Below are 57,406 nucleotides of genomic sequence, written 5' to 3' on the forward strand. Positions count from 1 at the left end.
CCAATCACCGCGTTGACGTCGGTGAAGTTATCTTTGCCACCCAACACATCCACATCCATCCCGTCCATGCCTTGGCGGGTTAAACCTTGTAAGCGAAATTTCTCAGCTAGCTTCGCTTCCTCAGCATTATTCAACACTAAGCAACCACCTTCGACGGTGGTGAGATTTTTGTTGGCCTGAAAACTAAAACTAACCAAGTCACCAAAGCTACCAATCTTTTTACCTTGCCATTGGGAGCCAAAAGCTTGTGCAGCGTCCTCAATGATGCGCAGCTTGTATTGCTTTGCTAGAGCGTAAAGCTGATCCATATTGACTGGCAGGCCAGCCAAGTACACGGGCATGATGGCGCGTGTATTGGGTGTAATTGCTGCCGCAACTTTATTAAGGTCAATGTTGCGAGTAATGGGATCAATATCCACAAAGACAGGTTTAGCGCCAACGCCTAAGATGACATTGGAAGTAGCTACCCAAGAAATAGGGGTAGTGATGACCTCATCACCTGCGCCAATACCCGCAACTTGCAATGCAATTTTCATGGTGGCAGTCCCATTCGCAAAGCAGCGAACAGGACGACCGCCAAAATATGCACTCAGCGTCGCTTCAAACTCAGCCAGCTTAGGTCCTGAAGTGACCCATCCCGAACGTAATACTTCGGATACCGCATCAATCGTTTCTTGATTGAAGCTTGGACGAGTAAATGGAATAAATTGGGGGTTGGTGTTTGGCATGATTTCTTATATTACCGCCTTAATCACTGAGGGGTGCTTGCGGTGTCAGGATGTTTCACAATGACTCTTCTGGAGTCACGATCCACTTCTTGCATTGGCAGCTTGGCTTCTTGAAGGGCTACATATTGCTCAGGTACCATCATTGCATAAGCGCCTTGATCTTCGTTCCAGCGCTCAATAAAAGCGTTTAGTGTGGGTAACCAGAGATCGGGTTGTTGATCAACGCCAAACCTTAACTCGTCTGGATCTTCCACCATGATCATCGTTCGACCCAGATAAAAGGGCATCGTGTGATCCAGCAAGCGGACAGAATAGAAATTCACGTTTGCTGGGATGTTTGCTTTCACGCGATTGGCTAAATCAACCCCAGATACCGCACGCCCCAAGCTCTCATGACCAGTACCTGCAATGATGGCGCACAGAAAAAATCCGCAAGCAAAACTCGTAATACTTTGAATGCCATTACGTTTGCTTTGCCATACTGCTAATGCGCTAAAACACACCAGCACAGCAAGTGCAGCAATCACCCAATCAGTGTACTGGGCATAAGCCTCGATCTCGTCTGGTCTGGCTTGTTTACCAACATCACCCAAAAAGAAAAAGCCCACCATACCCAATAGAGCAAATCCCATTGTTTGCAGTTTCCAGGGTGTCGCCATGGAATTATTTAGGCCTAACAATTGGTCTAAGCGTGCTCCGATAAGCAGCGCTAGCGCTGGAAAAATGGGAATGATGTAGCCCGGCAGTTTCGAGTGTGAAAGACTAAAAAAAGCAAAGATCACAACGAACCAACAGAGTAATAGCCAGTGGCTAGAGAAGCCAGGCTTGCGATTCTCAAACGTGTTTTTGATTGCACCTGGGACTTGCAATACCCAGGGCAATATTCCAATGATGAGCAATGGTACAAAGTAATAGATCGGGCCAGTTCTACTATGAGCGTCTTGTGTAAAACGCTGAAGATGTTCGTGGATGAAAAAGAACTCCAGGAACACTGGATTACGCTGAGCAACCAAGACAAACCAAGGTGCTGTAATGATTAAGAAAATGAACGTACCGCTGATGATGTGCAAGCGAGTCCAAATTTTCCAGTCCCATCTACTGATCGAGTAAGCAATTAAAACCATTGCTGGAATAGCTGCGCCAATGACCCCTTTTGATAAGGTGGCCAAGCCCATGCAGGCCCAGCAAAGCCACATCCAGAGGCGAGTGCCGCTACTTTGGGTGGAGGTTTGTGCAACGAGGAGGCTACATAGTGCTGCGACTAAAAATGCAGACAAGCCCATGTCTAAAGAATTGACATGTCCACTAATAATCCACATGGGGCTAGAGGCTAGAACAACTGCCGCTAACCAACCTGCTCTTGCGTTAAATATCTTGGCCCCAGTAAATCCAACGGCCAAAATAGTCAGAAAGCCTGTAAGTGCGGTCCAAAGTCTTGCTTGCCACTCACCGATTCCGAAGGCTTGAAAAGCTGCTGCAGTTGCCCAAATTTGTAGTGGTGGTTTTTCAAAATACTGATAGCCGTTGTAGTGAGGTGTAATCCAATCACCCGTAACCAGCATTTCTCTGGCCATCTCCGCGTAGCGCCCCTCGTCCGAAGGAATGAGGTGACGGTAATTGAGTGTGCCGAACCAGAGCAAGCCATAAATGAGTGCCAGCAGCAAAATCTTGCCTGGGTGCAGGGCGGATGATTGTCGGATTTGGCCAAACTGCATTAAGTGGGCTCCACGATGAGAGCCAAGAGGACTTGACGTCCTTCGCCAACCAAAATGTTGTAGGTTCTGCAGGCAGCCTGAGAATCCATGATTTCAAAGCCAATTTTGGCCTCAATGAGGGCTTTTAAGAGCTCTGGCCTAGGAAAGCGTTGACGACTTCCGGTGCCAATGAGGATGAGTTCAGGCTTGAGATCAACCATTTGAGCGAAATGGGATAGCTCTAGATCCTCAAACGACTTCACTGGCCACTTAGAAATAGCTCCATCAGAGCTCAGCAGGACGGCGTGGGCATATGGGTTCTGGTTGATTTCCACATAGCCATCCCCGTAGCCAGTGATCGTATTGGCTCCAGAATGGGGGTCAGATTGAAGCTTCAAGTGGACTCTCTGTCATAATTATGTGGATTATAGCTAGCTGTTTTTTCCAAGATTTCAAGAACTTATCCTTTAATTTATTGTGAAACCCATCCTCAAGTCCCAAAAACTCAATGACGTTTGTTACGACATTCGTGGGCCAGTGCTCGAGTTAGCTCAGCGCATGGAGGAAGAAGGTCACAAAATCATTAAATTAAACATCGGAAACGTCGAGGTCTTCGGATTTGATCCGCCTGAAGAAATTCAGTTGGACATGATCCGTAATATTTAAGCAATGCTTCCGCTTATTCTGATTCCAAGGGCATTTTTTCTGCTCGTAAAGCCATCATGCAGTACTGCCAAGAAAAAGGCATTCAAGGTGTAACTCTAAATGATGTGTACACCGGAAACGGTGTATCGGAATTGATCGTGCTTTCGATGAATGCATTGCTCAATGACGGTGATGAAGTATTGGTTCCAACACCAGACTATCCTTTGTGGACAGCTGCAGTCAGTTTATCTAGCGGTACACCAGTGCACTATCTTTGTGATGAATCTAAAGATTGGGCGCCAGATCTCAATGATCTTCGTAAAAAAAATTACACCACGCACAAAAGCGATTGTGGTGATTAATCCAAACAATCCTACTGGTGCGATCTATTCCAAAGAGGTGTTGTTGGAGTTGACGCAGATTGCGCGCGAACATGGATTGATATTGTTTGCTGATGAGATTTACGACAAGATGTTGTACGACGGTGAAAAACATATTTCTCTAGCGTCTCTCTCTAATGATGTCGTCATTATTACCTTCAATGGCCTGTCAAAAAATTACCGCTCATGCGGCTACCGGGCAGGCTGGATGGTGGTTTCGGGCGATAAGGAGATGGTGCGTGACTATATTGAAGGCCTCAATATGTTGGCCTCAATGCGCTTATGCGCCAACGTGCCAGGACAGTATGCAATTCAGACTGCTTTAGGTGGTTATCAAAGCATTAATGATTTAGTTGGTGAAGGTGGCCGCTTAGCAAAACAGCGAGAGCTTGCTTGGAAATTGATTACTGATATTCCTGGTGTGACTTGTGTCAAACCCAAATCAGCTTTGTATCTTTTTCCAAGATTAGATCCTGAAGTCTATCCAATTGAAGATGATCAGCAATTTGTTGCAGATCTCTTAAAAGAAGAAAAAGTATTGCTAGTGCAGGGTTCTGGTTTTAATTGGGGTAAACCTGATCATTTCCGTGTAGTGTTCTTGCCTCATGAAGATGTGCTCAGGGAGGCCATTGGCCGTCTCGCACGTTTCCTTGAGCGTTATCGCAATAAGCATGGCCGAAAGGCTTCCTCAACTGCAGCAAAGGCATCATGAAACCGATTCAAGTTGGTCTATTAGGTATTGGCACCGTTGGTGGTGGCGTATTCACTGTTCTCGAGCGCAACCAAGATGAAATTACTCGTCGTGCTGGTCGTGGTATCCGAATTAATACGGTTGCCGATCTGAATGTGGATCGCGCTAAGGAATTGGTCAAAGATCGTGCGCAAATTGTTAGCGATGCACGCGCTGTGATTGGCAATCCAGAGATTGATATCGTGGTTGAGCTCATTGGTGGCTACGGCATTGCTAAAGATTTGGTATTGGAGGCCATTGCAGCAGGTAAACATGTGGTTACTGCTAATAAGGCCTTAATTGCTGTACACGGCAACGAAATCTTTAAGGCTGCGCATGCTAAAGGCGTCATGGTTGCTTTTGAGGCCGCAGTTGCTGGCGGAATTCCAATCATTAAGGCATTACGCGAAGGCTTGACTGCCAATCGTATTGAATGGATTGCCGGCATTATCAATGGCACAACCAACTTTATTCTGTCGGAGATGCGTGACAAGGGCTTGGACTTTGAAACCGTTTTGAAAGAAGCGCAGCGCTTAGGTTACGCAGAAGCAGATCCTACCTTTGATATTGAAGGTGTTGATGCGGCGCATAAAGCAACCATCATGAGTGCGATTGCGTTTGGTATTCCGATGCAATTTGAAAAAGCACACGTTGAAGGTATTACCAAGCTGGCTGCAATCGATATTCGTTATGCAGAGCAGTTGGGCTATCGCATCAAGTTACTTGGTATCGCCAAGAAAACGCCAACTGGGGTTGAGCTTCGTGTGCATCCGACTTTAATTCCTTCTAAGCGTTTGATTGCTAATGTTGAAGGCGCGATGAATGCAGTACAAGTTTTTGGTGATGCAGTTGGTAAAACCCTCTACTACGGCAAGGGTGCTGGCGCTGAGCCAACAGCCTCCGCTGTGATCGCAGACTTGGTGGATATCACTCGCCTATTGAGTGCCGATGCTGAGCATCGCGTACCGTATTTGGCTTTCCAGCCTGACGCTGTTCACGATACGCCAGTATTGCCGATCGGTGAAATTACCACCAGCTACTATTTGCGTATGCGCGTTGCAGATCAAGCTGGCGTGTTAGCTGACATTACTAGGATCTTGGCATCTCACGGTGTATCAATCGATGCACTCTTGCAAAAAGAGGCTGACGAGGGCGAAAGTCAAACCGATTTGGTTGCTTTAACACACGAGACCGAAGAGAAGAATATGCTAGCTGCAATCAAAGAGATTCAGAATCTTAAAACCGTTGCTGGTGAAGTAGTCAAGATCCGCTTAGAAAACCTGTCTTAATTTTATCGATGCGTTACCAATCAACTCGCGGCAATAGCCCACAACAATCTTTCTTGGAAATTCTTTTGGGTGGATTGGCCCCGGATGGCGGCTTATACTTGCCAACGCACTATCCTCAAGTGAGTGCAGCGCAACTAGACTCTTGGCGTGGCTTGTCTTATGCAGACTTGGCTTATGAAGTATTGAATTTGTATTGTGACGATATTCCCGAGGCAGATTTGCGGGCGCTCTTACGTAAGACCTATACCGAGCAAGTCTATTGCAATGGGCGCCCACAAGATAACGCTAAAGACATCACTCCATTGCATTGGCTCGGTGAAGAGCAGGGCACACGTATTGGTTTGTTAAGCCTTTCAAATGGCCCAACATTGGCTTTTAAGGATATGGCCATGCAATTGCTGGGTAATCTGTTTGAATACGCCCTCAAGCGTGCAGGTCAAAAACTGAATATATTGGGCGCGACTTCTGGTGATACTGGTAGCGCTGCAGAATATGCGATGCGCGGCAAAGAGGGTGTGAAGGTATTTATGCTTTCGCCACGTGGCAAGATGAGTGCTTTTCAATCTGCGCAGATGTACTCTTTGCAAGACCCCAATATTTTTAACTTGGCGGTAGCTGGCGTCTTTGATGATTGCCAAGATATTGTGAAGGCAGTGAGTAATGATCACGCCTTTAAAGCCCAAAATCAAATTGGCACAGTGAACTCGATTAACTGGGGTCGCGTAGTTGCCCAGGTGGTGTACTATTTCCAAGGTTACTTATTGGCAACAAAATCAAGTAATGAAAAAGTGTCTTTCACGGTACCATCTGGTAACTTCGGTAACGTTTGCGCTGGCCATATTGCTCGCATGATGGGTTTGCCTATTGCACGCCTGATTGTTGCTACGAATGAAAACGATGTGCTGGATGAATTCTTCCGCACAGGCGTATATCGTGCTCGTAAGTCTGCTGAGACTTTGCATACCTCTAGTCCTTCTATGGATATCTCCAAGACAAGTAACTTTGAGCGTTTTGTATTTGATTTTATGGGTCAGGATGGCAAAGCCACAGCTGAAATGTTCAAGCAAGTAGATCAAGCTGGTGGCTTTGATATCTCTCAAGAGGCTGTATTTAAAGAATTGGGTAAGTATGGCTTCCAATCGGGTCGCAGCACTCATGCTAATCGCCTAGATACTATTCGTGATATTGATAGCAAGTATGGCGTGATGATTGATACTCATACTGCCGATGGTGTGAAAGTAGCTCGCGAACACTTACAAGCTGGCATTCCGATGTTGGTATTAGAAACTGCGCTGCCAATTAAGTTTGAGGAAACCATTCAGGAAGCTTTAGGGCGTCCTGCTGAATGCCCTCCAGCATTTAAAGACATTAAATCCAAGCCACAACGTGTAGAAAATATTGACGCTGATGTAAATCAAGTGAAGACATTTATTACTGCACACCTTAACTAATCCTAGTAGCAATTACTCGCTAACACAAAGCGCTATGACTAAGCCACCGATGTTGACCACACAGCAGGCCTTGGATCATTTGCTGGGTCACGCTCTGCCCGTGAATGAGAGTGAGAAAGTCACTATGCAAGAAGCTCTCGGTCGGGTTCTTGCGCAAAGCGTAAATAGTTTGGTTGATGTCCCTCCGCTGGACAACACCTCGATGGATGGTTACGCGGTACGTACAGCCGATACGCAAACTCCCGGAAGTGTACTGAGGATTGCTCAACGTATTCCAGCTGGTTCGGTAGGCACTACATTGGAGCCAGGAACTGCCGCCAGAATATTTACCGGTGCCCCTATTCCTCCAGGTGCTGATGCGGTTGTCATGCAAGAAGACTGCTCAATCCCTGAAGGTAGTGTTGATCAAGTGCAGGTCAATATCGCGCCCTCTCAGGGGCAGTGGATTCGTCGCAAGGGTGAGGATCTAAATGCTAATAAACCTGCGCTATTAGCGGGTGCATTTTTGCGCCCGCAAGAGCTAGGCGTTGCCGCTTCAGCGGGATTGACGCATTTACAAGTTAAACGCCGCGTGAAGGTTGCCGCATTTTTTACCGGCGATGAACTTGCTCTGCCGGGAGAGCCACTAAAACCAGGCGGTATCTACAACTCCAATCGCGATACTTTATTGGCATGTCTGCGATCCTTGGGTTGTGATGCTACCGATTTAGGTATTGTTCCCGATCGTCTTGATGCAACAAGACAGGCACTGCGCAAAGCCAGCAAAGATCATGACTTGATTATTACCTCTGGTGGAGTTTCGGTTGGAGAAGAAGATCACATTAAACCCGCGGTGACTGCCGAAGGAAGGCTGGATTTATGGCAGATCGCTATTAAGCCGGGTAAGCCTTTAGCATTTGGTGCGGTTCGTAAGTCCGAAAGCCCCGCCGATGGTGAGGCCTGGTTCATTGGTTTGCCTGGCAACCCTGCCTCTAGTTTTGTTACTTTCTTGTTATTTGTGCGTCCATTTATTCTCAAGCTGCAGGGTCGCGAAGAAAAGTTGCTGCAGTCTTATTGGATGCGTGCAGATTTTGATTGGTTAAAAGCGGATCGTCGTAATGAATTTTTACGCGTCAAGATGAACGCGCAGGGCGGCTTAGATTTGTTTCCCAATCAAAGCTCTGGCGTGTTAACTAGCGCTTCTTGGGGTGATGGTTTGGTAGATTGTCCACCAAATCAACCTATCAAAGCAGGTGACTTAGTGAAATATATCCCTTTTGATGCATTGCTCAAATAATCGGTTTACGATTGATCCATGAAACTTGAATTGCGATTTTTTGCTTCATTGCGTGAGACCCTGGGCACTTCTCAAGAGGTGATTGAGATTCCTCCGACGGTAAAAACCATTGCGGACTTAAGAGTGCTGCTGGCACAGCGTGGCGGTGTATGGGCGCAAGCGCTGGCCCAGGGTAAAGCGCTGCGTTGTGCTCTGCATCAACATATGGTTCCTGAGAGCACTCCCTTGCAGGATGGGGCTGAGGTTGCTTTCTTTCCGCCAGTCACAGGGGGTTAAGGTGGGCAATTCCTCCATTCGGATTCAGGAAGAGGATTTTGATATCAGCGCAGAAATTGCGGCATTACGTAAAGATGATCCGCGAGTTGGTGCAGTAGTGACTTTTTTAGGTACCGTGCGCGATATGAATGACGGTAGCCCAGTCAGAGGGATGACACTGGAACATTACCCTGGCATGACTGAAAAATCCCTTGAGGAAATCATCGCCAAGACAAAGTCTCGTTGGAATATTTATCAAACTCTTGTGATTCATCGGGTTGGTCCATTGCAGCCAGAAGACCAAATTGTTCTAGTTGCTGTAACGAGCGCGCATCGCGGTGAAGCATTTACTGCTTGTGAATACATTATGGATTACCTCAAAACTGCAGCCCCCTTTTGGAAGAAAGAAGACATCCCAGATGGAGCTCGTTGGGTGGATGCTCGCGTTACTGACGAAGCTGCAATAGCTCGCTGGGAAAAATAGGTTTTATCCAATTTAAGGAAAGAGTAGAGATGAAAAAATTAATTTCATGCTTACTATGTGTGTTTAGTTTCACCGTAACCGCTGCCACTGATGGTCCAATAGTGGAAGTCGAGACAGGTCGCTTGCAAGGTGTTGTTGAGTATAATATGCAGGCATTCAAAAATATTCCTTACGCTGCTTCTCCTTCTCCTGTAGGGTCGCTGCGTTGGAGGCCGCCCCAACCAGCGTTGACTTGGAGAGGCACGCGCGATGCTAGCAAATTTGGCGATGCCTGCCCGCAATCCTTCGTTAAGAATTTAAGCGCTGGCTTAGCTTTGCCTGGCAATGAAGACTGCTTAAAACTTAATGTTTTTACACCACAAAAGCTTGGTAAAGATTTGCCAGTTATGGTGTGGATTCATGGAGGGGGCTTGCTGGTCGATGGCGCAAGAGATGCGCAATTTACGCCAATTAATTTGGTAAAAAATGGCGTGATTGTGGTGACCTTTGATTACCGCTTAGGTACATTTGGTTTTTTTGCTCCCAAAGAACTCATCGCAGAAGCAAAGGCCACGGGTGAACCAGTCAGTAACTATGGCACGATGGATCAAATTGCAGTCCTCCAGTGGGTCAAAAAGAATATTGCTGCTTTTGGTGGTGATCCCAATAATGTCACGATCTTTGGAGAGTCAGCCGGGGGTAGAAGTGTTACTTGGTTAATGGTTTCTGATGCCGCAAGAGGCTTATTTCATCGAGCGATTGCGGAAAGTGCTCAACAAAGTCCGCTACGAGGTATGACTGAGAAACGTCTTGGCATGGATTCAGAAACTGATATCGATGCTAAATATATGGCCGCCGTTGGCGCCAAGAGTCTGGCAGAAATGCGAAACATGCCAGCTAAAAAGCTAGTCTTGACTGCAGCAAATTTTGAGCAGGGTGAGTTTTGGCGGACCATTTATTGATGGACAAATTATCAAAGGCGATCCTATTCCATTATTTGCCGCGGGCAAACAAGCTAAGGTTCCATTTATGATTGGTACCAACTCCTGGGATTCAAGCTTTTTAGTTCCAGGACAGCCTGCCAATCTAAATGATTTTCTAAAAAAATTACACGAAGATCCCAAAATCATTCAAACACTTTATGCGAACGTCAAAGATCAATGCATTTTGTCTTCCGATCTCATGGGTGACATGCTCTATCGAGGCAGCACAAAACTTCTGGCCGACAGCATGAATGGTGTGGCGCCTGGCTATGCCTATTATTTTGATTACCTAACACCTAACATTAGACCCGCCTATCCAGGTGTGCCACATACATTTGAGATCAGTTATGTTTTTGGTAGTTATGGTCTGATGCCACAGGCCCCCAAGAAAGTGGAGTCTGGAGCGGAGCAGTGCGCTCTGATTGAGAAAGCCACAGCTGACCTGAAGAAAAAAGGGATTTGGTCTAAATACTGGTATCCCATTACAGATAAGAACAATCCTCAAGATCAAGCTCTATCTGAAAAAATGTCCGCAAGTTGGACGGCATTCGCAAAGACCGGAAACCCCAATGTTGGCGGACAAGCTCATTGGCCAATTTATAGTCTCAAATCTGACGTCATGAGAAATTTCTCCAATAATCCGGATGAGACCGTTACTGGATTACTCAAAGAGCGAGTTGATTACCAAATGCTTCATCTGCGAGAGATATTTGCTCTAGAGCGCCTAAAGGATGCGTTTTAATATAACTAATAATAATTTATTTCATATTAGGATTTTTCCATGATTGCCTTTAAAAAATTACTCGCATTCACGAGCCTTTCTGTTTTATCTTTGCATGCTTTTGCTCAGAGTGCTGTCAACCCCATGCCGAAAGTAGGTGATGATTGGCGTTTTTCTGCTTCGATTAATGCCTGGGCACCGGCTACCTGGGTAACGGTTACTGATAATAAGCGCGAACTCTCTAAATCAACAGTAAGCTCAATTAGCGATAACATCAACAGTGCCGGTCCGATGGCCATGTTTACTTTAGAGACTCACAAAGGAAATTGGGGTGTATTGGCTGACTTGGTTTATTGGCAGTCTAGTGGAAGTTATGGTGAAAGCCGTCCGATTTTTGGCAAGGATAATGTTCTGTATGCTTCCCAAAACGTTACTATGAAGCAAACAATGTTTACTGCTGCAGCAACGTATACAGCCTATAACTCACCCTCTCTATATTTAGACGGCTTGTTAGGAGCGAGATACATCTCCTCAACAACCTCACTCTCAAATAGTACTCAGCTTGACCATGATGGGCATGTAGTAACAACTCCTGATGGTCGCAAACTTGCAGTCGGTGGCAATCCTTCCTCTGTGTCTCAAACCACCAATCCTGTAGTAGGTTTTAAGGGGCGGGCTCGTATTATGGATAGCTCTTGGTTTATCCCGTTTTATGCAGACGTGGGTAAGGGACCAGGCCCTAATAACGGTACATGGCAAGCGTTATTAGGCGTTGGTGATGCATTTTCTTGGGGTGATGTTACTCTGGCCTATAGAGCGATGGGTTTCCATTTAAACAGCAATACAGGTACCACTAACTATACCAATGCAGGCCCACAGCTTTCAGCAACGATTAATTTCTAAAGCGTAGACTGCTCTGATCTGTTCTGATATTTAACCACCCCGCGGGGTGGTTTTTATTTAAGGGAAATTAGGATTGAAAAAAACTCAACTTTTTTGATCTAGGCAGTTGCTTTAGTTTGGCCTCGGCTTTTGAAGCTTCAGATCGATCGGGATGCTCTTGGGTTGCTAAAAGTATGACAGGCCTGCGAGCCCTGGTGTAGCGGGCGCCTTGCCCTGAGTTGTGGGCTTCCAAGCGATGCTCTAGACGGTTGGTGATTCCAGCATAGTAGCTGCCATCAGAGCATTCAAGAAGGTAAACAAGCCAGGTCAAAATAGGTTGAATTAGGGTTAAAAAGGGGCTCAGAAAGCCTTGAAATTGGCAATATTGCCCTTACTATAGATAGAAATACGCGAAATTGAGTGAGGCATATGAGGAGGCATATGAGGCATAAAAATGAGAATAGATAAATTAACCACCAAGTTTCAAGAGGCTTTGAGCGAGGCACAGAGTATTGCTTTAGTCAAAGATAACCAATACATCGAGCCAGCCCATGTAATGTTGGCAATGTTGCGTGATTCTGATGGCGCAGCAAAAAGTCTTTTAACTCGTGCAGGCGTCAATGTCGCTGGTTTAGAGAAGGGTGTTGAAAAGATTATTAATAATCTCCCTGAGGTTCAAGGCACCAGCGGTGAGGTTCAGGTTGGCCGTGACTTAAGTAATTGGCTGAACTTATGTGAAAAAGAGGCCAATAAACGGAATGATCAGTTCATTGCTGGTGAACTTTTCTTATTAGTTGCAGCCGATGACAAGGGCGAGCTTGGCAAAGTAGCGCGTGAAAATGGTTTAAATCGAAAATCGTTAGAGGCGGCTATTGATTTAGTTCGCGGAGGAGAGTCAGTGAATAGTGCAGATGCCGAGGGTCAGCGTGAGGCCCTCAAGAAATACACCGTTGATTTAACTGAGCGTGCTCGTATGGGCAAGTTAGACCCAGTGATTGGACGCGACGATGAGATCCGTCGCACCATTCAGATCTTGCAGCGCCGTGGCAAAAATAATCCAGTCTTAATTGGTGAGCCGGGTGTTGGTAAGACTGCCATTGTGGAAGGCTTAGCTCAGCGTATTGTCAATGGTGAGGTTCCTGAAACCCTCAAAGACAAGCGTGTCTTGGTATTGGATATGGCTTTACTCTTAGCGGGCGCAAAGTATCGTGGCGAATTCGAAGAGCGTTTAAAGGCTGTACTGAGCGATGTCGCCAAAGATGAAGGCCAGACCATTATCTTTATTGATGAGATTCATACAATGGTTGGTGCCGGCAAAGGCGATGGCGCAATGGATGCTGGCAATATGCTCAAGCCTGCATTGGCTCGCGGCGAATTGCATTGCATTGGCGCAACTACTTTGGATGAATATCGCAAGTACATTGAAAAAGATCCTGCGCTTGAGCGTCGTTTTCAGAAAGTCATGGTTGAAGAGCCTAGCGTTGAGGCAACCATAGCCATCTTACGTGGTTTGCAAGAGCGCTATGAGCTTCATCATGGTATTGAAATTACAGACCCTGCTATTGTGGCTGCGGCTGAACTCTCTCACCGCTACATCACCGATCGCTTCCTACCAGATAAGGCTATCGACTTAATTGACGAGGCTGGTTCACGTATTCGGATGGAAATTGATTCCAAGCCTGAAGTAATGGATAAGCTCGATCGCCGTTTGATTCAGCTCAAGATTGAGCGTGAAGCAGTCAAGAAGGAAAAAGATGAGGCCTCGCAGAAGCGTCTCGGGTTAATTGAAGAAGAGATTAAGCGTCTCGGAGCTGAGTATGCTGACTTAGAAGAGATATGGAAGGCTGAAAAAGGTGCTGTATTGGGCGCCGCCAATATCAAAGAAGAGATTGAGAAGGTCAAGGCCGAGATTTCTAAATTGCAGCGCGAAGGCAAGCTCGAAAAAGTGGCTGAGCTGCAATATGGAAAATTACCAGAGTTGGAGGCTAAGCTTAAATCTGCAGCAGCAGCTGAAGCCAAGGGCGATAAAAATGGCGTAGTGAAGAACAAACTCTTACGCACCCAAGTAGGCGCTGAAGAAATTGCTGAAGTCGTTTCTCGGGCAACGGGTATTCCAGTTTCCAAAATGATGCAAGGCGAGCGTGACAAGTTGCTCAAGATGGAAGAGCTCTTGCACAAGCGTGTGGTTGGTCAAGAAGAGGCTATTCGTGCGGTATCCGATGCTATTCGTCGCTCACGCGCTGGTTTGGCTGAGGAGAATCGTCCCTATGGATCCTTCTTGTTCCTCGGGCCTACTGGCGTTGGTAAAACCGAGCTATGTAAAGCTCTGGCTGGTTTTTTGTTTGATAGCGAAGATCATTTGATTCGTATCGACATGAGTGAGTTCATGGAAAAGCATAGTGTTGCACGTCTGATTGGTGCACCTCCAGGCTATGTTGGATATGAAGAGGGTGGATATCTCACTGAGCAAGTGCGTCGTCATCCTTATAGCGTAATTTTGTTTGATGAGATTGAGAAAGCTCATCCAGATGTCTTTAACGTTCTATTGCAAGTATTGGATGATGGTCGTTTGACTGATGGTCAGGGTCGCACCGTCGATTTTAAAAACACGGTGATTGTGATGACTAGCAATATTGGGTCTCAACTCATTCAGTCGATGGCTGATAAGAAACAGGCTGAGATTAAAGAGGCTGTATTTGAAGAGCTGAAGAATCACTTCCGTCCAGAGTTCTTGAACCGAATTGATGAGATCGTAGTCTTCCATGGTTTGGATAAGGGCAATATTGCCAATATTGCGAAGATTCTGCTCAGAAACTTGTCAGATCGCTTGGCACGTGTAGATATGCAACTCGAAGTGAGTGATGCGGCATTAAGCAAGATTGCCGAGGTTGGTTTTGATCTAGTCTTTGGCGCAAGGCCGCTCAAGCGTGCAATTCAGCAGCATATTGAAAACCCAGTGTCTAAGATGATTCTTGAGGGTAAATTTGGTCCTAAGGATGTTGTTCCAGTAGATGTGGATGACAAAGGTGAATTTAGCTTTACTCGTCAGGTTCACTAGTAATCGTTCTGCGGGGATTTCTCTGCGCCAGTAAACTCGGTACATGACTGTTGCGCTCAGTAGGCGTGCCAGTGATGTCCGGGTTATTGGTCTTATTAGCCTAGCTCACGGCAGCTCACATTTCTTTCATTTAATTCTTCCTTCCATGTTTCCATGGTTGAAAGATGCTTTTGCATTGAGCTATGCTGAGTTAGGATTGCTGATGTCAATCTTCTTTGTGGTCTCTTGCCTTGTTCAAGCCTCCTCAGGATTTTTAGTTGACCATATTGGCGCCAGGCCTGTGCTATTTGCTGGAGTCGGTTTATTAGCGATAGCTGCATTGACATATTCTCAAAGTACCGGTTACCCCATGTTGATCTTGGGCGCAGTCATTGCAGGTTGCGGTAACGGCATTTTTCATCCGGTTGATTACACGCTCATCAATCACAAAGTCTCTGCACCGAATTTGCCATATGCCTACTCCATGCATGGTGTCACAGGTTATTTAGGCTGGGCTGCTGCGCCCGCATTTATGGTGGCAATAGCGCAAGTATCAGATTGGCGTATTGCATTCTTGTCAGCCGCTGCTCTGGAGGCTTTGATCCTATTGGTTCTCTGGCTCTATAAGTATTACTTGGTGGATGATTTAAAAGAGCGTCATGAGCAGACTCAAGTGGATACGCAAGATAGCCATTCGAGTGCGCAAAAAACGAGTCCATTTGCTTTTCTAAAGTTATCGGCAGTATGGTTATGCTGGGTTTTCTTTTTCTTCAGTATGGCCTCCACTTCAAGTTTGCAATCCTTTGCTCCTAGCGCTCTCTTTAGCATTTATCAAACACCTTTGGCAGTGGGAAGTTATTTTATTACGCTATTAGCATTGGGTAGTGCAGTAGGAGTTTTATTTGGGGGATATTTAGCGGCTAAGTTGCAAGCTCCAGAGCGCATTGTGTCTAGCTGTCTATCATTAACGATTCTTGCCTGTTTACTTCTCGCAACGGGAATCATTTCTCATTCATGGCTCCCTGTTTTATTTATTGGGCTTGGATTTGGTTATGGCGTAGTAGCGCCTTCACGAGATCTCTTAGTAAAAAATGCAACTCCTAAAGGGGTGGCTGGTCGTGTGTATGGCATTGTTTATTCCGGCATTGACTTGGGTGCTGCAGTAGGGCCATTTATCTTTGGATTCTTTATGGATTCTGGCCTTCCGAAGGCGCTCTTTATGGGTATTGCTGTATTTCAACTGATGGTGATTCCGACCGTGTTTAAGGTTTCATCTAGCACTACCCCTAAAACGGTCTAGGTAATCTACAGAATTTTCATAATATGAAATGTTATTACACTGCGTAAAATGCAGTGCAATAAGATGTACTTTGTTTTATTTTGAGAGATGGATAGTCATTCCATATTGCAAAAATACATCTCTAAGTATTTGAAATATAACTATTAAATAATTTCAAGAAATTTTTTATTTCCCCTTGCCTGGTTTTTTAAACTCTCTAAACTCTTATATAAGACATAAGACTCAAAACGGTCTTTAAGGCCCACAAATTTTGAAGTACTTGTTTAACTTAGGGAGAAAAACATGGCAGATCGCAAAGCAGAAATTGAAGCGCTACAAAAAGACTGGGATACCAATCCACGCTGGAAAGGTATTACTCGTGGTTACACAGCAGAAGATGTTGTACGTCTGCGTGGTTCATTAAAGATTGAGCACACTTTAGCTAAGCATGGCGCAGAGCGTCTCTGGGATTTGGTAAATAACGAAGCTTACGTGAACTGCTTGGGTGCTTTGACTGGCGGTCAAGCAATGCAACAGGTTAAAGCTGGTATTCAAGCGATTTACCTCTCAGGTTGGCAAGTTGCTGCGGATGGTAATTCTTATGCAGCAATGTATCCAGATCAATCTTTGTATCCAGTGGACTCAGTTCCAAAGATGGTAGAGCGTATCAATAACTCTTTCCAACGTGCAGATGAAATCCAAACTGCAAAAGGTATTAACCCAGGCGATCCTGGTTATATCCAGTACTTTGCTCCAATTGTTGCTGATGCAGAAGCAGGTTTTGGTGGCGTATTGAATGCATTTGAATTAAGCAAGGCATTAATCAAGCAAGGTGCTGCTGGCGTTCACTTTGAAGACCAATTATCTTCGGTTAAGAAATGCGGTCACTTAGGTGGCAAGGTATTGTTGCCAACTACCGAGTCTGTTCAAAAATTGATTTCTGCACGTTTAGCTGCTGACGTCATGGGTGTTCCAACCATCATCTTGGCTCGTACTGATGCTGAGGCTGCTGACTTGTTGACATCGGATTATGATGAAAACGATAAGCCATTCTTGACAGGTGAGCGTACTCCTGAAGGCTTCTACAAAACCCGTAAAGGCTTGGATCAAGCGATCTCACGTGGTTTGGTTTATGCAGCCTACGCTGATATGGTTTGGTGTGAAACTGGTACACCTGATCTTGAATTTGCGCGCCTATTTGCTGAAGCAATTCGTGCGAAGTTCCCAGGCAAGATGTTGGCTTACAACTGCTCACCATCTTTCAACTGGAAGAAAAACTTGGATGATGCAACGATTGCTAAGTTCCAGCGTGAGTTGGGCGCGATGGGTTACAAATATCAATTTATTACTCTCGCTGGTATTCACTCAATGTGGTACAACATGTACGACTTGGCGCAAGACTACTCTAAGCGCGGCATGACTGCTTACGTTGAGAAAGTTCAAGAGCCAGAATTTGCTGCACGTGATCGTGGCTACACCTTCGTTTCACACCAGCAAGAAGTTGGTACCGGTTACTTTGACGATGTAACAACCGTCATTCAAGGTGGTAAGTCTTCAGTTATTGCATTGACTGGTTCTACTGAAGAAGAGCAGTTCCATTAAGAATCCCTAAGTAGTTTGTAGTAGCAGTAAGCACCAATACTGCCTCGGCATCTAAATTACCCCACAAGGGTGACTTAGATGCCGTTTTCGTTTACATTCTTTCCATGACTAATTGCGTACTTTGTGAAGATGATCTCAAGCCTGAAGAAGGCGTTTTGATCTGGCGCGGCGATTATTGTCGTGTCGTCTTGGTGAATGATCCTGATCTACCTGGTTTTTGTAGGGTAATCTGGAACCCTCATGTTGCTGAAATGTCTGATCTCACCTATGGAGAGCGAGATCACATCATGTCTTTGGTGTTTGCTGTTGAAGAGGCTATTCGTCAGGTCATGGATCCAGATAAGATTAATTTGGCTGCTTTAGGCAATATGGTTCCGCACATTCATTGGCACATTATTCCTAGGTTTAAGGATGATGCATTTTTCCCTGGATCGGTCTGGTCTGTGAGAGTACAGGAGACCCCTAAAGTCTCGTTGGAAGCACGAAAGGCGCTGGCTGAGCAGTTACCTGCGGCAATTCGCGCCACCATTTCTCAAATGCATTAAATTAGTATTTATTCAGCAAAAAGCTGAAATGCAATGCCCATAATAAAAAATAGACGGAGACGGAAGTGATAGACAAAATCATTCCTAGCGTGGCCCAAGCCGTGCAGGATATTGCCGATGGCTCGACCATATTGGTTTCAGGTTTTGGTGGAGCAGGATTGCCAATTTATCTATTAGATGCTTTGGCAGAGCAGGGCGCAAAGAATTTAACGATCATTAGCAATAATGCGGGTAACTCCGGCATTGGTATTGCTAAGCTCATTGGCAGGGGTCAAGTGAGTAAGGTGGTGTGCTCTTTTCCACGCCAACCAGAATCGGGTGCCTTTGATGACTTATATCGTGCCGGCAAGATTGAGCTGGAGTTAGTTCCCCAGGGTACTCTTGCCGAGCGTATTCGCGCAGGTGGAGCAGGTATTGGCGGTTTTTATACGCCAACCGGTTTTGGCACTGAGCTTGCCAAAGGAAAAGATACTCGCGTGATTGATGGCATCAATCATATTTTTGAGACGGCGATTAAGGCTGACTATGCCTTGATCAAAGCCGACAAGGGTGGTCGTTGGGGTAATCTCACCTATCATCGTACTGGCCGCAATTTTGGGCCGATTATGGCAACCGCTGCTCGTTGCACGATTGCTCAGGTCAATCAAGTAGTGGAGTTGGGTTCCTTGGATCCTGAGGCGATTGTGACCCCGGGCATTTTTGTAAAGCGCGTTGTGCTGGTGGAGGGGAAATCATGATTGATTTGACTAAAGTACAAAAGCGCTCAACGGCTGATATTGCCAAACGGATTGTGCAAAACATTCCGGATGGAGCACACGTGAATTTAGGAATTGGTCAGCCAATGACCATCTGTAATTACTTGCCTCCAGATAAAGAAATCTTGATGCACTCCGAAAATGGTTTGCTAGGTATGGGCCCATTGGCCAAAGAACACGAGATTGACGAAGAGCTCGTCAATGCTGGCAAGCAGCCTGTGACTATGCTACCTGGCGCATCGCTTTGCCACCATGCTGACTCTTTCGTGATGATCCGAGGTGGACATATTGATATCTGTGTATTAGGTGCATTTCAGGTGTCAGTGAAGGGTGATATTGCCAATTGGCGTACAGGCGATCCAAAAGCAATTCCGGCAGTGGGTGGTGCCATGGATTTGGCCTTGGGTGCCAAGAAGCTTTTTGTCATGATGGAGCATCTGACTAAGGCGGGTGAATCTAAGCTAGTGAATGAATGTACTTATCCATTGACTGCATTAGCTGCGGTGGATTGCATTTATACAGATTTAGCAACCATTGCTGTAACACCGGATGGTTTGGTGGCAATTGATTGGGTAGATGGTATGAGTTTTGATGAGTTAGTAGAGCTCAGTGGCGTACCAATGCGTCAGGTCCAAAAATAAATTTGTATCCATCGATGCAATTGAAAAGCCTTTTACCAATCATTGCCTTTTGGATAGGCATGGGATTTGGGATTTGTCCCGTTGGTGCTGCAGATGCATCACCTTCATACCCCAACAAACCTATCCATTTAATTGTAGGATTTTCTCCTGGCGGCTCTGCTGATGCTGTTGGTCGGGCTTTGGCGGAGGGTTTATCAAATCGTCTAGGCCAGCCAGTGGTTGTAGAAAATAAAGCTGGTGCGAACGGAAACATAGCAGCAGAGTATGTGTCGCGTGCAAACCCCGATGGTTATGTTTTGTATTTCCCATCGATTGGTCATGCGGTCAATGCATCTTTGTACAAAAACTTGCCATACGATCCTGTAAAAGATTTCACGGCCATTGGTGGCGTATTTTCAGCTCCCAATATGTTGATTGTTCCAATGAACTCGCCCTATAAATCTATTAAGGAGCTGATTGCTGCGGGTAAAGCCAATCCCGGAAAACTGACCTTTGCTTCTAGTGGTAGCGGTACCTCTGTGCATCTTTCAGCTGTGCTCTTTGAGAAGATGGCCAAGATTGACATGATTCATGTTCCCTACAAAGGTACAGGCAATGCCTTGCCTGATGTGATTTCTGGTCAGGTAGATATGAGCTTTCCGAATCTGCCAAGCGCTTTGCCACATGTCAAAGCCGGAAATCTTAGAGCGCTTGGTGTGACAACCGCAAAACGATCTAGCGCTGCACCCAATATCCCAGCGATTGCTGAATCTGGCTTGCCTGGTTACGACATGGCAACTTGGTATGGATTAGTTGCGCCTGCAAACTTGCCCTTAGATATTCGCAATCGATTGAATAAAGAATTACAAAGTATTTTGGCTGATCCTAAGTTCAAAGATAAACTCATTGCGCAAGGCGCAGATCCTATGCCAGGAACACCAGAACAATTTTCTCAATTCATTAAAGCGGAAATTGAGAAATGGCGTAAGCTCATTGCGCAATCCCAAATTACAGTCGATTAATTATTAGTAGTGCAATATTTCAAAAGGGAATATTTATGTCATTTGGCTCTAACGCTTGCATTGCTGGAATATATGAGCACCCCTTAAGAGTGGCGCCTAACCATACCGTTGCTCAGTTGCATGCAGAGGTCGCGCGTGGCGCCTTGTTGGATGCTGGCCTGACTTTGGATGATGTTGATGCTTACTTTTGTGCAGGCGATGCTCCTGGCATGGGCCCTGTATCGATGGCTGATTACTTGGGTTTAAAAAAGTTGAAGTATTTAGATTCAACAGATACTGGCGGATCATCCTATTTGACTCATGTGAATCACGCAGCGCGCGCAATTGCTGCTGGGCAGTGCAAAGTGGCTTTAATTACTTTGGCAGGTCGTCCAAAATCTGAAGGCTCTAGTGGTACGCAAGTGCGTAGTCAATATGCCAGTGCTCCTGACTTTGCTTTTGAAAAACCGTACTCACCAGCACCACTCAATACCTATGCCATGTGCGCGATGCGCCATATGTACGAATTTGGAACAACTAGTGAACAGTTGGCATGGATCAAGGTGGCCGCCTCTCACCATGCCCAGCACAATCCTAATGCTGCACTCAAAGAGGTATTAACGGTTGAGGATGTATTGAACTCCCCAATGATTGCCGATCCCTTGCATCGTGCAGATTGCTGTGTGGTTACTGATAGCGGTGGTGCACTGGTGGTGGTACACCCAGATATTGCGAAGACTTTAAAAAAACCAGTGGTCACCATGATGGGTGCTGGCGAAACGACCAAAGGTCAAATGGGCGGTAAGGTTGATTTGACCTATTCTGGTTTAGCTTGGGCTGCGCCATTAGCATTTAAAGAGGCTAAGCTCACCCCTGAACAAATTCGTTATGCCTCTATCTACGATAGCTTCACTATCACCGTCCTAATTCAGCTTGAGGATCTAGGCTTTTGTAAAAAAGGTGAGGGTGGTAAGTTTGTAGAGGGTGGCCAACTCATTTCAGGTAAAGGCAAACTTGCCTTTAACACCGACGGTGGTGGTTTATGCAACAACCATCCTGCCAATCGCGGCGGTATGACGAAGGTTATCGAAGCAGTGAGACAGTTACGTGGTCAAGCGCATCCAGCAGTGCAGGTGCCTAATCTGGAGTTTGCGCTTGCCTCAGGTATCGGTGGTGCACTGGGAACAAGACATGGCGCAGCCGTATTAATTTTGGGGAGATTGCAATGAGTCAAACGAATAAAGAGAATGCAGAGCATCGTCTGCCAAGCCCAATCAGCAATCCAGAAAATAAAGCTTTCTGGGAGGCTGCTCAGAATAATCATCTAGTGCTTAAGAAATGCTATTCTTGTAAAGAAGTGCATTACTACCCACGAACTATCTGTCCGCATTGTGGAAGTGAGGATACTACTTGGGTTAAATCTGAAGGTGTAGGAGAAATCTATTCTTATACGGTGATGCGCCGCGGCGTAGAAGTGCCGTTTGCCATGGCTTATGTTCGTTTACAAGAGGGCATCTCGCTACTTACCCATTTGGCGAACTGCAATTTTGATTCGATTCGGGTAGGGCAAAAGGTGAAGGTAGTCTTTCAAGAAACCCAAGATGGGCAAAAGACCCATCTTTTTGAACCTATTTAAATATTTACTTAAACGAGCCTATTGAGGGCCTCGAGATAATTCTCGGGATTAAGCGGCTTGCCCTCTCTTTGAGATTCCCACATCACCTGACCTAAGCACTCCATCATCAGATGTTGTGCTTCGTGTTGAGAGCCCACTTTTTGTGTGAGTTTTTCACTGATCTCTTGTATGCCTGGTGGCTGGTTGATCGAGATTTGCTCGCTAATCGATAGATGCATAGACAAGTGCAAGAATGGATTTGTTTCGCCACGCTCAGGTGTGTAGTCTTGCTCTAGCGCACCTTCGGGATCAGTAAGCAAAGCGTGATATTCGGGGTGCTCTTGCATCCAGTCGCCAGCCAAGGTCTCCATGGGATCTAGGATGTGATTTTCGGTTTTTTTCTTCCAGGTGTCACAGAAAAAGCGTCGCACCTCTGCACGGGTTGGATTAAATATCGCCACGAACTTTTCCTTTGCCAGTTTTTTGCTTGAAGCCACACAGTGGTTCAACTATACATTGCGTACATTCTGGATTGCGAGCTTTGCATGTATATCTACCGTGTAGGATGAGCCAGTGGTGTGCATCATGAAGATATTCTTTGGGGACTCGCTTGAGCAGTTGCTCCTCCACTTTTAATACATCCTTACCGGGAGCTAGCCCAGTACGATTGGAGACGCGAAAGATGTGAGTATCAACAGCAATCGTGGGCTGTCCAAATGCAGTATTGAGGATAACGTTGGCAGTTTTTCTGCCAACACCGGGCAGCGCCTCTAACTCTTCTCTCGTTTGGGGAACTTGGCCACCATGTTTTTCAAGTAGGAAACGGCAAGTTTCCTGGATATGTTTGCCTTTGGAGTTAAAAAGTCCAATGTGTTGAATAAAGGGTCGCACACCTTCCTCGCCAAGATCGAGTAAGGCTTGGGGAGTATTGGCAACCTTGAATAGTTTGCGTGTGCCTTTATTCACTGATACATCAGTTGCTTGCGCCGATAAAAGTACTGCAATGAGTAATTCAAAAGGGGAGCTGTATTCAAGCTCAGTTTCCGGTTTGGGATTATTGGCCTTGAGTTGCTCAAAAAAAGCACATCGCTTTTCTAGATTCATCATTGTTTTTGTTGTGCCCTTGCAATTGCAGCTGCAATGATGGCGCGTTTACGCTCTTTTTCTGCCTCTTCCTCACTGGATGAGGGAGGTGCGTTGCTAAGAGCTGCTAATTTAGCGGCCGCTTTCTTGGCTAGGCGCTCATCATTATCTTTTTGCTCTCGATCTAGGCGTTGAGTGCGATCGTGATAGCGTCTTCGCGCTACATTCGCTAACTCAGAAGTCCACGCATTCCAGCCAGTTTGCTTGCCAGTGACATCAATCATAGATATGCAGTCAACAGGGCATGGCGGTATGCATAGATCGCAACCCGTGCACCATTCAGTCAGAACTACATGCATTTGCTTGGAGGCGCCTACGATGGCATCTACTGGACAGGCTTGAATGCAGAGTGTGCATCCAATACATTTTTGTGGATCGATGAATGCTACTGGCCGAGGGCGCTCAAGGCCGCATGCTGGATCAATCGTGGGGTTGAGCTCAAAGGCATCTTGGGGGTAGATGGGAGTCAGGATTTTGCTGAGCCTTTTGATTCCCTCTACGCCGCCGGGCGGGCAGCGATTGGGAAGGGCTTCGCCACTAGCTAAAGCCTGTGCATATCCTCGGCAATCTGGATACCCGCATTTAGTACATTGAGTTTGCGGAAGAATATCTTCTAGGCGATCAGCAAGTTCGTTCGCCTGATGGATTTTCATGAAATGGCTAGTTCCTAGTTAAATGAGAGACGCTAGGTCTCTCATTTTCTTTGCTTTACTCAGCGCCTAGTTTTGGTAAGCGCGCTTTATTTTTTCTTTGGACGGGCTGGTGAGCTCGAATAAACGATTTAATTTTTGGGTAAACCTTTTCGCGCCAGCGACGTCCAGCAAATATGCCGTAGTGACCAGCCCCCGCAACTTCATAATGATCTTTATGATCTTTTGGAATACCAACACATAGGCCATGAGCCGAGCGTGTCTGTCCACTTCCAGAGATATCATCCAATTCACCTTCAACAGTCAAAAGGGCAGTCTCTTTAATATCCTGCGGTTTCACTAGCTTGCCAGCAACTTCCCAGGCACCATTTGGTAATGAATAGTCTTGGAATACAGTTTTGATCGTATCAAGATAGAACTTCGCATCCAAATCCAAAACCGCGTTGTATTCGTCATAGAAACGAATGTGCGCCTCGGCATCTTGTTCATCACCCTTCACTAGATTTTGGAAGTAATCCCAGTGAGACTGCAAATGGTTTTGCGGATTCATGGCAATAAAGCCGGTGTGTTGCAAGAATCCTGGATATACACGACGGCCGGCACCTGGATAAGTAGGCGGTACTTTATAAATCACACGGCTTTCAAACCACTCATGAGATTTTTGTTCGGCCAGGTTGTTAACGGCGGTTGGAGATTTACGTGCATCGATTGGGCCACCCATCATGATCATCGATGCAGGAGTGGCTTCACCAGCGGATGCCATTAAGGAGATAGCACCCAAGGTTGGAACGGTGGGTTGGCAAACGGAGATCACATGTAAATCTTCAGCACCGATGTGACGAATAAACTCTTGAACATAGTGAACGTAATCATCAAGACCAAATTCACCTTCCTTTACTGGAACATTGCGCGCATCGACCCAATCAGTGATGTAGACCTTATGATCTTGTAAGAGCGTGCGGACTGTGTCGCGTAATAAAGTGGCGTGATGGCCAGATAGTGGTGCAACTACGAGCACCACCGGATCTTCTTTTAGCTTCTTAATAATAGTTTCAACATCATCTGAAAATCGCTTGAAACGAACCAGGTTGCAGAATGGCTTGGCTACAGCAACCCTTTCGTGGATGGCAACTTCACTGCCGTGCGCCATCACTGAGTGAATACCAAATTCTGGCTTTTTATAGTCTTTGCCAAGACGATAGAGAAGTTCATAGCTAGCAGCTAAACGCTCTGGCCCAGGAACCTTGGATGCTGGATTAGAGGTATTAATAAAAGCCTCAGATGCAGCTCGAGCCCATGAGCTCATTGGTTGAAGTAAAGCCTTTTGGAATTCGTGTAACTGATAGAGCATTGGTACCTCCTGAAAATCTATGAAGCCGTTAATTGAGCTCTTTAAGCCAATACGCGGGCGATGGCTTTGGCTACCTTATCAATGTTTTTGGTATTGAGGGCAGCTACGCAAATGCGGCCAGTAGAGAGGGCATAAATGCCATCCTCTTTTTGTAAACGATCTACTTGTTCAGCAGTTAAGCCGGAGTAAGAAAACATACCGCGTTGTTTTTCAATAAAAGCAAAATCTTGCTTCACGCCAGCAGCTGCTAATTTTTCTACCAAACCATGACGCATTGCTTTGATACGATCACGCATCTGTGCCAACTCGTCTTCCCAGAGTTTGCGTAACTCAGGAGAATTCAAAACAGCAGCAGCAATGGCGGCGCCATGAGTGGGTGGGTTGGAATAGTTTGTACGAATCACGTGTTTAAGTTGTGAGAGCACACGAGTAGATTCATCCTTGCTTTGGGTCACGATGGAGAGGGCTCCTACACGCTCACCATATAAGGAGAATGACTTCGAGAAAGAGCTTGATACAAAGAAAGACATGCCAGACTCAGCAAAGAGGCGAACCGCGATACCATCTTGCTCAATGCCCGCAGCAAAGCCTTGGTAAGCCATATCCAGGAAGGGAATCAGACCTTTGTTCTTGCAGATATCAATCACTTGACGCCACTGCGCTTCAGTAATGTCGGCGCCAGTTGGGTTGTGACAGCAGGCGTGTAATAGAACAGTGGTGTTCTTTGGGAAAGACTCCAGCGATTTCACCATGCCATCAAAATCAACGCCACGTGTATTGCCGTCAAAGTAGGCGTACTCAATTACTTCAAAGCCAGCAGATTCAAAAATGCCGCGATGGTTTTCCCAGGTGGGATTGCTGATGGCACAAGGGGCATTGAGATTCAAGCGCTTAATAAAATCAGCGCCAACACGAAGGGCGCCAGTACCGCCTAAGCATTCGGCAGTGACTACGCGACCGTCTTTAATCAGTGAAGAGTCTGCGCCGAACAATAAGTTTTGCACTGCACTGTTGTATGGGTTTGGACCTTCAATTGGGATGTAGCTACGTGGTGCATGTTTTGCGACGATCGCTTCTTCTGCTTTGATGACTGCCTGCAGTAAAGGCACCTTGCCTTCATCTGTGTAGTAAACGCCAACACCTAAGTTCACCTTGTCTGGGCGTTGATCAGCAACGAAGGCTTCGGTGAGGCCAAAAATAGGGTCTTTAGGGGCTAATTGAACAGAGGCAAACAGGGTCATTTGGGGTCGAGGATCGTGGTTAGTAGTGAATTAAGGGTGGCTTTGTGATTAATTGACGTTAAATTGAGCTTAATTGTCTGTTTTTGAAGTTAGATCAAACTATTTCTAAATAAAAACGGCAAAATCATTGTTTGTACAAAATTCTCTGTGAATAAATCTCACAGTTAAAATGATAGCCGAGATGCCCCCTAAGTCACTCAAAATTGCTGCAAAAGCAGAAGCAAAAGAAGTACCAAAAACGCCCATCGCTGACCCCTTGGGCGAGGTGGGGCACGACCTAGATCCAGCAAAGTTTGTGAGCTTCCCGGGCTCCCCTTATCAGCTGTATCAGCCTTTTCCGCCCGCTGGGGACCAGCCTGGGGCGATTGATGCCCTGGTGGAGGGGGTGGAGGATGGACTGACCTTTCAGACCCTTCTAGGGGTTACGGGCTCCGGGAAGACCTTCACGATGGCCAATGTGATTGCCAGAACAGGGCGCCCGGCTATTATATTTGCCCCAAACAAGACCTTAGCAGCTCAGTTATATAGTGAATTTAGAGAGTTTTTCCCCAAAAACGCGGTTGAGTATTTTGTTAGCTACTACGACTATTACCAGCCAGAGGCCTATGTTCCTCAGCGCGATCTCTTTATTGAGAAAGATTCTTCGATTAATGAACACATCGAGCAGATGCGCTTGTCTGCAACCAAGAGTTTGCTAGAGCGTCGTGACGTCATTATTGTTGCGACCGTTTCAGTGATTTACGGTATCGGCAATCCAGGCGACTATCACAGCATGGTGATGACATTGCGCCCGGGCGACAAAATGAGTCAGCGCGATATTTTGATGCGATTAATTGCGATGCAATACGATCGCAACGAAATGGATTTCAAGCGCGGGGTATTTCGTGTGCGTGGTGACACCATTGATATTTTCCCCGCTGAGCATAATGAATTAGCAGTTCGCGTTGAATTATTTGATGATGTAGTGGAGAGTTTGCAATTTTTTGATCCACTTACTGGAAAGATTCGCCAAAAGATTCCACGCTTTACGGTTTACCCGAGTTCGCACTATGTCACGCCACGCGAAACGGTGCTCAAAGCAATTGAAACAATTAAAGAAGAATTACGCACCCGACTTGACGAGTTTGTTATTGTTAAAGACGGTAAGTTGGTAGAAGCGCAACGCTTGGAACAGCGCACCCGTTTCGATTTAGAAATGCTCAATGAGCTCGGTTTTTGTAAGGGAATTGAAAACTACTCCCGTCACCTCTCGGGCGCCGCTCCAGGGGAGGCCCCGCCTACCTTGGTGGATTATCTACCCAACGATGCCCTGATGTTCTTGGATGAGAGTCACGTGCTAATTGGTCAGCTGAATGCCATGTACAACGGTGACAAATCTCGTAAACATACCTTGGTGGAATTTGGTTTCCGATTACCTTCAGCGATGGATAACCGACCACTGAAATTTACGGAATTTGAAACGAAGATGCGTCAAACCATTTTTGTTTCTGCAACACCTGCTGAATATGAGAATACACACCAAGGTCAAGTGGTAGAGCAAGTGGCTCGTCCGACAGGATTGGTTGATCCGGAAATTGAGGTATTGCCAGCCACTACCCAAGTCGATGATTTGCTCAGTCAGATTCATGAGCGAGTCAAAGCGGGTGAACGCGTTTTGGTGACAGTATTAACAAAACGCATGGCAGAGCAGTTAACCGATTTCCTCTCTGACAATGGCGTGAAAGTGCGTTACGTGCACTCTGATATTGATACTGTAGAGCGTGTTGAAATTTTGCGTGATTTACGTTTGGGCGTATTTGATGTCCTAGTGGGTATCAACTTATTACGTGAAGGTTTAGATATTCCAGAAGTCTCTTTAGTAGCGATTTTGGATGCCGATAAAGAAGGTTTCTTGCGTTCTGAGCGCTCCTTGATTCAAACGATCGGACGTGCTGCCCGTAACGTACATGGCAAAGCAATCCTCTATGCGGACCGGGTCACGGATTCCATGCGTCGTGCCATGGGTGAAACTGAGAGGCGTCGAAGCAAGCAGATTGCTTTTAATCAGCTCCATGGTATTGAGCCCAAAGGTGTCCAAAAACGCATTAAGGACATTATTGATGGGGTGTATGACATCAAAGAGAAGCGCCAGGAGATGCAGGTTGAGCAAGAGCGGGCTCGCTATGAGGATATGAGCGAGAAGGATTTGGCTAATGAAATCAAGCGTTTAGAAAAACAGATGAATGCCGAAGCCAAGAATCTAGAGTTTGAAAAGGCGGCCAGCACCCGAGATCGACTCACCAAGGTCAAGGAAATGGCCTTTGGCGCTAGGTCTAGGGACTCCGTTTGAGGACCACTTAATTCCTGGCCGTTAAGAGGGATTTTTGGGATAATTCCCGAGCAGTTTGCTGGGTCTTATGGTAAAGTTGAGCGGAATGGTCGGGTATTACCCGCCCGACTGTTAGCTGTCCATAACAATCCATTACCAAGGTGACATATGAGACTTACAACCAAAGGTCGTTTTGCAGTAACCGCAATGATAGATTTAGCCCTGCGTGAAACGCATGGCCCTGTAACTTTAGCCGGCATTAGCCAAAGACAGAAGATTTCCCTTTCTTATCTCGAGCAGCTCTTTGGCAAATTGCGTCGCTTCAATATCGTTGAGAGCACACGTGGACCAGGCGGCGGATACACCTTGGCTCGTCCTTCTACCGAAGTGAGCGTTGCTGACATCATCGTGGCGGTTGACGAGCCGCTAGATGCTACTCAGTGCGGCGGCAAGGGCAACTGTCATAGCGAGGAAGAAAGCCATGGTCGTTGTATGACTCATGATCTTTGGAGCAATCTCAATGCCAAGATGGTTGAGTACCTCAGTTCAGTCACACTGAAAGATTTAGTCCAGCAACAAGAGGGGCGCGGAATTGTGATTCAGGATATGCGCCAAAAGAAAGTCAAAGTTGAAAGTGTCAAAGCTGAAAAGACAGCGCCAGCACTTGCAGCTAAAAAAGAAGTTGCTCCTAAAGCGCCATTAGTTAATTCAGTTTTCAATTTGGCGCGGCAGAGTTAAGCGATCTAATCAGCAGCACTACATAACTACAAAATAAACCATGAACGCACCACAAGACATTCCTCAACAACCGGTTCCGATGTTTAGTCCTAAACACTTTCCGGTCTACATGGACTATTCGGCTACTACGCCGATTGATCCTCGTGTGGTCGATAAGATGTTGCCTTACTTGCGCGAGCAATTTGGCAATGCCGCTTCTCGTAGTCACGCCTATGGCTGGGCTGCTGAAGAGGCTGTCGAGTGGGCGCGTTCGGAAGTGGCTCAATTGGTACATGCCGATCCAAGAGAGATTGTGTTTACTAGTGGCGCTACTGAGAGCATCAATTTAGCGCTCAAAGGCGCCGCTCATTTCTATAAAGAGCGCGGTAACCACATCATTACTGTGAAGACGGAACACAAAGCCACCTTAGATACTTGTCGCGAATTAGAGCGCGAAGGTTTTGAAGTGACTTACTTAGATGTCTTGCCTAACGGCTTAATTGATTTCGCGCAATTAGAGACTGCTATGAAGCCCGGTACGATTTTGGCTTCTGTGATGTATGCCAATAATGAGATTGGTGTTGTGCAGAATATTCTAGCGATTGGCGAGCTATGCCGTTCTCGTGGCGTGATTTTTCATGTGGATGCCGCGCAAGCTACTGGAAAAGTAGAAATTGATTTAGAGAAGATCAAAGTTGATTTGATGAGTTTTTCAGCTCACAAGACTTATGGCCCTAAAGGCATTGGCGCTTTGTTTGTGCGTCGTAAGCCCCGTATTCGTATTGAAGCGCAGATTCATGGTGGTGGCCATGAGCGCGGTATGCGTTCCGGTGCTTTGGCGGTTCATCAAATTGTGGGTATGGGTGAGGCTTTTCGTATTGCTCGCATTGAGATGGCGGAAGAAAATAAACGTATCCGCGCATTGCGCGATCGTTTATTGGCTGGACTGAAAGATATCGAAGAGGTTTATGTCAATGGCGATATGGATGACCGTGTACCTCATAACCTGAACATTAGTTTCAACTATGTTGAAGGGGAATCGATGATGATGGCGCTCAATGGTCTGGCGATCTCTTCTGGTTCTGCATGTACTTCTGCTTCCTTAGAGCCTTCTTATGTATTACGCGCCTTAGGTCGCAATGATGAATTGGCTCATAGCTCCATTCGTTTCACATTAGGTCGCTTTACTACCGAAGAAGAAGTGGATTTCACGATCAAATTGGTCAAAGAGAAGATTGCGAAGTTGCGTGAGTTGTCTCCATTATGGGAAATGTACAAAGACGGAATCGACTTGAGCACGATTCAATGGGCTGCACACTAAAAGATATTGAGAAAGATTAAAGAGGAAATACCATGGCATACAGTGAAAAAGTAATCGACCACTATGAAAATCCCCGGAACGTAGGTTCATTCGAAAAGGGTGATACCAGTGTTGGTACTGGCATGGTTGGCGCGCCTGCTTGCGGCGACGTGATGAAGTTGCAAATTCGCGTCAATGATCAAGGCGTTATTGAAGATGCTAAGTTCAAGACTTATGGCTGCGGCTCTGCGATTGCCTCTTCTTCCCTCGTCACTGAGTGGGTGAAGGGCAAGACTTTGGATCAAGCGCTTGAGATTAAGAACTCATTGATCGCAGAAGAGTTGGCTTTGCCTCCAGTCAAAATTCATTGCTCTATCCTGGCTGAAGATGCCATCAAAGCAGCGGTTGCTGACTATAAAGAAAAGCATCCTGCAAAATAAAAGACGGAAGCAATCAATATGGCAATAACCTTAACCGAAAAAGCTGCAAAGCACGTCAACCGCAATTTAGAAAAGCGCGGCAAGGGCTGCGGTTTGCGTTTGGGTGTGCGCACAACGGGTTGCTCTGGATTGGCTTATCAATTGGAGTATGTTGATGAGCCTGCTGCTGAGGATCAAGTATTTGAGTCTAATGGCGTAAAAGTATTTGTTGATCCTAAGAGTTTGGCCTATTTGGATGGTACCCAATTAGATTTTGTCCGCGAGGGTTTGAACGAAGGCTTCAAGTTCCAAAATCCAAACGTAAAAGACGAGTGTGGTTGTGGTGAATCCTTCCGCGTCTGACGATTACTTCAAATTTTTCGGTATACAACAGCAATTCAATATCGATTTGCCTGCATTAGATCAGGCTTATCTGGCTATTCAGAAAGAAGTTCACCCGGATCGTCATGCGCGGGGAAGTGAAACTGAGCAATGCCTTGCGATGCAAATGGCAACTTTAGCTAATACTGCGTTTCAAACACTCAAGAATCCCATTGATCGCGGCCTCTATATTTGTCAGCTTCATGGGGTTGATGCCAAACTCGAAACCAACACTGCTATGCCAGCGGCTTTTCTAATGAAGCAAATGGAATGGCGCGAAAGTCTTGATGAGCAAGCAGAAGATTTGTCTGCCTTAGAAGCCTTGATGGAAGAGGTTGAGGAGTCAAAATCTGAAACCATGATTGAAATTACCCAGGCTATTGATGGCGCTAAAAATTACACACGGGCAGCCGAGCTGCTTCGTGGTTTGCTCTTTATCGATAAGTTTGCAGTTGAGCTTGACGACACCCATTGCTGAATTAATCTAGGTAGCACAAGCTAAACTCTATTTCTTATGGCCTTATTACAAATCTCTGAACCTGGTAAATCCCTTGCGCCGCATCAGCGACGGATTGCTGTCGGCATTGATTTGGGAACCACTAATTCTTTGGTGGCCATTGTGAAGGATGCATTACCTAAGGTATTGCCAGATGAACAGGGTCGTGAGTTGTTGCCGTCGGTTGTGCGTTACTTGCCCAACGGGCGCACTCAAGCTGGATTTGAGGCGCTTGAGAGTGTTGTGATAGATCCAAAAAATACGATTGTCTCGGTTAAACGTTATATGGGCCGTGGCTTAACTGATATCGAGCACATCGAGAGTGCTCCTTATGATTTTGTCGATCAACCCGGCATGCTCAAGCTCAGAACGGTTGCTGGTGACAAAAGTCCGATTGAAGTTTCTGCAGAAATTTTAGCGCGCCTGCGTCAACTTGCTGAAGACTCGGTCAATGATGAGATTGTTGGTGCCGTTATTACTGTGCCAGCTTATTTTGATGATGCTCAGCGTCAAGCAACAAAAGATGCTGCCAAGTTAGCGGGCATTGAAGTCTTGCGTTTACTCAATGAGCCTACTGCTGCAGCGATTGCCTATGGTTTAGATAACGCCTCTGAGGGCGTCTATGCTGTCTACGATTTAGGTGGCGGTACTTTCGATATCTCTATTTTGCGCATGAGTAGGGGCGTTTTTGAGGTGCTTTCTACTGGCGGTGACTCTGCCTTAGGCGGAGATGACTTTGATCATCGCCTGTATTGCTGGGTGATTGAGCAAGCTAAGCTGCCTCCGCTATCTGTCCATGATCACCGCACACTTTTGCAGGCCTGCAAACATGTCAAAGAACAGTTAAGCCATAACCCATTAGCGCGCGTACATGAGACGCTAGCCGATGGCACAGTAGTTAATGTCGGAATAAGTCAGGCGCAGTTTTTTGAGATTACTCAAAATTTGGTGACCAAGACTCTAATGGCTTGCAAAAAAGCCTTGCGTGATGCTGGCCTGAAGGCTGAGGATGTTAAAGGTGTCGTCATGGTGGGTGGCTCTACTCGTATGCCAAATGTACAGCGTGCGGTGAGCGAGCTATTTGGTACGCAGCCTCTGAATAACTTAAATCCAGATCAAGTAGTTGCTCTTGGAGCCGCTATGCAAGCCGACCTATTGGCTGGCAATCAAAGCAAGGATGATGAGTGGCTCTTATTGGACGTTATCCCACTATCTCTTGGTATTGAAACCATGGGTGGCTTGGTTGAAAAAATTATTCCTCGCAATACACCGATTCCGGTTGCTAGGGCACAGGACTTTACCACCTTTAAAGATGGTCAAACTGCTTTAGCGATTCAGGTGGTGCAGGGTGAGCGCGAACTGGTGCAAGACTGTCGTTCTTTAGGTCGATTTGATTTGCGTGGAATTCCAGCAATGGCTGCGGGTGCAGCGCGTATTCGTGTCACTTTTCAGGTAGATGCAGATGGCTTACTCTCAGTGAGTGCTACAGAGCAAGGCTCTGGTGTGCAAGCCTCAATTGACGTCAAGCCATCCTATGGCTTGACGGATGCAGAAATTACCCGCATGTTGCAAGACGGATTTGCATCAGCAAAAGAAGATCTTCTCTCAAGATCTTTGCGTGAAGAACAGGTTAATGCGCAACGTTTATTGGATGCCGTGCAAACTGCTTTAAATAGTGATCGCGCCTTGCTAAACGCAGAAGAACAAGCTCTCATTGATCAAGAGATGGCGACTTTGCAAAAGATACTCAATGAAGAAACAGACAGTGCGGTAGTGCGTAAAGCAGTCGATCATGCCGCTAAAGCAACCGATGAATTTGCGCAAAGGCGGATGAATAGCAGTATTCAGAAAGCGTTGTCGGGTAAGAATGTGGCAGAGATCTAATCTCTTATCAAAATCTATTAATCAAAAAAATTATGACTCAAATCGTTGTACTTCCCCATAGTGAATATTGCCCCGAAGGAGCAGTGGTCGAAGCTGCACCTGGCACTTCGATTTGCGAGGCTTTGCTAGAGAACGATATTCCGATTGAGCATGCTTGCGATATGGTGTGTGCATGCACTACTTGCCATGTGATTATTAAAGAGGGGTATCAAAGTCTTAACCCACCTGATGAGAACGAAGAGGATATGCTCGATCGCGCTTGGGGTCTGAATCCTCAGTCCCGTTTATCCTGTCAGGCGATATTGGCTCGGCAAGATTTAGTAATTGAAATCCCCAAATACTCGATTAATCACGCCAAAGAGGGTCATTAATTGCACCAATTTAGTGCAGTAAGCATGATAAACAAGCATATCGAAATTGAGCAAGCAAAGTTAGGGGCTAATATGAAGTCGTAGTTCATTCAGTAGTCCTCCATAAGTATTCTTTTAAGCCATCCCACGGGGTGGCTTTTTCTTTTGGTGTTTGATTTCTTGTTAATAGTATGTTAAATTACATAATGTAAATATACATAATGATTATGACCACTAAAGAGCAAAAAATTGACCTTAAGAGAATGCGCAGCTCAGCAGATGCGGCATGCCGCCTGATGAAGGTGCTCAATCATCGCGATCGATTAATGCTTCTTTGTGAAATTAGTCAAGGAGAAAAGTGTGTTGGTGAATTGGAAGAAATTCTCGACATTCATCAGCCCATGTTGTCGCAACATTTAACAAGCCTAAGGGTATCAAAGCTTGTAAAAACTCGCAGGGAAGGTAAGCAGATTTACTACTCGCTGGGAAGCGAATCTGCATTAGCGGTCATCGAAGTTTTATATCAGCAGTTTTGTAAGAAATAATCAAAAGGGGAAGTATATGAAATGCAATGTTGGTGGTATCGATCGAATTTTACGAATCGTTGTGGGCTTGGTTTTGGTGGGTCTAGCAGCCAGTAATGTAGTCGGTGCGTGGGGATGGATAGGGATAGTTCCGCTTGCAACTGGGTTATTTAGATTTTGCCCCCTATATCCAATCCTTGGATATAGTTCGTGTGGAACTGGCTCAAACTATGGCGGCGGCGGATGCTGCAAATAAATGGAGTATTAAATGCCAAAAGACTACAAACAAATTACCAAGGATATCTCTACCTCACTTGCTAAGCTTAGAGCTGAAGCTCCGGAAATGATGAAGGGATTCGGAGATTTGGCAGCTGCAGCAACCAAAGATGGGGTATTGGATAAAAAGACCAAAGAGCTGATTGCGCTTGCATTAGGTGTGGCAGCACGTTGTGACGGCTGTCTTGGATTCCATACTCAAGCCTTAGCTAGATTGGGCGCAAGCAGGCAAGAAGTAATTGAAACTTTGGGCATGGCGACATACATGGGCGGAGGGCCATCATTAATGTATGCAGCCGATGCATTAAGTGCGTTTGAGCAAGCGCAAATTTAAATAAAAGCGTATAACAAAATAAAAAGCCTCGCACTGCGAGGCTTTTTGCTAAGTGGGATAATAAAATATACTTTATTGCGCAACAGCCTCACGAATCATGCCTGCGGCAACAGTATGGTTAGTCGCTTCATCAATCAAAATAAATGCGCCAGTACGTTGGGATTGATCAAATAGATCGGCAACGATAGGCTTTTGCAAGATGAAGTCTACACGTCCAATTTCATTAGTAGATAGTGCATGCACATCACTGGCGTGTGAGAGGGTTTGCACATCTAATACTTGTTGAATGTTCTTCACCTTTGCGCCAACAGTATTGCTGGTGTGGCGCAGAGCATATTTGCGGGTCAATGAGAGTGGTTCGCTATCTAGCCAGCACAAATCAGCAGAAAGCTGTTTGCTTAACACTGGTGGCTTACTATCTTCTGCACTAATAAACAGTGAGCCACGCGAGATATCAATATCTTCTGCTAACTGAATAGCAACAGCTTGACCAGTTTGGGCAGAGTCAACGGCATTGCTACCATTGGTTTGTTTGTTGCTTGAGCGGTTGCCTAAATAGATCTTAGAAACTGTCGCTTCAGAGCCACCTGGTAGAACCTTAATCTTTTGACCTTTGCGAATACTGCCAGACTCAATCTCACCAAGGTAGCCACGGAAGTCATCAGAAGCGCTGCCATCTTGGCGTGCCACATACTGAACAGGGAAGCGCAGAGCGAGTTTTTCGGACTCTGGGCTGGTATCTAAGCTTTCCAACCACTCAAGGAGGGTGGGGCCCATATACCAAGGAGTATTTTTGCTGTTGGTAACAACGTTGGCGCCTAACAAAGCAGAGATGGGAATTAAGGTTGGCTTTGGTAAACCAATCTTTTGAGCTAAATCTTCGATAGAGGATTTGATGGTGTTGTAAACCTTCTCATCAAACTCAAATAAGTCTATCTTGTTGATAGCAAACACAACATGACGTAATCCCAATAAATGAACAATTGCAGCATGGCGCTTGGTCTGTGCCAGTAAAGTTGCTGGAGTGGTGCTGAGATCAACCCGGGTGGCATCGACGAGGATGACTGCTACGTCAGACTGTGAGGCGCCAGTAACGAGGTTGCGGGTGTACTGCTCATGACCTGGCGCATCAGCAACGATGAATTTACGCTTAGGTGTTGAGAAGTAGCGATAGGCTACATCAATGGTGATGCCTTGCTCACGCTCAGCCTCAAGACCGTCAGTCAGGAGGGCTAAGTCCACGCCAGCATCGGAAGAGGTGACGCGAGCATGTTTTGTTTTAGAGAGAGACTCTAATTGATCGACCAAAATCGATTTGGTGTCATACAGTAAACGCCCGATGAGCGTGCTCTTGCCGTCATCTACGCTACCAGCAGTAATGAATCGAACAACGTTTTGGTGATTTTGATTGGTAGTCATCAGAAGTAACCTTCTTTCTTACGGCGCTCCATCGAGGCCTCATTGGTTTGGTCATCCATGCGAGTTGCGCCACGCTCAGTGATTTCGGTAATCGCGGTCTCAGCAATGATGTCCAGGGGGTTAGCTGCAGTGCTCAATACGGGGCAGGTACAGCTGATATCGCCCACGGTACGAAAGCGCACATCCAGAATTTCACTTACATCACCAGCTGCCTTAGGGGTGACGTCGGTCACAGGTACCAAGAGATTATTCTTCTTCACCACTTCACGTTTGTGGGTGTAGTAAATGCTTGGCAGGGCTAAATTTTCACGGGCAATGTATTGCCAGATATCGAGCTCGGTCCAGTTGGAGATCGGGAACACGCGCATATTTTCACCTTTGGCGATGCGTGCGTTATAGAGATTCCATAACTCTGGGCGTTGTGCCTTAGGATCCCATTGGCCAAACTCATCACGGAAAGAGAAAATGCGCTCTTTAGCGCGCGCCTTTTCTTCGTCGCGGCGTGCGCCACCCATTAGGGCGTCAAACTCATATTCAGCGATAGTTTCAAGTAGGGTGACAGCTTGTGCAGCATTACGAGAATCTGTTTCTTTGCGCAAACGCACCGTGCCTTTTTTGATGGAGTCTTCAACATGACCAACAATCAGTTTTACGCCGGTATTTTTCACGACCTCATCACGATACTGAATCACTTCTGGGTAGTTATGACCAGTATCAATGTGCAAGATTGGGAATGGTAGTTTTACAGGGCGATCGCCAAACTGGAACGCTTTACGAGCGAGGTGAAACATCACGATAGAGTCTTTGCCGCCCGAGAAGAGCATAGCTGGATTAGAGCACTGTGCTACCACTTCGCGAATGATGTAGATAGATTCGGCTTCTAGCCAATCTAAGTGATCATCGAGTAATTTTTGTTCTTGCATTCTGTAAGTCGCTTATAATTTCTACTAAGTTTGAATAATGAATTTGATTATTGATTAACGTGCAATCCACACTCTTTGCTATCGCTTTGTAACCACCACCAGCGACCAGCACGAATATCCTCACCCTTCTTGACCTGACGGGTGCAAGGCTCACAGCCAATGCTGGGGTAGCCTTTCAGGTGCAGGGGATGGATTGGAACGTTCTCTTGTTTAATGTAAGCCCAAATGTCTTCTTCAGACCAATCAAACAAGGGATTGAATTTAGCGATGCCCCGAGCGTCATCTAATTCTTCAAAATTTAGTTCAGTGCGAGTGGTGGATTGCTCACGTCGCTGACCAGTAATCCACGCATCAGCACCAATTAATGCTGCATTCAGAGGTTTGATCTTACGTGCGCCACAGCAAGCTTTCTTGGGTTCTTCGCCTTCATAAAAGCCATTCATGCCGTATTGATCAATGAAGGCTTGTACATCCGCTTCTTGCGGATAGACTTTCTCGATCGAAACACCATAACGATCTTCAGTAGTCTTGACCATATCAACGGTTTCTTGATGAAGACGACCAGTAGCTAAGGTGAATAATTTAACCTAGGCATTGGCTTTTTTGATGGCATCGGTGACCACCATATCTTCTGCGGCCAAACTCGTTGCAAAGCGCACGTCTGAAAAGCGTCTCGTAATTTCAGCGAGGCGCTCAACTAAAACGGCTGTTTTTTTGACGAGCTCCTCTGGGGTGAGTGTGCTTGCTGGGATAGACCAAAAAGTGGGTTTTTCGAGGGTAGAAGTTGGTATTTGCTGTGTTATTTAAGTACTCCGAGAGGTATGCTAAAAGGTGCTTCCTGCTCAGACACAGCAGTTTATTGGCTATTCTTATTACTTACAAATATATATAAGTCATCTTTTTATACTTAAAAGTAATGGAAATGAGGAATGTTGGAGGCCTAAAACCTTTTTTTAGTCTAAATCGATGTCGGTTTCTGGTTTAAGGGCTGCCTTGACCTTGGCTTCATCTAATTTGGGCGAGCATAGCTCAATGAATTCATAGGCAAAACCACGTAAAAAGTAGCCTTTTCGTAATGCAATGCGGGTCGTGTTGTTCTCAAAAAGATTGCCAACATCGAGCAGACTCAGTTTGGTATCACGGTCTGATTGGTAGGCCATCGAAGCGATGATGCCGATTCCTAATCCAAGTTCAACATATGTTTTGATCACGTCAGCATCCAGAGCTGACATGACGATATCTGGCGTAATGCCTGCTTTAGCAAAAGTTTCGTCAACCGATTTTCTTCCAGTAAATCCTTCGTGGTAAGTGACGATTGGATATTCAGCAATATCTTCGAGCGTCAGATTTTTCTTGTTCTCGAGGGCATGACCTTTTGGAACTACTACGGTGTGATGCCAAGAGTAATAGGGGAAGGTGACCAATTCAGGAATTCCTTCCAATGCCTCAGTAGCGATACCAATATCTGCACGACCCTCAAGCAATAGCTCTACGATTTCTTGAGGACTACCTTGATGAAGGGCCAGATGTACATTCGGAAACTTTTTCTTAAATTGACTCACCACATTAGGTAGTACATAACGCGCTTGCGTATGAGTAGTGGCAATAGTGAGTTGACCTTTATCTGCTTGGCTAAATTGAGCACCGAGTTGCTTAATATTTTTGGTGTCAAGCAAGATGCGCTCAACAATCGTGAGGAGCTCTTTTCCAGGCTCGGTAAGGCCGAGAAGGCGTTTTCCTTTACGAACAAAGACGAACAAAGAGCTCGACCCCGAGTTCATCTTCCAAATCTAGGATGTGTTTACTAACCCCAGACTGGGAAGTGGCTAGAGCATTACCCACTTCAGTCAAATTGAAGTTGCGGCGAACGGTCTCACGAATAATACGAAGTTGTTGAAAATTCATAGTGACTCTATTGCCTTAATTCTTTGTAGGTTTTTCGAACACGCGCAGTTGGGAGGGAATGATTCTAACTTGCTGCCCTTCGGTGAGTCCGAGTTTAGCCACTTCTAATTTGGGCAGCTCTACTCCATAAAACTGCTGAGCGTATTCACCGCTATCAGTAGATAGTGCAGAGAGCTCAATTCGTGAGTTCAAGCCAAATGAAAGAATGCGATCAATTTTGGCTGGCACGCCATCTGATCTGCCATTATCAACAACGATATCAAGTTCATGAGGCCGCGCAAAAGCCAATACTGGCGCTCCCTGTGAAATACTGTTGGCATGATTGTGCTCAAGTTTGTCATTACCCACCTGTATACCTTCACCTTCAACACGTCCATGAAATAAGTTCACATTGCCCAAGAAGCCATAGACAAATGGCGTTGCCGGTCTTTCATAGACCTCATCAGGGCTGCCAATTTGTTCGACATTGCCTTGATTCATGAGAACTACTCGATCCGCCACTTCCAACGCTTCTTCTTGATCGTGGGTGACGAAAATAGAGGTGATATGCAGCTCATCATGCAGTTGGCGCAACCAGCGACGTAATTCTTTGCGAACTTTTGCATCTAATGCGCCAAAAGGCTCATCCAATAAAAGGACCTTAGGTTGTACAGCGAGCGCTCTTGCTAGAGCAATACGCTGGCGTTGTCCACCAGAGAGTTGTGCGGGGAAGCGATCATGCAGCCAATCGAGCTGAACCAATTTCAGTAACTCATGTACTTTGTCAGCGATTTCTTCTTTACTTGGACGCTCTTTACGACTTTTTACTTGCAACCCGAATGCAACATTATCAAAAACAGTCATGTGCTTGAATAGCGCGTAATGCTGGAAAACAAAGCCTACTTGACGATCGCGAACTGGGGTTGCTGATGTATCAATTCCATCCAAAATAATATTGCCGCTATCTGGTGTTTCCAGGCCGGCAATAATACGTAATAGGGTTGTCTTACCACAACCAGATGGGCCTAAAAGGGCAACCAATTCACCAGAAGGGAAATCCAAAGAAACATTGTTGAGCGCAACAAAGTTTCCAAATATTTTGTTGATATTTCTGACTTCAATACTCATAACGGTCCTTCGATTGCGGGCGGGGCATTTGTTTCGGATTTAAGGCGCCATTCAACATAAGTTTTGGCGGCTAAAGTAAGTAGGGCTAATAGTGCGAGTAAAGAGGCCACTGCAAATGCAGCGACATAGTTGTATTCGTTGTAGAGAATTTCTACTTGTAATGGAATAGTGTTGGTATAGCCGCGGATATGTCCGGATACCACCGATACCGCTCCAAATTCACCCATGGCGCGAGCATTACAAAGAATGACGCCATATAAGAGGCCCCATTTAATGTTGGGAAGGGTTACATACCAAAAAGTTTGCCAACCATTTGCACCCAATACCGTTGCTGCCTCTTCTTCTTCCCGACCTTGAGCTTCCATCAACGGAATCAGTTCACGTGCTACAAATGGAAAGGTTACAAAGATCGTTGCGAGGATAATTCCGGGAACCGCAAAGATAATCTTGATGTCATGCTCTGATAGCCAGCCACCAAACCAGCCTTGCGCTCCAAAGACGAGCACAAAGATTAGGCCTGCAATCACGGGTGACACTGAGAATGGAATATCAATCAGGGTAATGAGGAGATGTTTTCCTCTGAAATCAAATTTAGCGATTGCCCATGAAGCTGCTACCCCAAATACAAGATTTAAAGGAACCGCAATTCCTGCCGCTAGCAAAGTCAATTTAATGGCAGACCAGGTATCTGCCTCAGTCAGTGCGTTGAAGTAATAGACCCATCCTTTATGTAAGGCCTCTGCGAATACTGAGAATAGCGGCAGCAATAAGAAGATGCCAAAAAAACTCAAGGACAGAAATAAAACAAGCGATTTAACGATTGCGGAATCACGGGTAGCGCTACTGCGCTCAAAGCGGGTTATGCTCATTAGCGAGTCCTCCCGGTTCTTTTTGCAGTCCAAGCCTGCAAACCATTGATTGCCAGAAGCAAAATCATAGAAATCGCAAGCATTACCGAAGCAATCGCTGTGGCACCAGCATAGTCATACTGTTCTAGTTTGGTAATGATCATCAGCGGCGTGATTTCAGAAACCATGGGAATGTTTCCGGCAATAAAAATTACCGAGCCATATTCTCCGACTGCACGGGCAAACGCCAGGGCAAATCCAGTTAATAGTGCAGGAGTCAGAATCGGTAAAACGACTCTCGTAAAGGTTTGCCAGCGACTGGCCCCTAGGCTTGCTGAGGCCTCTTCCAGCTCAATCTCAATTTCTTCAAGAATTGGCTGAGCTGTTCTCACTACAAATGGAACCCCAATAAATATCAATGCGACCAATACACCCCATGGAGTAAAGGCTATCTTGATGCCAAGCGGTTCGATGTACTGCCCGATCCAACCATTTTTTGAATAAAGGGCTGCTAGCGCAATACCAGTTACAGCGGTGGGCAGTGCAAAAGGGAGATCCACGAGGGCATCCACTAAATTTTTGCCAATAAAGGTATAGCGAACTAAGGACCAGGCAAGCAACAGCCCAAAAATAGAATTAATAAATCCAGCCAGTAAAGCCATACCAAAGCTCAGGCGATAAGAGGCCGTCACTCTAGGGGCGGTCACTTCGTTAATAAATTCGCTAAAAGTAAGGCTCGTTGTCTTAAAAATCACTGCAGACAGTGGAATTAAGACAATGATGGATAGATAGGTGATGGTGTAGCCAAGCGATAAGCCAAAACCGGGGAAGATGCTATTTTTCTTTACTGAAGACATCCCGAGAGTCTAGGGTTTAGACCTATAAAAGGGAAACAAGAAAAGATCATTAACTTATATGCAAATTGCATATAAGAGCTCACATCCATAAAAAACAGCCCAGAGGGTAATGTCTGGGCTGTTTAGGTTTAATTCATCACACTACTTTTGAAGCTTATTTGACAATTATTTCGTCAAAAACACCGCCATCGTTAAAGTGGGTTTTTTGGGCTTTCTGCCAGCCACCAGAAGTTTTAGGGTTTGGTGTGATGACTTCGATACCTGGTTTGGCGAGGTCATTCCAATCCTTAATGCCTTTTGGATTGCCTTTGCGAACCAAGAAGACGATTGTCGATGTGTATGGTGAAGAGTTATCTTTGAATTTCTTTTGCCAATCTTTAGCAACTAAGCCTTTTTCCGCCAAGATATCAATATCGTAAGCGAGGGCAAGTGTTACCACGTCAGCATCTAAACCATCAAGTACGGCGCGGGCTTGTTTGCTTGAGCCCCCATGAGATTGTTTGATAGAAATATCTTGGCCAGATGTTTTTTTCCAATCGGCAGTAAACACCTTGTCGTAATCTTGATAAAGCTCACGAGTGGGATCGTAAGAGACGTTCAAGATCGTTTGCTGAGCATAGGCTGAAGAAATTAGTCCAACCCCTAAAAACAGTATTGCTGCGAATTTTGATAAACTAATGCGTTTCATTCCAATTCCTTTCATTTGATGAAAAGAATTTAGAGAAAAACCCTTAGGCTGAGAAGCAAGAAAAAGTGGATTGGTTATCGTTAAATTGAATTAGAGAAGAATTGTCTTTTAAAACAATACGTTGGCTTTCTTCCTGAGACTCTAGAACAGAGTGTTTAAAGTGGTTAAATAGTTTAAGGCCATCGGGCCATGGACCAAAACCAGAGGCGGTATTGATATGGCCTGCGTCTTTGAGTGTAAAGGTGCAACTGCCCCAGCAGTTCCCCCAAAGTTGTGCTTTAGAAGCCTGCATCCAGGGATCGTTATCGCTTGCAATGAGAAGGCTGGGAACAGGAAGCCTATTCGCTGGAATTTGAGCGCGAATACTTTCTGACGCGCCAATTCCATGCCAGCGTTTTACGCCAGATTGATCAAAACGCTCTGGATCTGCCGGTGCTACAAGCATGAGGCCAGCAACCTTTTCAGGATTTTCGATGGCAGCCAAAATACTAGCAAGGCAGCCACGCAGGGGAAACTAGATCAGTTAATGTACGGCCAATATTGGTAGCCCAGTTCGACAAAATGGGCTGCTCCCAATTCTGATAGATTCGTTTGGATCCAGGAATTTGAGCTTCTATCCAACTTTGCCAATGAGCATCCTCGCTACCGCGATAACCAGGAATGATGAGGGTATGAGTATTTGTCATGGTGAATTTGGCATCACTGTAGAACTAAATACGCCAACAAGGAAACAAGAAAAAATGCTATCCATATTCAGGAAAGCTTATCTGTAATTCTTAGTTCTCTTATTGCTAGTTAAGTCATAAATTTCATTTGTTTATTCAATATCCAAATGATTTATGTCTAGTCATCGTCCAGTATCTCATTCATTCCAACTCCCCCAGGTGGTTGCCCAACTGCGGTTATCTCGCGAGGAAACCCATAAGATTCGTCATCTTGGCAGAGTGCGGGAGCTTCCATCAAGAGAGGCCTTAGAGGAGGTACTGAAGGGTGTTTTTGCTGCTTTATTTCCCACTCATTATGGGAGATCCGATTTAACGGATGAGAGTATCGATTACTTTGTAGGTAGTGTTTTGAGCGTAGCTTTGAACACCTTATCGGAGCAAATTCGACGCGGTTTGTATTTTTCTTCAAATAGCAATTTGGAGGAAGAGGCAACATTTGATGCGCTAGCAGAAAAGCTGACCACTCAATTTGCATCTGAACTTCCTGCAATACGGGCATTAATTGTGAGTGATATCCGTGCTGCCATGAGTGGTGACCCGGCAGCAACCAGTGTTTCTGAAATTCTCTTGTGCTACCCCGGTGTTAGTGCAGCCATTCATTACCGCATTGCTCACGCCTTATATGAGTTAGGGACGCCTTTATTGGCGCGGTTTATCTCTGAGATTGCGCATTCAAAAACAGGCGTCGACATTCACCCGGGCGCCAAGATTGGGGAAGGTTTCTTTATCGATCACGGAACTGGCGTAGTCATTGGTCAAACAGCCATCTTGGGCAAGAACGTCAGGCTTTATCAAGCAGTGACTTTGGGGGCGAAGCGCTTTCCTGAAGACGATGAAGGCAATCTTATTAAGGGCGCAGATCGACACCCCATTTTGGAAGACGATGTGGTGATTTATGCGGGTGCAACGGTGCTTGGTCGCATCACGATTGGCGCTAGATCAACGATTGGCGGGAATGTCTGGCTAACCAGGAGTGTTCCGCCTGATAGCAATATTTCACAAGCGCAAACACTGGGTCACTAGACCTCATCAATTTATTTCAATGTTTTTAATCAACCACTAAAGGAGTAGTTATGGCAGAAGTTATTCAAAGTCCAACCGCATTAGGCGATTTAGCAGCACGGCAATTAGCCAATGCAACCAAGACGGTACCCCAGTTATCCACTATTTCTCCTCGTTGGTTAACTCAGCTTTTAGGTTGGGTTCCGGTTGAGGCTGGCATCTATCGCCTCAATAAAGTGATTAATCCATCCGAAGTATTAACGGACTGTTCTAGTCGCGATAACGAGCGCGTATTGCCGCAAACTTTTGTGGATTATGATGCAAACCCACGCGAGTATTTCCTGAGCGCTGTTAATACTGTGTTGGATGTACATACTCGTATTTCTGATTTGTATAGCAGTCCATACAACCAAATCAGCGAGCAGTTACGCTTGACGATTGAGACCGTTAAAGAGCGCCAAGAGGGTGAGCTCATTAACAATGCTGAGTATGGCTTGCTAGCTAGCGTAGCGCCTGATCAGCGTATCAAAACCCGAACTGGTGCACCAACACCAGATGACTTGGATGAGTTGCTTACCAAGGTTTGGAAAGAGCCTGGATTCTTCTTGGCTCACCCAAAAACGATTGCAGCATTTGGTCGTGAGTGCACCCGCCGTGGTGTTCCCCCTCCAACAGTAGGCTTGTTTGGCAGTCAATTCTTGACATGGCGTGGTGTTCCATTGATTCCTTCGGACAAGGTCAAAATTCAAGATGGTAAATCTTCTATTTTGTTAATCCGTACTGGAGAGAAGAAGCAGGGTGTAGTGGGCCTATATCAACCAAATTTGCCGGGTGAGCAAAGCCCAGGCCTATCTGTGCGCTTTATGGGTATTAACAATAAGGCAATTGCCTCTTATTTGGTTTCCTTGTATTGCTCTTTGGCAGTCTTGACTGATGATGCTCTCGCAGTTCTTGATGGTGTTGAGGTTGGTAAATATCATGAGTACAAGTAACCCAGTTCATCCAGGCTTGCTAGACCCCAAGGTATTGGCTGACTTGGCTAATCAAAATTTCTCCGATTACCAGCCACAGTCAAATAGCTTTGGGGATCCGCGCGGAAATCTCCCGAGTGGCGTAACTAGTCACTCTTTTCAACCCAATGCATCTTCGGATCTGGCGGCGATTGCCCAGCAAGTGCTCGCCTCTTTGCAGCATAAGCCTGGAGGCGAGTTACCTGATCACAATCCCAGTTCATTGAGTTTGGGTGATCCACGCGGTAATTTGCCCACTGGGGTAGCAAGTCATTCTTTTCGCCCTCCAAGCTCATTAGATGTGTTGGCTGTTCCGCAGCAAGCTTTAGGTGGTCCAGCGCAGCAAGCTGGTCATGATGAGCTAACAAAAAAACCGAGCTCACTCTCTTTGGGTAGAAGTTTTGGCGCTGAGCAATTTATTCCTAACTCGCTATTGGGCGACTTGGTCAATCCCAGCAATGAATTATTTGTGAACCAGATAATTCTGGACGATATTTCAGTGCCCAAGTCTCAAAATACGGCACTTGATCCATTACTAGTTCGTAAGGATTTTCCAATCCTATCTGAACGCGTAAATGGACGTCAGCTGGTTTGGTTTGACAATGCTGCGACCACTCAAAAGCCGCAATCAGTTATTGATCGTATTAGCTATTTCTATGAGCATGAGAATTCTAATATTCATCGTGCCGCTCATGAATTAGCTGCTCGTGCTACCGATGCCTATGAGGGTGCCCGTGAAAAGGTACGCGCATTCATTAATGCCAAATCAGTAAATGAGATTATTTTTGTTCGCGGCACTACTGAGGCAATTAACTTAGTATCCCAGAGTTGGGGGCGACAAAACCTTAAAGAGGGCGATGAGATTATTCTGAGCAATCTTGAGCATCATGCCAATATCGTTCCTTGGCAATTACTCGCCAAAGAAAAAGGTTTGCGTATTCGGGTGATTCCGGTAAATGACGATGGCGAACTGCTCTTGGATGAGTATCAAAAGCTATTCAATAGTCGTACTAAGCTCGTGAGCTTTACCCATGTTTCAAACGCATTGGGTACGATCACTCCAGCAAAGAAGATTATTGAAATTGCACACTCGGCAGGCGTCAAGGTATTGCTTGATGGTGCTCAATCTATTTCGCATATGAAAGTGGATCTACAAGACCTTAATCCAGATTGGTTTGTATTTTCTGGCCATAAGGTTTTTGGACCAACGGGTATCGGTGCTCTCTACAGCAAGGAAGATTTGCTTAATGCAACTCAGCCTTGACAGGGTGGTGGAAATATGATTCAGGATGTGACGTTTGAGCATACCAAGTTTCATGATGCACCTAGTCGTTTTGAGGCGGGAACAGGCAATATTGCTGATGCAGTAGGCCTGGGAGCGGCAATCGATTACGTCAATTCTGTTGGCATTGAATTGATTGATCAATATGAGCACCAACTCCTGCTATATGCAACTCGCTTATTAAAAGAGGTTCCAGGTATTCGGTTGATTGGTACGGCCAAAGATAAAGCTAGCGTTTTATCGTTTGTTATTCCAGGAATTAAGACTGAAGATATTGGAGCAGCTTTAAATAAAGAGGGAATTGCAGTGCGTTCTGGTCATCATTGCGCTCAACCTATTTTGCGTCGTATGGGTGTAGAGACAACCGTTCGGCCTTCATTGGCTTTTTACAATACCTGCCAGGAAGTAGATCATATGATTGCGGTGCTTCATCGTATTCGCAGTCAGCACTAAATCAATGTAGTTGTAGCAATAAAAAAGGCCACGCAATGTGGCCTTTTTTTTAATCAAATCATTGAAGTATTTATGCGAAAGATTCTTCGAACTCTGCATATTTAATGGTACTCATCAAGAAGAGGATGCGACGTTGAAAGCTTTTGCGTTCCTCAACTTGCTCATGCGAAAGTTGATCATGTTCTCGCAGTAACTTGGTGATTACTGGGTTATAGAGCTCTCGAACAGGTGACATGAAGGTTCCTAACAATCCTTTGTTTTTCTTGCTTCTCTAATTGGCCCAGGATTTTTAAGATAGAGCTACTTATTAGGGGGAATATATGGCAAATCAGGGGAGTAAGCACGCGAAGGAGCAGCGCTTTTATGGGTCCTTGCTTGGCGCTTTGACAGGGGTGGCTTTAATTGGCCTCGCAGTTCATTTAGGCGCTATAAATGATTTCTTGGCTTCTTTATGGATTAATGGCGGGGATGTATGGGATTACTTTCGAGGCATTTCGATAGCTGGTAGTTTTATCGCAGGAGTTTGGTTGATTGGTAGGCACATCAGCAGGGAGGGTGTCGCTGAGCACTTTTATGAGCATACCCCTTACTAAGAAGTTATGCCAAAACGAGTTTAATTCCAACTAATAGCAAAGTAATTGCCAAGGCAGTGCGAGTCAATTTTTCGGGGAGGGTGCTAGAAAGTTTGGCACCCAGCCAAATAGCCGGAACGGAGCCTACTAACAGGCCAAATAAGAGTGTGAAATCCACATTGCCTAACCACCAATGTCCAAAGCCTGCCAGAGCGGTTAGCGGAACTGCATAAGCAATATCCGTCCCTGCAACTTCAGCGGTCTTTAAGTGTGGGTAGAGCATCAATATGAGAGTTGCTCCAATCGCACCTGCTCCAATCGAAGAAATAGTGACAAGTAAACCAATTGCACCACCAATCAGTACGGTCGCAACAATCTTAAGGCCGACTCCATGAGGCATCTTCTTGGGGTTTTTCTTTACCCACTCCAGAATTCTGGCTCTAACAGTTAGCGAAAGTGCAGTAAGAAGAACGGAGACGCCAATCGAGAAAGTAATCAGGTGTACCCAGTCTTTTGATATTGGCCCGAGCTGCTTGAGAACCAAAATAGATGCGGTTGCTGTTGTTAGACTACCGGCACATAAAAGACCAACAATATCCCATTTCACATTGCCATGAAGACGATGGGCTGCTGTGCCAATACCTTTGGTAATCGCAGCAAATGCTAAGTCAGTGCCTACGGCTGTAGTTGGTGCAACACCAAAGATTAGCGTCAGAATTGGCGTCATCAAAGAGCCCCCACCAACACCGGTAAGACCAACTAATAAACCGACTAGGGCACCAGAAAAAACGTAGTGCAGGGACCCCTGCAAAGCGTCAAGCATTCCCTAATTTACTTCTCAACGAACGCGCGTTCGAATACGTAATCACCCATTTGGCCTAAGCTTGGAGAGACTTTGAAGCCTTCGGCATCAAGCATCTCTGATGTTTCCTTAAGCATAGAAGGGCTGCCGCAAATCATGGCGCGATCTACTGCTGGATCCAATGGTGGCAAGCCGATGTCCTTAAAGAGTTGGCCCGATTCAATTGCAGTCGTGAGTCGACCAGTGTGTTTGAAAGCCTCGCGAGTGACTGTTGGATAGTAGATTAATTTTTCGCGAATGAGCTCGCCAAGGTATTCATCTTGAGTGAGTTCATTCTTAATGTAGTCAGCATAAGCCAGTTCGCTCACTAGACGGACGCCATGAATCAATACAACCTTTTCAAATTTCTCATAAGTTTCAGGATCGCGAATGATGCTCATGAATGGCGCTAAGCCAGTACCAGTACTAAATAGGTAGAGATGTTTGCCAGGATTTAAATCATCTAGCACCAATGTGCCAACAGATTTTTCGCTGACCAAAATGGGGTCGCCCACTTGAATTTTTTGTAGGCGTGATGTGAGCGGACCATCTTGCACTTTAATGCTCAAAAACTCTAAATGTTCTTCATAGTTTGGACTCGCAACGCTATAAGCACGCACGAGAGGCTTGCCTTCTACCTCAAGTCCAATCATCAAAAAATGGCCGCTACGAAAACGCAGGCCTTTATTGCGAGTGGTGGTAAAGCTAAAGAGGGTGTCGTTCCAGTGGTGAACGGTTAATACGGTTTCGGTGTGATAAGCGGCCATAAAAAGCTTAGTAAATTTTGCAAATCATTGATTATCCTCAAAAATTGACCCTTTTTTGAGGGATTGAAGGATTAACTTTTCATATCAAATGCACTTTTAGTAATAAGGACGTGTTTTTCGAGTTTAAGGCCTTCACCCGCTATGATTGAATGATGACTAGAGCCCAATACTTATATCTATCCCTCCTGAGCTTTGGATTGGTTGCCTATGCTGTGGAGTTGCAGCAAGTTGGTTTCCAGGGGGTGAGCTTCTTACCTTGCCCGCTATGTATTTTGCAAAGAGTGGGTTACTTGGGGGTCGCCATTTTTTGCTTCTTGGCGGTAGGTATCCCGCCTTTGCGTAAATTCTTTCATGGGCTTGCGGTGATATCGGCTGCGTACGGCTTTTCTATTGCTGCTCGCCAAGTTTGGCTGTTATCTCATCCGGAGAGTTCTTGTGGCATTGATCCTTTAGAGACTTGGATCAATCAATTTCAGCTTGCTCAGGGCTTGCCTTGGTTGTTCAAGGCAGATGGCCTATGTTCAGCGCAATTACCAGCCATCTTTGGTCTGCAAGTTCCAGAATGGTCTTTATTCTGGTTTGGCGTACTTTTATTGGTGTTGATAATTACCTTCTTTAGAAAAATCCGTGCTTAGCTAATAACAAAGCCTTCTTTTACAAAACGGGCTATAACCCATAAGATTACTTACTAAACTATTTTTGTATTAAGGAAAGCTGATGACTTACTTTACCGATAACTCCCAAACGATTGGCAAGACGCCTTTAGTTCGTCTTAATCGTGTAACTGATGGGGCTAAAGCCACTGTGCTTGCTAAGATTGAAGGCCGTAACCCAGCCTATTCAGTAAAGTGCCGTATTGGTGTGGCAATGATCAATGACGCCCAAGAAAAAGGCTTGCTTGGCCCCGGTAAAGAGCTGGTTGAGCCAACCTCTGGCAATACTGGTATTGCATTGGCTTTCGTAGCAGCAGCACGTGGCATCCCGCTGACATTGACCATGCCTGAAACGATGAGTATTGAGCGTCGCAAGTTACTGACTGCTTTGGGTGCCAAGATTGTTTTGACTGAAGGCCCTAAGGGTATGAATGGCGCGGTTGCTAAAGCAAAAGAAATTGCCGAATCAGACCCCAATAAGTATGTATTGCTTCAGCAATTTAGCAATCCTTCAAATCCAGCAATTCATGAGAAGACTACCGGCCCAGAAATTTGGGAAGACACGGATGGCAATATTGATGTGTTTGTTGCTGGTGTTGGTACGGGTGGCACTATTTCTGGTGTAGGGCGTTACATTAAACACGCCAAGAATAAGAATATTGAAGTCGTAGCCATTGAGCCGACCACTAGCCCAGTGATCACCCAAAAACTTAATGGCGAAGAAATTAAACCTGCGCCACACAAGATTCAAGGAATTGGTGCTGGATTTATCCGTTGTAGATAAGGTTGAGCAAGTCAGCAATGAAGAGGCCATTGAATTTGCCCGTCGTATTGCCAAGGAAGAGGGTATTTTGGTGGGCATCTCTTGTGGTGCCGCAGCTGCAGTAGCCGTGCGCTTGGCTAAGAAGCCCGAATATGCTGGTGAGACTATTGTGGTTGTGCTGCCGGATGCTGCTGAGCGTTATTTGAGCTCTGCATTATTTGAAGGTGTATTTGATGAGAAGGGTCTTCCTGCCTAAGTAAAAGGGCTATCAATAATTTAAGTGCTTGGGCAGCCTCAATGGTTGCCCAATTTGTTTTATAAGACGTAAAGGTCTATAAATGAGCCTATGAATACATCTCTACGAAAATCCCTCGGCTTTTTATTTCTCACTTTTTCATTAATGCATGCTAGTGTTGCTTTGGCGGACACTAAAACCGTCTATTTCAATGGCGATATTCTCACCATGGAAGGGGATTCCCCGCGATATGTAGAGGCTGTTGTTGTTGAAGGCAGCAAAATTATCTATGCAGGTGATGTAAAGGGAGCCTTTAATTTGGCGGGTGCTGATGCCACCCCTTATGATCTAAAAGGTCAAACCCTGCTACCTGGATTTATAGATACTTGGGGACATTTTTCTCTAATTGCTCAAGATTCTCTCTGGGTTAATTTGGCTTATTTCTCCAAGAATCCTCCCCAAACAAGAGCGCAGCTAATTCAGAAGTTAAAGACCGAAGCTAACGTCTTTAATGGTTGGGTGATTGGTACAGGCTACGCTGAGGCTTTGCTATCTGATGGACCATTGACTCTTGCTGATTTAGATGCGGCCTTTCCTAAGCAAGCAGTCTTGATTGAAAATATTTCCACCCTAACTGGTATAGTGAATTCTGCTGGTCTTAAAAAGCTAGGCATTACTAAACAGACTAAAGCAGTCTCTGGATTTATTCCGGTTGATCCTAAGACTGGTCAATTAACTGGTGAACTCATTGGTATGCCTTATTTAGATGCGGTAGCAAAGGCGGTAGGTAAGTATTCTCAGGATTTAACTTTCGAGACTTATCGTAAGGCCGAGAAGACCTACGTATCGAATGGCTTTACTACTGCGCAAAGCTATGAAGCTAGTATTGCTGATATGCGCGATATGCGATTGGCTGTGGATCGGAAAATTGTCGGGATTGATTTAATTGCCCTGCCGACATTTGATACGGTTGAACAAATGCTTGTAAGCAATCCCAATTTCCAGTTTGGTGCATATAGCCTAGGCGATCACGGCTTTATGTTTGCGGGAATTCAAGTTCCAACTGATGGTGCCCCTCAGTTACGTTTGGCATATTTCTCCAAATCCTATCTCGATACAACTGGCTTTCTAAAGGATTGGCGCGGCTTTGCCTATTACCCTCAGTCTCTAATTGATCGGTATGCCAAGTTGGCTTATGAAAAGAACATCCAGTATTTTGGTTATAGCAATGGCGATGCGGGAATAGATATGACTTTAGCTGCTATCTCTAAGGCAATTGCAGAAACGGGCGTAACAGAAGATCGTCGCACGGTAATTGCCCATTCTTTCTTTGTGCGTGATGATCAGTTAGATGATTACAGGAAGAAAAATATTATGGCAGTCATGATGCCTAACGGAACCTGGATGTATGGAGATACTTATCTCAATACATTAGGAGTCGAGAGAGCTAGTAATCTCAGCCCTCTTAAGAGTGCTAGTACAAAAGGCGTCAAGATTGCCATTCACAACGACACTCCCTCATCAGGGCCTAATGTCTTATTTTCTATCTGGAGCGCAGTCAATCGTAAAACTGTTGGCGGCAAAATACTCGGACCTGATCAATCCATTGGCCCATATCTTGCGCTTCAGGGCTTCACAATCAATGCGGCGTATCAATACAAAGAAGAGGCAAGCAAGGGATCAATTACTGCTGGCAAGTTAGCTGATTTAGTGATGCTTGATCAGAACCCGCTTAAAGTGAATCCCAATGATCTAAAAAATATTCGGGTTACAAGGACCATTAAGCGTGGCGTAGAGGTTTATAGCGATTAACTATTCTTTAAGTCATGTAATAACTAAGGGGGCTACTGCCCCCTTAGTTATTACTCTTGTGATGCGACTTAAAAATTAGCCTTCTTCCTCGCGGCGCAGGTGCGGGAAGAGGATCACATCACGAATATTGGGTGCATCAGTAAGCAGCATGACTAAGCGATCGATACCAATACCGCAACCACCAGTTGGAGGCATGCCGTATTCAAGGGCGCGAATGAAGTCATGATCAAAATACATTGCCTCTTCATCGCCCGCTTCTTTTTGCTCTACTTGCTTGCGGAAGCGATTTGCTTGGTCTTCAGCATCATTGAGCTCTGAGAAGCCGTTGGCAATTTCACGACCGGTAATGAATAATTCAAAACGCTCAGTAATGCCCGGACGTGTATCAGACTCTCTAGCTAGCGGGCTGACTTCAATTGGGTAGTCGATGATGTAAGTTGGCTCCCAGAGGTGCTCTTCAGCAACCAATTCAAACAGTGCTAATTGCAAGGCGCCAATACCCGCGTTCTTCAGGGTAGGGGAGTCAGGATTCTCGCCACCTTTTTTCAACTCAGCACGAATGAAGGTTGCATCATCTAATTGAGCAGCGTCATAGTTTTTGCCAGACTGACCGCAATACTTGAGGATGGCTTCATTAATCGTGAGGCGTTGGAATGGTTTACTTAAATCGAGTTCACGACCTTGGTGGGTCAATACTGCAGTGCCTTGCGCATCAATTGCGGCGGCACGAATGAGGCCTTCTGTGAAATCCATTAACCAACGGTAGTCGGTATACGCCGCATAGAACTCCATCATCGTAAATTCTGGATTGTGGCGTGGGCTCACACCTTCATTACGGAAGTTGCGATTGATTTCAAATACACGCTCAAAGCCACCAACCACTAAACGCTTGAGGTAAAGCTCAGGCGCAATACGCAAGAACATTTGCATGTCTAATGCGTTGTGATGAGTGATGAAGGGCTTGGCTGCTGCGCCACCAGGGATAGGGTGGAGCATCGGAGTTTCCACTTCCATGAAGTCTGCATCAAGCATATGGCGACGCAAAGAAGCGATAGCCTTACTGCGTGCTTTAAAAGTATTGCGACTCTCTGGATTGACGATTAAATCAACATAGCGCTGACGATATTTGGTCTCTAAATCTGAAAGACCATGAAACTTATCCGGGAGCGGGCGTAAAGATTTGCTCAGTAAACGCAAATTGCTGCACTCTACAGATAACTCACCTTTATTGGTCTTAAAGAGATTGCCTTCAGCGGAAATAAAGTCGCCCATATCCCAATGCTTAAAGGCACCATGGGTATCTACTCCAGTGAGCTCATCATTGATATAGAACTGAATTTGTCCGCTGCGATCTTGGATGGTGGCAAAACTTGCCTTACCCATCACGCGCTTGAGGATCATGCGGCCAGCAACTTTGACATGAATCTTCTTTTCTGCCAACTCTTCTTTAGTCAAGCTGTCATAGTGCGCATGCAGATCAGTTGCTAAGTGGGTAGGAACAAAATCATTGGGAAAGGCTACTCCGCTTTCACGTAGCTTAGCTAGCTTCTCGCGCCGCTCGGCAATGATGTGATTCTCATCGACTACTTCAGTGGCTGGTGTGGGGTTGGTTTTATCGTTCATATTTTTAACTAGCAGTGATATTGCACAATGAGAGTGGTTAAACGCCTTGCTTCAGACTGGCTTCAATGAAAGCATCAAGATCTCCATCTAATACTTTTTGGGTATTAGAAATCTCAACGTTAGTGCGTAAGTCTTTAATGCGGCTTTGATCTAAGACATAAGAGCGAATTTGATGACCCCAACCTACATCCGTCTTACTCGCTTCTAACTTATCCTGCTCAGCGCGGCGCTTTTGCATTTCATGTTCATAAAGGCGGGACTTAAGCATGCTCATAGCCTCAGCGCGGTTGCGGTGTTGACTGCGATCGTTCTGACACTGCACCACAATTCCGGTTGGGACGTGGGTTAAACGCACTGCTGAGTCAGTTTTGTTAATGTGCTGGCCGCCGGCACCAGAGGCACGGTAGGTATCAGTACGAATATCCGCTGGATTGACTTCAATCTCAATCGAATCATCGATTTCTGGATATACGTAGATTGAAGCAAATGAGGTGTGGCGTCCATTTGAAGAATCAAAAGGAGACTTACGCACTAAGCGGTGTACACCAGTTTCGGAGCGAAGGTGCCCATAGGCATATTCGCCGTCTACTTTAATGGTGGCGCTCTTGATACCGGCGACATCACCATCAGACTCTTCTAGAATTTCAGTTTTATATCCTTTGCGTTCGCAATACTTGAGGTATTGACGATAGAGCATGCTGGCCCAGTCACACGCTTCTGTACCACCTGCGCCTGCTTGAATATCGATAAAGCAATTACAAGAGTCCATCTCGTTATGGAACATCCGACGAAATTCCAGATCGTTGATGATCTTGCTGTAGGTTTCCACGTCTTGCTCAATGGCAGCAATCGTCTCAAAATCACTTTCTTCTTTAGCCATTTCGAATAATTCGATGGCGCTGGTGATGTTGGTATTTAAATCAGTGAGGGTTGCAACAACACCATCGAGTAATTTTTTTTCTTTGCCCAGCGCTTGTGCTTTCTTTTGGTCGTCCCAAATGGTGGGATCTTCCAGAATTGAGTTAACTTCAGTAAGGCGACGTGACTTTACCTCGAAGTCAAAGATACCCCCGAAGAGCTTGCTCACGAGTGAGCAGATCGGACAAGGTATTCGAAATAGTATTGAGGAGTTGTTCAGCTTCCATCCCCTAATTATAAGGGGGTTATTGTTTGCGACCCTCAGGCAAGTGTTGTCTCGTCGTGCGCTTCGATCATGAGTTGAACGCGGGCTTGCCCCTGATAACGGTCAGTTACTAGGCGGTAGGCTAGTTTGGCCGTGGCCGGCAAGGTTTGGGTGCGGTTAAACCAAACGGCTGTTAGTGGTTTTTGGGTGAGCTGGTTATAAGAGGTATCGCCCCCTAATGGGCGAACCATCAGCCTAAGATGCTTCTCCTTCATAAGGCTTTGCTGCGTGATTTCGAATTCGCCATAGAACACGGGCTGAGGAAATCCTTGTCCCCAGATTTCTTCGGCAAGTAAGTCACCAATTTCAGGGGTGAACTCGGAAGGCGCGAGAGCGCCATCATGTGCGTGGCGACGCTCTAGTAACTCATCGGTGAGTAGGCTGTTTGCAACCTCCTGAAAGCAAGCATCAAATTTTTCAAAATCATTCTTGCGAATCGTCAGGCCCGCCGCCATAGCATGACCCCCAAATTTGAGTATCAATCCAGGCTCACGTTTGGAAACAATATCTAAGGCATCTCGTAAATGAAATCCCGAAAGCGATCTGCCTGAACCACACAGCTCTTCTCCAGTATTGCCATCTGGTGCAAAGACGATCGCAGGGCGATTAAAGCGCTCCTTTAAACGGGAAGCCACAATGCCAACAACGCCTTGATGCCACTCTGGATTCCACAAGCAAATGCTAGAGCGTTGCGCCATCGTTCCATCTAGTTGATCCTCAGAGAGATGCGCTAGGGCAGTCTCTTGCATACCGGTTTCAATGACACGGCGCTCACGATTAATGCGATCTAGTTCTTGAGCAAGGGTCATTGCCTCATCTGAATTGTCAGTTAAGAGTAAGCGAATACCTAGCGTCATATCTGCAAGGCGCCCTGCGGCATTGAGCCGAGGACCGATAGCAAATCCAAGATCAAAGGTATTGGCTTTGCGTGGATCGCGGGCTGCCGCTTGAAATAATGCTTGGATACCAGGCTGAGATATACCTGCGCGGATGCGTTTTAAGCCATTCGAAACAAGTACGCGATTATTGCGATCCAGTTGCGCAACGTCTGCAACAGTCCCTAATGCAACTAAGTCTAATAAATTCTCAACTTTGGGTTGGGTCTCATTCGTATATTTACCGCGCTGACGTAATTCAGCGCGAAGTGCCACTAACAAGTAGAACATCACACCAACACCAGCGAGCGCCTTGCTAGGAAAAGTACACCCTGGTTGATTTGGGTTCACGATCGCCGTGGCTTTAGGAAGTCGATCGCCTGGTAAATGGTGATCAGTGACGATCACTTCCATGCCAAGTTCGCGGGCGCGCTCTACACCAGCCTCGCTAGCAATACCGTTATCTACCGTAATGAGGTATTTTGGTTTTGGTGTTTGTTGTGCCGCAAGCTCAACCACCTCAGGGGTTAGGCCATAT

The 57,406-nt window shown here is 45.7% G+C and carries 55 protein-coding genes and 6 pseudogenes (2 of these 61 only partly in view); 36 read left to right on the plus strand and 25 right to left on the minus strand.

The genetic code is table 11. The features are described 5' to 3' along the window. The 3 genes in view from DXE33_RS00630 to DXE33_RS00640 are tightly spaced (at most 23 nt apart) and all read right to left on the minus strand, a layout consistent with a single transcriptional unit that may run on beyond the window. Positions 1-728, minus strand: partial view of a DegT/DnrJ/EryC1/StrS family aminotransferase gene (locus DXE33_RS00630; protein WP_114638196.1) — the 5' portion only. Its footprint begins 439 nt before the window's first position; the window shows 728 of its 1,167 coding nt (coding positions 1-728); its start codon is at positions 726-728; its stop codon lies beyond the left edge, outside the window. 23 nt (positions 729-751) lie between these two features. Continuing rightward, positions 752-2,443: an ArnT family glycosyltransferase gene (locus DXE33_RS00635; protein ID WP_114638197.1), complete on the minus strand. Its 1,692-nt coding sequence runs from the start codon at positions 2,441-2,443 to the stop codon at positions 752-754. Beyond that, positions 2,443-2,820, minus strand: a complete 378-nt coding sequence (locus tag DXE33_RS00640; protein ID WP_114638198.1) for an Mth938-like domain-containing protein — start codon at positions 2,818-2,820, stop codon at positions 2,443-2,445. Before DXE33_RS00640 ends, DXE33_RS00635 begins: the two co-directional genes overlap by 1 nt. Positions 2,821-2,899: 79 nt before the next feature. On the opposite strand from DXE33_RS00640, the pseudogene DXE33_RS00645 reads away from it, so the two are divergent. The 9 genes and pseudogenes from DXE33_RS00645 to DXE33_RS00685 all read left to right on the plus strand — a co-directional run bounded on the left by DXE33_RS00645 (position 2,900) and on the right by DXE33_RS00685 (position 11,518). Then, positions 2,900-4,159: pseudogene (locus DXE33_RS00645) on the plus strand (pyridoxal phosphate-dependent aminotransferase). Then, on the plus strand, positions 4,156-5,466 hold the full coding sequence (locus tag DXE33_RS00650; RefSeq protein WP_114638199.1) for a homoserine dehydrogenase: 1,311 nt from the start codon (positions 4,156-4,158) through the stop codon (positions 5,464-5,466). Before DXE33_RS00645 ends, DXE33_RS00650 begins: the two are co-directional and overlap by 4 nt. An 8-nt stretch (positions 5,467-5,474) precedes the next feature. Next, positions 5,475-6,917 carry a threonine synthase gene (gene thrC, locus DXE33_RS00655; protein ID WP_114638200.1) on the plus strand — a complete coding sequence of 481 codons (1,443 nt, stop codon included), beginning with the start codon at positions 5,475-5,477 and terminating at the stop codon, positions 6,915-6,917. Positions 6,918-6,966: 49 nt separating this feature from the next. Further along, complete coding sequence (locus tag DXE33_RS00660) at positions 6,967-8,193, plus strand: molybdopterin molybdotransferase MoeA (RefSeq protein ID WP_114639671.1); 1,227 nt, start codon at positions 6,967-6,969, stop codon at positions 8,191-8,193. An 18-nt stretch (positions 8,194-8,211) separates the two neighbouring features. Next, on the plus strand, positions 8,212-8,469 hold the full coding sequence (moaD, locus tag DXE33_RS00665; protein ID WP_114638201.1) for a molybdopterin converting factor subunit 1: 258 nt from the start codon (positions 8,212-8,214) through the stop codon (positions 8,467-8,469). 1 nt (position 8,470) lies between these two features. Continuing rightward, the gene (gene moaE / locus DXE33_RS00670; RefSeq protein WP_231970274.1) at positions 8,471-8,932 is read left to right on the plus strand and encodes a molybdopterin synthase catalytic subunit MoaE; all 462 of its coding nucleotides are present in this window, start codon (positions 8,471-8,473) and stop codon (positions 8,930-8,932) included. 29 nt (positions 8,933-8,961) lie between these two features. Then, entirely contained in the window at positions 8,962-9,873 is a 912-nt protein-coding gene (locus DXE33_RS10320) for a carboxylesterase family protein (RefSeq protein ID WP_114638203.1), read from the plus strand. Next, positions 9,848-10,636 carry a carboxylesterase family protein gene (locus tag DXE33_RS10325; protein ID WP_162785385.1) on the plus strand — a complete coding sequence of 263 codons (789 nt, stop codon included), beginning with the start codon at positions 9,848-9,850 and terminating at the stop codon, positions 10,634-10,636. The genes DXE33_RS10320 and DXE33_RS10325 overlap by 26 nt, the downstream gene beginning before the upstream one ends. A 39-nt stretch (positions 10,637-10,675) precedes the next feature. Beyond that, on the plus strand, positions 10,676-11,518 hold the full coding sequence (locus DXE33_RS00685; protein ID WP_114638205.1) for a hypothetical protein: 843 nt from the start codon (positions 10,676-10,678) through the stop codon (positions 11,516-11,518). Between the two features lie 67 nt (positions 11,519-11,585). On the opposite strand, the gene DXE33_RS00690 is transcribed toward DXE33_RS00685, so the two are convergent. Then, positions 11,586-11,828 (minus strand): GIY-YIG nuclease family protein, encoded by a 243-nt coding sequence (locus DXE33_RS00690; RefSeq protein ID WP_114638206.1) that lies wholly within the window; start codon positions 11,826-11,828, stop codon positions 11,586-11,588. Between the two features lie 123 nt (positions 11,829-11,951). On the opposite strand from DXE33_RS00690, the gene clpB reads away from it, so the two are divergent. The 9 genes from clpB (at position 11,952) to DXE33_RS00735 (ending at position 21,972) form a co-directional block, all read left to right on the plus strand. Beyond that, complete coding sequence (gene clpB, locus DXE33_RS00695) at positions 11,952-14,555, plus strand: ATP-dependent chaperone ClpB (RefSeq protein ID WP_114638207.1); 2,604 nt, start codon at positions 11,952-11,954, stop codon at positions 14,553-14,555. Between the two features lie 43 nt (positions 14,556-14,598). Then, positions 14,599-15,834: an MFS transporter gene (locus tag DXE33_RS00700; protein ID WP_114638208.1), complete on the plus strand. Its 1,236-nt coding sequence runs from the start codon at positions 14,599-14,601 to the stop codon at positions 15,832-15,834. Between the two features lie 282 nt (positions 15,835-16,116). Next, positions 16,117-17,415 carry an isocitrate lyase gene (aceA, locus tag DXE33_RS00705; RefSeq protein ID WP_114638209.1) on the plus strand — a complete coding sequence of 433 codons (1,299 nt, stop codon included), beginning with the start codon at positions 16,117-16,119 and terminating at the stop codon, positions 17,413-17,415. A 104-nt stretch (positions 17,416-17,519) separates the two neighbouring features. Then, a complete protein-coding gene (locus DXE33_RS00710; protein ID WP_114638210.1) occupies positions 17,520-17,960 on the plus strand; it encodes an HIT family protein in 441 nt (146 codons plus the stop codon). Positions 17,961-18,025: 65 nt separating this feature from the next. Continuing rightward, positions 18,026-18,697, plus strand: a complete 672-nt coding sequence (locus tag DXE33_RS00715) for a 3-oxoacid CoA-transferase subunit A (protein ID WP_114638211.1) — start codon at positions 18,026-18,028, stop codon at positions 18,695-18,697. After that, the gene (locus tag DXE33_RS00720; protein ID WP_114638212.1) at positions 18,694-19,356 is read left to right on the plus strand and encodes a 3-oxoacid CoA-transferase subunit B; all 663 of its coding nucleotides are present in this window, start codon (positions 18,694-18,696) and stop codon (positions 19,354-19,356) included. Before DXE33_RS00715 ends, DXE33_RS00720 begins: the two co-directional genes overlap by 4 nt. 14 nt (positions 19,357-19,370) lie before the next feature. Beyond that, entirely contained in the window at positions 19,371-20,357 is a 987-nt protein-coding gene (locus tag DXE33_RS00725) for a tripartite tricarboxylate transporter substrate binding protein (protein ID WP_231970275.1), read from the plus strand. Positions 20,358-20,392: 35 nt separating this feature from the next. Further along, entirely contained in the window at positions 20,393-21,565 is a 1,173-nt protein-coding gene (locus DXE33_RS00730; RefSeq protein ID WP_114638213.1) for a thiolase domain-containing protein, read from the plus strand. Next, positions 21,562-21,972: a Zn-ribbon domain-containing OB-fold protein gene (locus tag DXE33_RS00735; RefSeq protein ID WP_114638214.1), complete on the plus strand. Its 411-nt coding sequence runs from the start codon at positions 21,562-21,564 to the stop codon at positions 21,970-21,972. Before DXE33_RS00730 ends, DXE33_RS00735 begins: the two co-directional genes overlap by 4 nt. Positions 21,973-21,980: 8 nt before the next feature. On the opposite strand, the gene DXE33_RS00740 is transcribed toward DXE33_RS00735, so the two are convergent. From DXE33_RS00740 to DXE33_RS00760, 5 genes are read right to left on the minus strand one after another with little or no spacing between them, the layout of a single operon-like run. Beyond that, positions 21,981-22,412: a DUF1841 family protein gene (locus tag DXE33_RS00740; protein WP_174222275.1), complete on the minus strand. Its 432-nt coding sequence runs from the start codon at positions 22,410-22,412 to the stop codon at positions 21,981-21,983. Then, positions 22,399-23,055, minus strand: a complete 657-nt coding sequence (gene nth, locus DXE33_RS00745) for an endonuclease III (RefSeq protein WP_114639673.1) — start codon at positions 23,053-23,055, stop codon at positions 22,399-22,401. Before nth ends, DXE33_RS00740 begins: the two co-directional genes overlap by 14 nt. After that, the gene (gene rsxB / locus DXE33_RS00750; protein ID WP_114638215.1) at positions 23,055-23,747 is read right to left on the minus strand and encodes an electron transport complex subunit RsxB; all 693 of its coding nucleotides are present in this window, start codon (positions 23,745-23,747) and stop codon (positions 23,055-23,057) included. The genes nth and rsxB overlap by 1 nt, the downstream gene beginning before the upstream one ends. Before the next feature lie 55 nt (positions 23,748-23,802). Continuing rightward, positions 23,803-25,095 carry a polyhydroxyalkanoate depolymerase gene (locus tag DXE33_RS00755; protein ID WP_114638216.1) on the minus strand — a complete coding sequence of 431 codons (1,293 nt, stop codon included), beginning with the start codon at positions 25,093-25,095 and terminating at the stop codon, positions 23,803-23,805. A gap of 41 nt (positions 25,096-25,136) precedes the next feature. Continuing rightward, positions 25,137-26,336, minus strand: coding sequence for an amino acid aminotransferase (locus DXE33_RS00760; RefSeq protein ID WP_114638217.1), 1,200 nt, complete (start codon positions 26,334-26,336; stop codon positions 25,137-25,139). A 169-nt stretch (positions 26,337-26,505) separates the two neighbouring features. Between DXE33_RS00760 and uvrB the strand changes: the two genes are divergently transcribed. From uvrB to DXE33_RS00815, 11 genes are all read left to right on the plus strand, one after another. Beyond that, positions 26,506-28,665 carry an excinuclease ABC subunit UvrB gene (gene uvrB, locus DXE33_RS00765; RefSeq protein WP_114638218.1) on the plus strand — a complete coding sequence of 720 codons (2,160 nt, stop codon included), beginning with the start codon at positions 26,506-26,508 and terminating at the stop codon, positions 28,663-28,665. A gap of 147 nt (positions 28,666-28,812) precedes the next feature. Then, positions 28,813-29,382, plus strand: coding sequence for a Fe-S cluster assembly transcription factor (locus DXE33_RS00770; RefSeq protein ID WP_114638219.1), 570 nt, complete (start codon positions 28,813-28,815; stop codon positions 29,380-29,382). Between the two features lie 40 nt (positions 29,383-29,422). Beyond that, positions 29,423-30,682, plus strand: a complete 1,260-nt coding sequence (locus DXE33_RS00775) for an IscS subfamily cysteine desulfurase (protein ID WP_114638220.1) — start codon at positions 29,423-29,425, stop codon at positions 30,680-30,682. 32 nt (positions 30,683-30,714) lie between these two features. Next, positions 30,715-31,101, plus strand: a complete 387-nt coding sequence (iscU, locus tag DXE33_RS00780) for a Fe-S cluster assembly scaffold IscU (protein WP_114638221.1) — start codon at positions 30,715-30,717, stop codon at positions 31,099-31,101. Positions 31,102-31,119: 18 nt separating this feature from the next. Then, entirely contained in the window at positions 31,120-31,443 is a 324-nt protein-coding gene (gene iscA / locus DXE33_RS00785) for an iron-sulfur cluster assembly protein IscA (protein ID WP_114638222.1), read from the plus strand. Continuing rightward, the gene (hscB, locus tag DXE33_RS00790; RefSeq protein WP_114638223.1) at positions 31,421-31,939 is read left to right on the plus strand and encodes a Fe-S protein assembly co-chaperone HscB; all 519 of its coding nucleotides are present in this window, start codon (positions 31,421-31,423) and stop codon (positions 31,937-31,939) included. Before iscA ends, hscB begins: the two co-directional genes overlap by 23 nt. Positions 31,940-31,975: 36 nt before the next feature. Continuing rightward, positions 31,976-33,841, plus strand: coding sequence for a Fe-S protein assembly chaperone HscA (gene hscA, locus DXE33_RS00795; protein ID WP_114638224.1), 1,866 nt, complete (start codon positions 31,976-31,978; stop codon positions 33,839-33,841). A gap of 32 nt (positions 33,842-33,873) precedes the next feature. After that, positions 33,874-34,212, plus strand: a complete 339-nt coding sequence (gene fdx, locus DXE33_RS00800) for an ISC system 2Fe-2S type ferredoxin (protein ID WP_114638225.1) — start codon at positions 33,874-33,876, stop codon at positions 34,210-34,212. 206 nt (positions 34,213-34,418) lie between these two features. After that, positions 34,419-34,736: an ArsR/SmtB family transcription factor gene (locus DXE33_RS00805; protein WP_114638226.1), complete on the plus strand. Its 318-nt coding sequence runs from the start codon at positions 34,419-34,421 to the stop codon at positions 34,734-34,736. A 16-nt stretch (positions 34,737-34,752) separates the two neighbouring features. Continuing rightward, positions 34,753-34,971: a YgaP family membrane protein gene (locus DXE33_RS00810; RefSeq protein ID WP_114638227.1), complete on the plus strand. Its 219-nt coding sequence runs from the start codon at positions 34,753-34,755 to the stop codon at positions 34,969-34,971. Between the two features lie 12 nt (positions 34,972-34,983). Next, positions 34,984-35,325, plus strand: a complete 342-nt coding sequence (locus tag DXE33_RS00815; protein ID WP_114638228.1) for a carboxymuconolactone decarboxylase family protein — start codon at positions 34,984-34,986, stop codon at positions 35,323-35,325. Between the two features lie 72 nt (positions 35,326-35,397). On the opposite strand, the gene DXE33_RS00820 is transcribed toward DXE33_RS00815, so the two are convergent. The 10 genes and pseudogenes from DXE33_RS00820 to DXE33_RS10330 form a co-directional block, all read right to left on the minus strand. Beyond that, complete coding sequence (locus tag DXE33_RS00820) at positions 35,398-36,744, minus strand: sulfate adenylyltransferase subunit 1 (RefSeq protein WP_114638229.1); 1,347 nt, start codon at positions 36,742-36,744, stop codon at positions 35,398-35,400. Next, the gene (gene cysD / locus DXE33_RS00825; protein ID WP_114638230.1) at positions 36,744-37,667 is read right to left on the minus strand and encodes a sulfate adenylyltransferase subunit CysD; all 924 of its coding nucleotides are present in this window, start codon (positions 37,665-37,667) and stop codon (positions 36,744-36,746) included. The genes DXE33_RS00820 and cysD overlap by 1 nt, the downstream gene beginning before the upstream one ends. Before the next feature lie 47 nt (positions 37,668-37,714). After that, positions 37,715-38,470 (minus strand): annotated as a pseudogene (locus DXE33_RS00830) (phosphoadenylyl-sulfate reductase). 150 nt (positions 38,471-38,620) lie between these two features. Then, positions 38,621-39,572: pseudogene (locus tag DXE33_RS00835) on the minus strand (CysB family HTH-type transcriptional regulator). Positions 39,573-39,587: 15 nt separating this feature from the next. Next, positions 39,588-40,679, minus strand: a complete 1,092-nt coding sequence (locus tag DXE33_RS00840) for a sulfate/molybdate ABC transporter ATP-binding protein (RefSeq protein ID WP_114638231.1) — start codon at positions 40,677-40,679, stop codon at positions 39,588-39,590. Then, the gene (gene cysW, locus DXE33_RS00845; RefSeq protein ID WP_114638232.1) at positions 40,676-41,548 is read right to left on the minus strand and encodes a sulfate ABC transporter permease subunit CysW; all 873 of its coding nucleotides are present in this window, start codon (positions 41,546-41,548) and stop codon (positions 40,676-40,678) included. Before cysW ends, DXE33_RS00840 begins: the two co-directional genes overlap by 4 nt. Then, positions 41,548-42,384, minus strand: a complete 837-nt coding sequence (gene cysT, locus DXE33_RS00850; RefSeq protein WP_114638233.1) for a sulfate ABC transporter permease subunit CysT — start codon at positions 42,382-42,384, stop codon at positions 41,548-41,550. The genes cysW and cysT overlap by 1 nt, the downstream gene beginning before the upstream one ends. Positions 42,385-42,580: 196 nt before the next feature. Next, positions 42,581-43,087: pseudogene (locus tag DXE33_RS00855) on the minus strand (sulfate ABC transporter substrate-binding protein); the annotation flags it as partial. Between the two features lie 28 nt (positions 43,088-43,115). Beyond that, positions 43,116-43,556 carry an RBBP9/YdeN family alpha/beta hydrolase gene (locus tag DXE33_RS00860; protein ID WP_162785386.1) on the minus strand — a complete coding sequence of 147 codons (441 nt, stop codon included), beginning with the start codon at positions 43,554-43,556 and terminating at the stop codon, positions 43,116-43,118. A 4-nt stretch (positions 43,557-43,560) separates the two neighbouring features. Further along, positions 43,561-43,758 carry an alpha/beta hydrolase gene (locus tag DXE33_RS10330; RefSeq protein ID WP_114638235.1) on the minus strand — a complete coding sequence of 66 codons (198 nt, stop codon included), beginning with the start codon at positions 43,756-43,758 and terminating at the stop codon, positions 43,561-43,563. Positions 43,759-43,911: 153 nt separating this feature from the next. On the opposite strand from DXE33_RS10330, the gene epsC reads away from it, so the two are divergent. From epsC to DXE33_RS00880, 3 genes and pseudogenes are all read left to right on the plus strand, one after another. Beyond that, the gene (gene epsC, locus DXE33_RS00870; RefSeq protein ID WP_114638236.1) at positions 43,912-44,820 is read left to right on the plus strand and encodes a serine O-acetyltransferase EpsC; all 909 of its coding nucleotides are present in this window, start codon (positions 43,912-43,914) and stop codon (positions 44,818-44,820) included. 50 nt (positions 44,821-44,870) lie between these two features. Further along, positions 44,871-45,791 (plus strand): family 2A encapsulin nanocompartment shell protein, encoded by a 921-nt coding sequence (locus DXE33_RS00875; protein ID WP_114638237.1) that lies wholly within the window; start codon positions 44,871-44,873, stop codon positions 45,789-45,791. A gap of 43 nt (positions 45,792-45,834) precedes the next feature. After that, positions 45,835-47,544 (plus strand): annotated as a pseudogene (locus DXE33_RS00880) (family 2A encapsulin nanocompartment cargo protein cysteine desulfurase). Positions 47,545-47,614: 70 nt separating this feature from the next. On the opposite strand, the gene DXE33_RS09655 reads toward DXE33_RS00880, so the two are convergent. Beyond that, positions 47,615-47,779, minus strand: coding sequence for a hypothetical protein (locus DXE33_RS09655; RefSeq protein ID WP_174222277.1), 165 nt, complete (start codon positions 47,777-47,779; stop codon positions 47,615-47,617). Between the two features lie 85 nt (positions 47,780-47,864). Between DXE33_RS09655 and DXE33_RS00885 the strand changes: the two genes are divergently transcribed. After that, the gene (locus DXE33_RS00885; protein WP_114638238.1) at positions 47,865-48,137 is read left to right on the plus strand and encodes a hypothetical protein; all 273 of its coding nucleotides are present in this window, start codon (positions 47,865-47,867) and stop codon (positions 48,135-48,137) included. 4 nt (positions 48,138-48,141) lie between these two features. On the opposite strand, the gene DXE33_RS00890 is transcribed toward DXE33_RS00885, so the two are convergent. Both DXE33_RS00890 and DXE33_RS00895 read right to left on the minus strand, forming a co-directional pair. Next, on the minus strand, positions 48,142-48,939 hold the full coding sequence (locus tag DXE33_RS00890; protein ID WP_114638239.1) for a sulfite exporter TauE/SafE family protein: 798 nt from the start codon (positions 48,937-48,939) through the stop codon (positions 48,142-48,144). Between the two features lie 8 nt (positions 48,940-48,947). After that, positions 48,948-49,724 carry a ferredoxin--NADP reductase gene (locus DXE33_RS00895; RefSeq protein ID WP_114638240.1) on the minus strand — a complete coding sequence of 259 codons (777 nt, stop codon included), beginning with the start codon at positions 49,722-49,724 and terminating at the stop codon, positions 48,948-48,950. 152 nt (positions 49,725-49,876) lie between these two features. On the opposite strand from DXE33_RS00895, the gene DXE33_RS00900 reads away from it, so the two are divergent. The 3 genes and pseudogenes from DXE33_RS00900 (at position 49,877) to DXE33_RS00910 (ending at position 53,187) form a co-directional block, all read left to right on the plus strand. Next, positions 49,877-50,359, plus strand: a complete 483-nt coding sequence (locus tag DXE33_RS00900; RefSeq protein WP_114638241.1) for a disulfide bond formation protein B — start codon at positions 49,877-49,879, stop codon at positions 50,357-50,359. Positions 50,360-50,441: 82 nt separating this feature from the next. Beyond that, positions 50,442-51,396: pseudogene (gene cysK, locus DXE33_RS00905) on the plus strand (cysteine synthase A). Between the two features lie 90 nt (positions 51,397-51,486). Continuing rightward, a complete protein-coding gene (locus DXE33_RS00910) occupies positions 51,487-53,187 on the plus strand; it encodes an amidohydrolase (RefSeq protein ID WP_114638242.1) in 1,701 nt (566 codons plus the stop codon). 75 nt (positions 53,188-53,262) lie between these two features. Here the strand turns inward: DXE33_RS00910 and lysS are convergent, their stop codons facing one another. The 3 genes from lysS to recJ form a co-directional block, all read right to left on the minus strand. After that, positions 53,263-54,810 (minus strand): lysine--tRNA ligase, encoded by a 1,548-nt coding sequence (gene lysS / locus DXE33_RS00915; RefSeq protein ID WP_114638243.1) that lies wholly within the window; start codon positions 54,808-54,810, stop codon positions 53,263-53,265. Between the two features lie 37 nt (positions 54,811-54,847). Next, a protein-coding gene (prfB, locus tag DXE33_RS00920) for a peptide chain release factor 2 (protein ID WP_174222278.1) occupies positions 54,848-55,955 on the minus strand; the annotation gives its coding sequence in 2 pieces (ribosomal slippage) (positions 54,848-55,879 and positions 55,881-55,955; 1,107 coding nt in all). A 34-nt stretch (positions 55,956-55,989) separates the two neighbouring features. Further along, positions 55,990-57,406, minus strand: partial view of a single-stranded-DNA-specific exonuclease RecJ gene (gene recJ, locus DXE33_RS00925; RefSeq protein ID WP_114638245.1) — the 3' portion only. It continues 347 nt past the right edge of the window; only the last 1,417 of its 1,764 coding nucleotides appear in the window; the start codon falls outside the window, past its right edge; the stop codon is at positions 55,990-55,992.

Source organism: Polynucleobacter necessarius, from assembly GCF_900096765.1.
GTDB lineage: Bacteria > Pseudomonadota > Gammaproteobacteria > Burkholderiales > Burkholderiaceae > Polynucleobacter > Polynucleobacter necessarius_F.

What these genes read in the sequence shown, in the direction of transcription:
- DXE33_RS00900 (WP_114638241.1), top strand. Translation starts at nt 49,877, where the DNA reads ATGACTAGAGCCCAATACTTATATCTATCCCTCCTGAGCTTTGGATTG.
- nth (WP_114639673.1), bottom strand. Translation starts at nt 23,055, where the DNA reads ATGAATCTAGAAAAGCGATGTGCTTTTTTTGAGCAACTCAAGGCCAAT.
- DXE33_RS00685 (WP_114638205.1), top strand. Translation starts at nt 10,676, where the DNA reads ATGATTGCCTTTAAAAAATTACTCGCATTCACGAGCCTTTCTGTTTTA.
- iscA (WP_114638222.1), top strand. Translation starts at nt 31,120, where the DNA reads ATGGCAATAACCTTAACCGAAAAAGCTGCAAAGCACGTCAACCGCAAT.
- hscA (WP_114638224.1), top strand. Translation starts at nt 31,976, where the DNA reads ATGGCCTTATTACAAATCTCTGAACCTGGTAAATCCCTTGCGCCGCAT.
- DXE33_RS10320 (WP_114638203.1), top strand. Translation starts at nt 8,962, where the DNA reads ATGAAAAAATTAATTTCATGCTTACTATGTGTGTTTAGTTTCACCGTA.
- moaD (WP_114638201.1), top strand. Translation starts at nt 8,212, where the DNA reads ATGAAACTTGAATTGCGATTTTTTGCTTCATTGCGTGAGACCCTGGGC.
- clpB (WP_114638207.1), top strand. Translation starts at nt 11,952, where the DNA reads ATGAGAATAGATAAATTAACCACCAAGTTTCAAGAGGCTTTGAGCGAG.
- cysW (WP_114638232.1), bottom strand. Translation starts at nt 41,548, where the DNA reads ATGAGCATAACCCGCTTTGAGCGCAGTAGCGCTACCCGTGATTCCGCA.
- epsC (WP_114638236.1), top strand. Translation starts at nt 43,912, where the DNA reads ATGTCTAGTCATCGTCCAGTATCTCATTCATTCCAACTCCCCCAGGTG.
- DXE33_RS00810 (WP_114638227.1), top strand. Translation starts at nt 34,753, where the DNA reads ATGAAATGCAATGTTGGTGGTATCGATCGAATTTTACGAATCGTTGTG.
- DXE33_RS00885 (WP_114638238.1), top strand. Translation starts at nt 47,865, where the DNA reads ATGGCAAATCAGGGGAGTAAGCACGCGAAGGAGCAGCGCTTTTATGGG.
- fdx (WP_114638225.1), top strand. Translation starts at nt 33,874, where the DNA reads ATGACTCAAATCGTTGTACTTCCCCATAGTGAATATTGCCCCGAAGGA.
- DXE33_RS00660 (WP_114639671.1), top strand. Translation starts at nt 6,967, where the DNA reads ATGTTGACCACACAGCAGGCCTTGGATCATTTGCTGGGTCACGCTCTG.
- DXE33_RS00730 (WP_114638213.1), top strand. Translation starts at nt 20,393, where the DNA reads ATGTCATTTGGCTCTAACGCTTGCATTGCTGGAATATATGAGCACCCC.
- DXE33_RS00820 (WP_114638229.1), bottom strand. Translation starts at nt 36,744, where the DNA reads ATGACTACCAATCAAAATCACCAAAACGTTGTTCGATTCATTACTGCT.
- cysT (WP_114638233.1), bottom strand. Translation starts at nt 42,384, where the DNA reads ATGTCTTCAGTAAAGAAAAATAGCATCTTCCCCGGTTTTGGCTTATCG.
- lysS (WP_114638243.1), bottom strand. Translation starts at nt 54,810, where the DNA reads ATGAACGATAAAACCAACCCCACACCAGCCACTGAAGTAGTCGATGAG.
- DXE33_RS00725 (WP_231970275.1), top strand. Translation starts at nt 19,371, where the DNA reads ATGCAATTGAAAAGCCTTTTACCAATCATTGCCTTTTGGATAGGCATG.
- DXE33_RS00840 (WP_114638231.1), bottom strand. Translation starts at nt 40,679, where the DNA reads ATGAGTATTGAAGTCAGAAATATCAACAAAATATTTGGAAACTTTGTT.
- DXE33_RS00720 (WP_114638212.1), top strand. Translation starts at nt 18,694, where the DNA reads ATGATTGATTTGACTAAAGTACAAAAGCGCTCAACGGCTGATATTGCC.
- aceA (WP_114638209.1), top strand. Translation starts at nt 16,117, where the DNA reads ATGGCAGATCGCAAAGCAGAAATTGAAGCGCTACAAAAAGACTGGGAT.
- DXE33_RS00635 (WP_114638197.1), bottom strand. Translation starts at nt 2,443, where the DNA reads ATGCAGTTTGGCCAAATCCGACAATCATCCGCCCTGCACCCAGGCAAG.
- iscU (WP_114638221.1), top strand. Translation starts at nt 30,715, where the DNA reads ATGGCATACAGTGAAAAAGTAATCGACCACTATGAAAATCCCCGGAAC.
- DXE33_RS00775 (WP_114638220.1), top strand. Translation starts at nt 29,423, where the DNA reads ATGAACGCACCACAAGACATTCCTCAACAACCGGTTCCGATGTTTAGT.
- DXE33_RS00760 (WP_114638217.1), bottom strand. Translation starts at nt 26,336, where the DNA reads ATGACCCTGTTTGCCTCTGTTCAATTAGCCCCTAAAGACCCTATTTTT.
- DXE33_RS00895 (WP_114638240.1), bottom strand. Translation starts at nt 49,724, where the DNA reads ATGGCCGCTTATCACACCGAAACCGTATTAACCGTTCACCACTGGAAC.
- DXE33_RS00890 (WP_114638239.1), bottom strand. Translation starts at nt 48,939, where the DNA reads ATGCTTGACGCTTTGCAGGGGTCCCTGCACTACGTTTTTTCTGGTGCC.
- DXE33_RS00710 (WP_114638210.1), top strand. Translation starts at nt 17,520, where the DNA reads ATGACTAATTGCGTACTTTGTGAAGATGATCTCAAGCCTGAAGAAGGC.
- DXE33_RS00910 (WP_114638242.1), top strand. Translation starts at nt 51,487, where the DNA reads ATGAATACATCTCTACGAAAATCCCTCGGCTTTTTATTTCTCACTTTT.
- DXE33_RS00735 (WP_114638214.1), top strand. Translation starts at nt 21,562, where the DNA reads ATGAGTCAAACGAATAAAGAGAATGCAGAGCATCGTCTGCCAAGCCCA.
- DXE33_RS09655 (WP_174222277.1), bottom strand. Translation starts at nt 47,779, where the DNA reads ATGTCACCTGTTCGAGAGCTCTATAACCCAGTAATCACCAAGTTACTG.
- uvrB (WP_114638218.1), top strand. Translation starts at nt 26,506, where the DNA reads ATGATAGCCGAGATGCCCCCTAAGTCACTCAAAATTGCTGCAAAAGCA.
- DXE33_RS00770 (WP_114638219.1), top strand. Translation starts at nt 28,813, where the DNA reads ATGAGACTTACAACCAAAGGTCGTTTTGCAGTAACCGCAATGATAGAT.
- DXE33_RS00875 (WP_114638237.1), top strand. Translation starts at nt 44,871, where the DNA reads ATGGCAGAAGTTATTCAAAGTCCAACCGCATTAGGCGATTTAGCAGCA.
- DXE33_RS00805 (WP_114638226.1), top strand. Translation starts at nt 34,419, where the DNA reads ATGACCACTAAAGAGCAAAAAATTGACCTTAAGAGAATGCGCAGCTCA.
- cysD (WP_114638230.1), bottom strand. Translation starts at nt 37,667, where the DNA reads ATGCAAGAACAAAAATTACTCGATGATCACTTAGATTGGCTAGAAGCC.
- DXE33_RS00815 (WP_114638228.1), top strand. Translation starts at nt 34,984, where the DNA reads ATGCCAAAAGACTACAAACAAATTACCAAGGATATCTCTACCTCACTT.
- rsxB (WP_114638215.1), bottom strand. Translation starts at nt 23,747, where the DNA reads ATGAAAATCCATCAGGCGAACGAACTTGCTGATCGCCTAGAAGATATT.
- DXE33_RS00650 (WP_114638199.1), top strand. Translation starts at nt 4,156, where the DNA reads ATGAAACCGATTCAAGTTGGTCTATTAGGTATTGGCACCGTTGGTGGT.
- DXE33_RS00755 (WP_114638216.1), bottom strand. Translation starts at nt 25,095, where the DNA reads ATGCTCTATCAGTTACACGAATTCCAAAAGGCTTTACTTCAACCAATG.
- DXE33_RS00700 (WP_114638208.1), top strand. Translation starts at nt 14,599, where the DNA reads ATGACTGTTGCGCTCAGTAGGCGTGCCAGTGATGTCCGGGTTATTGGT.
- DXE33_RS10330 (WP_114638235.1), bottom strand. Translation starts at nt 43,758, where the DNA reads ATGACAAATACTCATACCCTCATCATTCCTGGTTATCGCGGTAGCGAG.
- thrC (WP_114638200.1), top strand. Translation starts at nt 5,475, where the DNA reads ATGCGTTACCAATCAACTCGCGGCAATAGCCCACAACAATCTTTCTTG.